Origin of the sequence: Burkholderia sp. MS455 (assembly GCF_016899445.1) — a bacterium.
GTDB lineage: Bacteria > Pseudomonadota > Gammaproteobacteria > Burkholderiales > Burkholderiaceae > Burkholderia > Burkholderia pyrrocinia_C.
Genome location: NZ_CP041779.1, coordinates 3000191 through 3057861 on the forward strand (window position 1 = coordinate 3000191; position 57671 = coordinate 3057861).

Here is a 57671-nt window from a genome sequence, read left to right on the forward strand (position 1 = left end):
GACGCCGAGCGCGTATCCGGTGACGAGCAGGCCGGCCGACGGCAGCGATACGGCGAGATCGTGCGCGACTTCGGGCAGCAGGCCCATGATGATGAATTCGGTGGTGCCGATGGCGAAGGCGCTGATCGCGAGCGCCAGTAACGGAATGGGCATGACGTTCTCCGGAGGGCGGCGGAAGCGGCGCCCGGTCGGTGCCGCACCGCACAAGAAGCGGGATGTGCGCGCATTGTCCCGAATACGCCTATATTTGATAATTGGCGTGGCATTTGAACCATTTTCAAAAAATTCTGGAAAATCGAATGGATCGACTGGGCGACATCCGGCTGTTCGTCGAGGCCGCGGAACTGGGCAGCCTGTCCGCTGCCGGGCGCAAGCTGAACCTCACGCCGGCCGCCGCGAGCGCGCGCCTCGCGAAGCTCGAGGCGAAGACCGCGACGCGGCTCTTCGAACGCTCGACGCGGCAGTTGCGGCTCACCGACGAGGGCCGGCTGTACCTGAACTGCTGCCGGCAGGCGCTGCAGGCGCTCGACGACGCGGACGCGATGCTGCAGGAAGGCCGCAACGTCGTCGGCGGCAAGGTGCGGCTGTCGTCGACGTCCGATTTCGGCCGCAACCAGTTGCTCGACTGGCTCGACGAATTCACGACGCGCCATCCGGACGTCACGTTCTCGCTGACGGCGTCCGATTCGTCGTCGAACCTTTGGCAGGACGAAATCGACCTCGCGATCCGCTTCGCCGCGCCGCCCGACGGCGCGCTGATCGCCCGCCGTCTCGCGACGAACCGGCGCGTGCTGTGCGCGGCGCCGTCGTTCATCGAGCGCCATGGCGTGCCGGCCGATCCGCGCGATCTGGCCCGCTTTCCGTGCAACGTGATCACGATCGCGTCCGGGCCGATGAACGTCTGGCACTTCACGCGCGGCGACGAGGTGCAGATCCACACGGTGCCGGTCGCGACCGCGTTCGAGACCAACGACGGCGGCCTCACGCGCGAATGGACGCTGCGCGGCCACGGCATAGCGTTGAAATCGCTGTGGGACATCGCCGACGACGTCCGCGCGGGCCGGCTGCGCGTGCTGCTGCCCGACTGGCGGCACCAGGACGCGCCGCTGCACGCGATCTATCACAGCAAGCGCTACATGGCGCCGCGCGTGCGCGTGCTGCTCGACTTTCTCGCCGAACGCTTCGCGCGCGAGGAAGCCGCGCTCGACGACCTGCTTAACGCATGCCGCTGACGGCCGGTGCACCGCCGCTCAAGGGTCGGAACCTGACGACCGACGTCGCGCGGCCGCAACCCGCCGGCCATCCGGCGCAGCGCGAAAAGCTATAATGGAAAGCTTTCCCGACGGCCTTTCATGCTCGACGCGCGCAACCTGCGTGCAGCGCACGGCCGTCCCGATTCACCCTTGACGACGCCCCCAGGTCAACCACTGCGAACGGCGAATCCCCATGACCAAGAAAGTTTACGTAAAGACCTTCGGCTGCCAGATGAACGAGTACGACTCGGACAAGATGGTGGACGTGCTCAATGCGGCCGAAGGCCTCGAAAAGACCGACAACCCCGAAGATGCGGACGTCATCCTGTTCAACACGTGCTCGGTGCGTGAAAAGGCGCAGGAGAAGGTGTTCTCCGATCTCGGCCGCGTGCGCGAGCTGAAGGAAGCGAAGCCCGGCCTGCTGATCGGCGTCGGCGGCTGCGTCGCGAGCCAGGAAGGTGCATCGATCGTGTCGCGTGCGCCGTACGTCGACCTCGTGTTCGGCCCGCAGACGCTGCACCGCCTGCCGCAGATGATCGACGCGCGCCGCGCGAGCGGCCGCGCGCAGGTCGACATCACGTTCCCCGAGATCGAGAAGTTCGACCACCTGCCGCCCGCGCGCGTCGAGGGGCCGAGCGCGTTCGTGTCGATCATGGAAGGCTGCTCGAAGTACTGCAGCTACTGCGTGGTGCCGTACACGCGCGGCGACGAAGTGTCGCGCCCGCTCGACGACGTGCTGACCGAAGTGGCCGGCCTCGCCGACCAGGGCGTGCGCGAAGTCACGCTGCTCGGCCAGAACGTGAACGCGTATCGCGGCGCGCTGACGGCCGGCGCATCCGAGATCGCCGATTTCGCGACGCTGATCGAATACGTCGCCGACATCCCCGGCATCGAGCGGATCCGCTACACGACGTCGCACCCGAAGGAATTCACGCAGCGGCTGATCGACACCTACGCGAAGGTGCCGAAGCTCGTGAGCCACCTGCACCTGCCCGTGCAGCACGGTTCCGACCGCATCCTGATGGCGATGAAGCGCGGCTACACGGTGCTCGAGTACAAGTCGGTGATCCGCAAGCTGCGCGCGATCCGCCCCGACCTGTCGCTGTCGACCGACATGATCGTCGGCTTCCCCGGCGAGACCGAGGAGGATTTCGACAAGATGATGGCGCTCGTGCACGACATGAGCTACGACACGAGCTTCTCGTTCATCTACAGCCCGCGCCCCGGCACGCCGGCCGCCAACCTGCACGACGACACGCCGCGCGAAGTGAAGCTCAAACGCCTGCAACATCTGCAGGCGACCATCGAGGAGAACGTCGCGCGCATCAGCCAGTCGATGGTCGGGAAGGTCGAGCGGATCCTCGTCGAAGGCCCGTCGCGCAAGGATCCGAACGAACTCGCGGGCCGTACCGAGAACAACCGGGTCGTGAATTTCCCGGCGCCGCTCGCGTCGCACCCGCGCCTGATCGGCCAGATGATCGACGTGAAGATCAACCATGCGTACCCGCATTCGCTGCGCGGCGAGCTCGTGCTCGTCAGCGACGACGCGAGCGCGGCCACCCACTGACCGACGCATCACCGGAGCCCGACGCCACTTTGAAGCCCGCCCACCCCCTGGAATTCATCGCGCCGCGCGACGACAACGCGCGCCTCGCCAATCTCTGCGGCCCGCTCGACGAAAACCTGCGGCAGATCGAACAGGCGCTCGACGTGACGCTCGCGCGGCGCGGCCACCGGATCACGATCCGCGGGCGCGGCGCCAAGCTCGCGCTCGCGGCGCTCGACAACTTCTACAACCGCGCGCGCGATCCGCTGTCGGTCGACGACATCCAGCTCGCGCTGGTCGAAGTGCGCCACACCGCCGGCAACGGCCGCGAGAACACACTCGACGTGCGCTTTCGCGGCGACCCCGACCATCCGTTCGACGAGCCTGTCGTGCAGCTCGACGACGAGGCGCTCGAAGAGCAGGGGCCGAAGCTCTACACGCGGCGCGCCGACCTGCGCGGCCGCACGCCCGCGCAGCGCGAATACCTGAAGCAGATCCTGTCGCACGACGTCACGCTCGGCATCGGGCCGGCCGGCACCGGCAAGACCTACCTCGCGGTCGCGTGCGCGGTCGACGCGCTCGAGCGCGACCAGGTCAAGCGGATCGTGCTGACGCGCCCGGCCGTCGAGGCCGGCGAGCGGCTCGGCTTCCTGCCGGGCGATCTCGCGCAGAAGGTCGACCCGTACCTGCGTCCGCTGTACGACGCGCTGTACGACCTGCTCGGCTTCGACAAGACCGCGAAGATGTTCGAGCGCCAGATGATCGAGATCGCGCCGCTCGCGTACATGCGCGGCCGCACGCTGAACCACGCGTTCATCATCCTCGACGAGGCGCAGAACACCACGCCCGAGCAGATGAAGATGTTCCTCACGCGGATCGGCTTCGGCTCGAAGGCGGTCGTGACCGGCGACACGAGTCAGGTCGACCTGCCGCGCGGCCACAAGAGCGGCCTCGTCGAGGCGCAGCAGGTGCTGAGCGGCGTGCGCGGCATCGCGCTCACGCGTTTCACGAGCGCGGACGTCGTGCGCCATCCGCTCGTCGCGCGCATCGTCGAGGCATACGACGAGTTCCACGCGCAGCACCAGGACGGCTGACCGGCCGGCGGCGCCCGCGCTGCCCCGGCCTGCCGGCCCGGCCCGCCAGACGGCGCGCCGGGCCTTTTTTCGCCCGCGCGAATTCGGGTGCGATCGGCCGTTTGGTGTATCCTCAACGCGTTCCAATCGCCCCACGTGTCATGAAATCCTCCCGTTCTCGCAAGTCCGGCCGCACCCAGTCCGCCGCGCCCGAATCCCCCCGTCTTTCGCTGTTCGATGCGAAGGGCAAGGCCCGGACCGTCAACGCACTGGGGCTGCGAATCGACTTCCCGGACGGCCGCAGCCTGATGTTCGACCTGTCGGGCAGCTCGGGAGACGCGGCCGTCGCGATCGTCGCGCAGCACAACGATCCGGAGATGCGCGCGAAGCTGGCGCTGCAGCCCGAGCACTACGACAGCGTGACGCTGCACGTGGGCGCCGAACCCGCGCCGCGCGAAGACGAAATCGAAGGCGCGCTGCGCGAGCCGGAACTCGACCTGTCCGTGCAATACGGCGACGAAATCACGAGCGACGTGCGCAAGACGCTGCCCAAGCGCAAGCTGATCGCCGAATGGATCGAGCCGGCGCTGTTCGCCAGCGCGCAGCTCACCGTGCGCTTCGTCGGCGAAAACGAAGGCCGCACGCTGAACGCCGGCTACCGCCACAAGGACTACCCGACCAACGTGCTGACCTTCGCGTACGATGCGGCGCCCGACGGCACCGTGATCGGCGACCTCGTGCTGTGCTGCCCGGTCGTCGACAAGGAAGCGCACGACCAGGGCAAGCCGCTCACAGCCCATTACGCGCACCTGCTGGTGCACGGCGCGCTGCACGCGCAGGGCTACGACCACGAGACGAGCGACGAGGACGCGGCCGAAATGGAAGCGCTCGAAGTCGACATCCTCGCGAAGCTGGGCTTCCCGAACCCGTACCAGTAAGCCGGCCGCACGATGCGCAACGCCGCGATGCTCCCGCCCGCCTACCCGCCGTCGATCGGCGACGGGCGGCTGCTGACGGAAGACGAGCTCGCGGCGTCGCTCGCGCACACGATGCGCGACTGGGACGGCCGGCAGGACCTCTGGCTATTCGGTTATGGCTCGCTGATCTGGAACCCGGGGTTGCCGACCGTCGCCGCCGTGCGCGGCAAGGTGCACGGCTACCATCGCGGGCTCTACCTGTGGTCGCGCGTGAACCGCGGCACGCCCGAACGTCCGGGCCTCGTGCTCGCGCTCGATCGCGGCGGCTCGTGCTCGGGCATCGCGTTCCGGCTCGCGGGCCCGACCGCGCAGCCGCACCTCGAGACGCTATGGAAGCGCGAGATGCCGATGGGTTCGTACCGGCCCGCGTGGCTGCCGTGCTCGCTCGAGAACGGCGAGCGCGTGAACGCGCTCGCGTTCGTGATGCGCCGCGACGCGCCGACCTATACGGGCAAGCTGTCCGACGCCGTCGTAAAGGAAGTGTTCGGCTGCGCGGCCGGCCGCTACGGCACGACGCTCGACTACGTGAGCCGCACGGTCGACGCGCTGCGCGCGAGCGGCATCCCCGATCGCGCGCTGGAAGGGCTGCTCGCGCGATGCCGGTGACGCAACGCGACGCCCGGCTTGCCGCTGCGCGAAACCGCGCTCCCTGCGCATTCGAACGAGGTTCCTGCCGATGAAACCGTCACATTGGTCGCGCTGCAAGGTCGCCGCGCTGATCGTCGCCGCGAGTGTCGCGCTGTCCGGCTGCGGAATAATCGGCTGCGGCGGCGCCGCGACCAACGGCGCGGCCGCCGGCGGCTGCTCGACCGGCATGCGATTCTGAGCCGCGCGCCGGGCGCGATCGCATGCTGCAGAACGCCGCCCCGGTACCGACCGGCCGGCCGGTCGCCTTTCCCCGTCGCACCCACCCTTCCCGCATCCGTTTTTTGCCGCTGCTGCGCCGCCGCCCTTTTCTGGGATAGGATGGGTACGAGGACGATGCCGCGCCCGGCGCGGCCGTCCGCGAGCAGGCCCGCGCGGGCTGCGCACCCTGGCCGGTCGGCCGGGGTGACACGGTCGCGTCGTGCCCTTGGTGTATCCTTGCCTACTCCGTGACAGCGCGCCCCGGCACGACCCGGGCGCACCACCATGAACGATTCGTATCCCAGTCGTAAGCCAACCGACAAACCGCAAGAAAAGCGCTCGCTCCTCGAGCGCCTGACCGACTTCATCTCGCCCGAGCCCGAATCCCGCGGCGAGCTGCTGGAAATCCTCCAGGACGCCCACGAACGCAACCTGATCGACGCCGATTCGCTGTCGATGATCGAAGGCGTGTTCCAGGTATCCGACTTGTGCGCGCGCGACATCATGGTGCCGCGTGCGCAGATGGACGCGATCAACATCGCCGACAAACCCGAGGATTTCATCCCGTTCGTCCTCGAAAAGGCGCACTCGCGCTACCCCGTGTTCGAGGAGAACCGCGACAACGTGATCGGCGTGCTGCTCGCGAAGGATCTGCTGCGCTTCTACGCCGAAGAAGAGTTCGACGTGCGCGGGATGCTGCGCCCGGCCGTGTTCATTCCCGAATCGAAGCGCCTGAACGTGCTGCTGCACGACTTCCGCGTGAACCGCAACCACCTCGCGATCGTCGTCGACGAATACGGCGGCGTCGCGGGCCTGATCACGATCGAGGACGTGCTCGAGCAGATCGTCGGCGACATCGAGGACGAATACGACTTCGACGAGGAAGCCGGCAACATCATCGCGGGGCCGGACGGCCGCTACCGCGTGCGCGCGCTTACCGAGATCGAACAGTTCAACGAGGCGTTCGGCACCGATTTCCCCGACGACGAAGTCGATACGATCGGCGGCCTGATCACCCATCATTTCGGACGCGTGCCGCACCGCGGCGAGAAGCTGCAGCTCGGCAACCTCGTGTTCGAGATCCAGCGCGGCGATGCGCGCCAGGTTCATGTGCTGCTGGTACGCCGCAACCCGCTCGCCAGCCGTCGCGCCGACACCTCGCACGAGGACTGACCGTCCCGCGCCAGCCGCGTCTCCTTCAACCGCTCGCCCACTTCCGCTTCACATGGACGATCCGATCCCGTCCCGCCCGGCTGGCGGCCTTCTCGCGCCGGCACCCGGCCGCGCGCTGCCGCGCTGGCACTACCCGGCCGCGCTGCTCGCCGGCGCGGCCAATACGCTCAGCTTCGCACCGACGCCGCACGGCGGCTGGCTGCAGCTCGCCGTATTCGTCTGGTTTTTCGCGCAACTGACGCGCACGTCGAGCTGGCGCGGCGCCGCGCTCACGGGCGGCGCGTTCGGCTTCGGCAACTTCATCAGCGGCGTCTGGTGGCTCTACATCAGCATGCACGTATACGGCGAGATGGCCGCGCCGCTCGCGGGCGGCGCGCTCGTGCTGTTCTCGCTGTACCTGTCGCTGTACCCGGCGTTCTCGGCCGGACTGTGGTCGTTCTGCGCGGGCCATGCGTGGCATCGCCGCGCGCCCGACCCGCGGCCGTTCTCGCCGACCTGGCACGGCGCGTTCGCGTTCGCGAGCGCGTGGGCCTTCGGCGAATGGCTGCGCGGCACGCTGCTCACCGGCTTCCCGTGGCTCGCGAGCGGCTACCCGCAGGTCGACGGCCCGTTCGCGGGCTTCGCGCCGATCGTCGGCGTGTACGGGATCGCGTGGGTGCTCGCGCTGTTCGCCGCGCTGGTCGTGCAGGCGCTCGCCGCCGCGCGCCCGTCGCCCGCGCGTGAAAGCGGCGCCGGCGGCAACGCGCGCGTGCGCATCGCCGCGCCGGCCGGCGTCGCCGTCGCGCTCGTCGCGGCCGGCCTCGGGCTGTCGCAGGTCACGTGGACCGTGCCCGCGAACGCGCCGCTCACCGTGCGGCTGCTGCAGGGCAACGTGAAGCAGGACATCAAGTTCGAGCAGGAAGGCATCGACGCAGCGATCAAGATGTACCAGCAGATGATCGTCGAGAAGCCGGCCGACCTGATCGTCACGCCCGAGACCGCGATCGCGGTGATGATCCAGGAGCTGCCCGAGCCGTTCGCCGTCGCGATCCGCAAGTTCAGCGACACAACCGGTTCGGCCGTGCTGTTCGGCGCGGTCGGCGCGTCGGTGACCGAGGAGGGCCGCTACGTCGACTATACGAACAGCCTGTACGGCGTGACGCCGAACTCGCGCGACATCTATCACTACGACAAGCACCACCTCGTGCCCTTCGGCGAATTCATTCCGTGGGGCTTCCGGTGGTTCGTCGACCTGATGAAGATGCCGCTCGGCGATTTCGCGCGCGGCGCGCCGGTGCAGAAGCCGTTCCTCGTGCACAACCAGCCCGTGATGGCCGACATCTGCTACGAGGATCTGTTCGGCGAGGAAATCGCCGCAACGATCCGCGACAACCCGCAGCCGCCCGGCGTGCTCGTCAACGTGACGAACCTCGCATGGTTCGGCGACACGATCGCGCTCGACCAGCACCTGCAGATCGCGCGGATGCGCTCACTCGAAACGGGCCGGCCGATGCTGCGCTCGACCAATACCGGGATGACGGCCGCGATCGACGCGCACGGGCGCGTGCTCGGCCAGTTGAAGCCGTTCACGATCGGCTCGCTCGACGTGCGGATCGAAGGCACGAGCGGATTCACGCCGTACGTGACGAGCGGCAACAACATCGTGCTCGCGGTGTCGTTCGTGCTGCTTGCGTTCGGCTTCACGTTCGGGCCGGGGCTGCGCCGGCGCAACGGCCCGAAGCCCGACGACGACCGGCACGCATGACGCGGCCCGCGACCGCAACGCGGTCGGCCGCTCAGGCCTGCCGGGCCGATCGGTCCGATTGAGCCGGCTGCGCGGCCAGGCTCCGCAGATCGCGGCTCACCTCCTCCATCACCGGTTCCCACGCGCCGAACGTCCGCTGCCGATACAGCGTCGCGGTCGGATACCACGGGCTGTCCTTGCGTTCGAGCAGCCATGGCCAGTGCGGATTCACGTCGAGCAGCACCCAGGTGCGCGCACCGAGCGCGCCCGACAGGTGCGCAACCGACGTGCACACGGTGATCACGAGATCCAGCGCGCCGATGAACGCGGCCGTATCGTCGAAGCTCTTCAGTTCCGCCGTGAAGTCCGCGATCGCGAAGCCGGCTGCGCGCGCCGCCGCGACATCCGCATCCGCGCCCGGCTGCAGCGAATAAAACGCGACGCCGTCGATCCCGCGGAACGCGTCGGCATAGCGCTCGAGCCCGACGCGCCGGAACGGATTGCGCTGGTGGCCCGCACTGCCCGTCCACACGAGCCCGACCTTCAGCCGGCGCTCGCCCGCGAGCCGCGCGCGCCACGCATCGCGCGCCTCCGGATCGGCCCGCAGGTACGGCACCGACGACGCGAGCGTCGACGCTTCCATGCCCAGCATCAGCGGCAGGCCGATCAGCGGCACTTCGTAATCGAATGCGGGCAGCGCGTCGACGCCGCCACCCGCGCCGAACGTATCCGCCTGCGCGCCCAGGCTGCGCTGCATCAGCGTGCCCACCTGCGGGAACGTATTCCACGCGAGCCGGCCGCCTTCGCGATGCACGCGCTCAGCGAGCGGCGTGACGAAGCGACAGAACTGCAGCACATCGCCGAGCCCCTGCTCGCCCCATACGAGCAGCGTCTTGCCCGCGAGCGGCTCGCCCTGCCAGCGCGGGCCCGGCAGCGCCGGCCGGCGGCCGCGCAGTTCGCCCGCGCCGTCCCAGCGCGCCTCGTGGCCGCGCCAGCCGGCCGCGTGGTTGCCGCGCACGAGCTGGATGATCGCGAGGTTGAAACGGAACGACGCGTCGTCGGGCGCCAGCTCGCACGCACGCGCCGCGTAACGCTCGGCGTCGCCCCAGCGCTGCGCCTCCTTCATCGCCATTGCGACGTTGTTCATCGCGAGCGCGTTGTCGGGCGCGAGGTCGGCGAGCCGCGCGGCGCACGCGAGCGCGCCGTCGAGGTCGTGCGTCGCGATCCGCGCGACGACAAGGTTGATCCACGCCTGCACGTCGCGCGGATCGGCGTTCACGGCCGCGTCGAGCAGCGCGATCTCCTCCGCGCGGTCGCCGCCCGACAGCCGCAGCGCGATCGCGAGGTTGTTGCGCAGCGACGGCCAGCCGGCATCGGCCGCCAGCGCCGCACGGTATGGCGCGACCGCGTCCGCGTGACGGCCGGCGATCTGCAGCGTATAGCCGTGATTGAAGTGCGCGGCCGCGCCCGGCCGCACGCGCGCCGCGCATTCGGCGAGCGCGAGCGCGTCGGCCGGGCGCTGCCGCGCGACGAGCGTCGATGTGAGCTGCGCGAGCGCATCGGCGTCGACCGCGTGCAGATGGGCGGCTGCGGCGAGCCACAGATCTTGCGCGGCGCGCTCGCCGCGCGCCTGCGCATCGGCGGCGTGCCGGAGCAGCGCGAGGAACGGCGGAAGCAGCGGAATGAGGATGTCGGTCGGGTCGTCCATGCGATCGGAGCCTGCAAGCGGTGACGCGGCACGCGTCGCGCGAACCGCAATACGCGCATCTTAACGCCCGCGCGAAGCGGCGCGACAAGCGCGTCGCGACGGGCCGCATGCGCCCGCGCGAAGCGCATGGGGCCACGCTTGCGCAGGCCGCGGGAAGCGGGCCGGCAGCGGCCTCGCCAGCGTTCCGGCCGCATCCGGTCGCCGATCCGGTAAAATTACGCGTTTCAGCACACTAACAAGCCGCGCCGCCGCGCGAGCCGACCCTCGGGGCCCTGCCCGGAGCGCGGCCCGCAACGGAGCGCCAGCGCCTCGAAGGCTCTTCATGCTTACGTTTCAGCAAATCATCCTGACGCTGCAGTCCTACTGGGACAAGCAGGGTTGCGCCCTGCTCCAGCCCATCGACATGGAAGTCGGCGCGGGCACGTCGCACGTCCACACGTTCCTGCGCGCGGTCGGCCCCGAGCCGTGGCGCGCCGCATACGTGCAGCCGTCGCGCCGCCCGAAGGACGGCCGCTACGGCGAGAACCCGAACCGCCTGCAGCACTACTACCAGTACCAGGTCGTGCTCAAGCCAGCGCCGGAAAACATCCTCGACCTGTACCTCGGCTCGCTCGAGGCGCTCGGCTTCGACCTGAAGCAGAACGACGTGCGCTTCGTCGAGGACGACTGGGAAAACCCGACGCTCGGCGCATGGGGGCTCGGCTGGGAAGTGTGGCTGAACGGGATGGAAGTCACGCAGTTCACGTATTTCCAGCAGGTCGGCGGCCTCGACTGCAAGCCCGTGCTCGGCGAGATCACGTACGGCCTCGAGCGTCTCGCGATGTACCTGCAGAAGGTCGAGAACGTGTACGACCTCGTGTGGACCGAGTGGGAGGAGCATGGCCCGAACGGCCCCGAGCTGCGCCGCCTGTCGTATGGCGACGTCTACCACCAGAACGAGGTCGAGCAGTCGACCTACAACTTCGAGCACGCGAACGTCGACCTGCTGTTCACGTTCTTCAACAACTACGAGGCGGAAGCGAAGCGGATGATCGACGCGCAGCTCGCGCTGCCCGCGTACGAGCTCGTGCTGAAGGCCGGCCACACGTTCAATCTGCTCGATGCGCGCGGTGCGATCTCGGTGACCGAGCGCGCGGCGTACATCGGCCGCATCCGCGCGCTGTCGCGTCTCGTCGCGCAGGCTTATTACGACTCGCGCGAGAAGCTCGGCTTCCCGATGCTCGGCAACCCGCCGGGCGTGCCGGGCCTCACCACCGACGCCCAGGACGCCGCGCAGCCGGCATGGGCACCGCCGCTCAAGGTCGAACGCAAGATCGACCAAGACTGACGAGACGAGATTTCTTCCAAACATGACGCACAATCATCCCGCTCCCCTGCTCGTCGAACTGCTGACCGAAGAGCTGCCGCCGAAGGCCCTCGCGCGCCTCGGCGACGCATTCGCCGAAGGTCTCGCGCAACGCCTCGCGGCGCGCGACCTCGTCGAAGGCGAACTCGTGTTCGAACGCTACGCCACGCCGCGCCGCCTCGCCGTCGTCGTGCAGAACGTGCGCGCCGTCGCACCTGACAAGCAGGTCCGCGAAAAGGTCCTGCCCGTATCGGTTGCGCTCGACGCCGAAGGCAAGCCGACGGCCCCGCTCGCGAAGAAGCTCGCGGCGCTCGGCCACCCGAACCTGTCGATCGCCGATCTCGAGCGCGCGCAGGACGGCAAGGCCGAAGCGTTCTTCATCAACTATTCGGCAGCCGGCGCGACGCTCGCCGACGGCCTGCAGGCCGCGCTCGACGAAACGCTCGCGAAGCTGCCGATCCCGAAGGTGATGACGTATCAACGCCCGGACGGCTCCGACGTGCAGTTCGTGCGCCCCGTGCATCGCCTGACGGTGCTGCACGACGATCGCATCGTGCCCGTCACCGCGTTCGGCATCGACGCCGGCGACACCACGCTCGGCCACCGCTTCCTGTCCGACGGCCTCGTCGCGATCCAGCATGCGCGCGCCTACGCCGACACGCTGCGCGACAAGGGCCGCGTGATCGCGCACTTCGCCGATCGCCGCGAAACGATCCGCACGCAACTGAACGAGCACGCGAACGGCGACACGGTCGTGATGCCCGAAGCGCTGCTCGACGAAGTGACGTCGCTGGTCGAATGGCCGGTCGTCTATCCATGCCGCTTCGAGGACGAATTCCTGCAGGTGCCGCAGGAATGCCTGATCCTCACGATGCAGACGAACCAGAAATATTTCGCGCTGACCGACGTCGGCGGCAAGCTGCGCTCGCGTTTCCTGATCGTGTCGAACATCGAGACGAAGACGCCGGGCGAGATCATCGAAGGCAACGAGCGCGTCGTGCGCCCGCGCCTCGCCGATGCGAAGTTCTTCTTCGAGCAGGACAAGAAGAAGCCGCTCGCCGACCGCGTGCCGCTGCTCGCGAACGTCGTCTATCACAACAAGCTCGGTTCGGCGCTCGCGCGGGTCGAGCGCCTCGAGGCGCTGGCCGGCGAGATCGCACCCGCGATCGGCGCCGACGCCGCGCACGCGAAGCGCGCCGCGCGCCTCGCGAAGGCCGACCTGCTAACCGACATGGTCGGCGAATTCCCGGAACTGCAGGGCACGATGGGCACGTACTACGCGCGCCACGACGGCGAAGCCGACGACGTCGCGCTCGCGTGCGCCGAGCACTACCAGCCGCGCTTCTCCGGCGACGCGCTGCCGACCACGCCGGTGTCGACCGCCGTCGCGCTCGCCGACAAGCTCGAGACGATCGTCGGCATCTGGGGCATCGGCCTCGCGCCGACCGGCGAGAAGGATCCGTTCGCGCTGCGCCGCCACGCGCTCGGCGTGTTGCGTCTGATGCTCGAGAAGCAGTTGCCGCTCGATCTCGTGTCGCTGTTGCGCACGGCCCACGCGCGCTTCGAAGGCGTGCCGGGCGTCGCCGAAGCGACCGATGCGATCTTCGCGTTCTTCATGGATCGCCTGCGCGGCCTGCTGCGCGAGCGCGGCTATTCGGCCGGCGAAGTCGACGCGGTACTGAGCCTGAACCCGACGCGCGTCGACGATCTCGTCGCACGCCTCGACGCGGTGCGCGAATTCACGCTTCTCGTGGAAGCCGAAGCGCTCGCGGCCGCGAACAAGCGGATCTCGAACATCCTGAAGAAGTCGGAAGGCGGCGTGAACGGCGCGGTGCAGCCGGCGCTGCTCGTCGAAGCCGCCGAGAAGGCGCTGCACGAACAGCTCGCGGCCGTGACGCCGCACGTGCAGTCGCAGCTCGAGGCGCGTGCATACACGGGCGCGCTGTCGGCGCTCGCCGCGCTGCGCGCGCCGGTCGACACGTTCTTCAACGACGTGATGGTCAACGCGGAAGATCCCGCGCTGCGAGCGAACCGTCTCGCGCTGCTGTCGGCGCTGCACCAGCAGATGAACTGCGTCGCCGACATCTCGAAGCTCGCCGCATAAGGGCCGCACGATGCCGACCAGCCCCACCCGAAAACTCGTCGTCCTCGACCGGGACGGCGTGATCAACGTCGATTCGGATGCGTTCATCAAGACGCCCGACGAATGGATCGCGCTGCCCGGCAGCCTCGAGGCGATCGCCCGGCTCAACCACGCGGGCTATCGCGTGGTCGTCGCGACCAACCAGTCCGGCATCGGTCGCGGGCTGTTCGACATGGCCGCGCTCAACGAGATGCACCTGAAGATGCATCGCGCGGCGGCCGCGGTCGGCGCACGCATCGACGCGGTGTTCTTCTGCCCGCATACGGCCGAGGATCACTGTGACTGCCGCAAGCCGAAGCCCGGCATGATGCAGATGATCGCCGAGCGCTTCGAGATCGATCCCGGTCACACGCCGGCCGTCGGCGATTCGCTGCGCGACCTGCAGGCCGGTGTCGCGGTCGGCTTCCAGCCGCACCTCGTGCTGACCGGCAAGGGCAAGAAAACGCTCGCCGCCGGCAATCTGCCGCCCGGCACGAAGGTCCACGACGACCTGCGCGCGTTTGCGCTCGATTTCCTTTCACACGAACACGAGTGATGCGGCTGCCGCGCGCATCCTCCCCAACGCCAGACTCACGCCGATGCGCTTCGTCCGCTCCCTGCTGCTGCTGATCTACTTCATCCTGTATACGGTGCCGTACGCCACCGCGTGCTTCATCGCGTTCCCGTTCATGCGCCCCGATGCGCGCTACTGGATGGCGGCCGGCTGGTGCAAGTCGACGCTGTGGGTCGTGCGCTGGCTGAACGGCATCCGCTACCGGATCGAAGGGATGGACAACCTGCCCGACGGCCCGGCCGTGCTGCTGTCGAAGCACCAGTCCGCGTGGGAGACGCTCGCGTTTCCGGCGCTGATGCCGAAGCCGCTCTGCTACGTGTTCAAGCGCGAGCTGCTTTACGTGCCGTTCTTCGGCTGGGCGCTCGGGATGCTGCACATGGTCAACATCAACCGCAAGGAAGGCAAGAACGCGTTCGTCTCGGTGATCCGCCAGGGCAAGAAGCGCCTGTCGGAAGGCGCATGGATGATCATGTTCCCCGAGGGCACGCGCACGCCGGTCGGCAAGCAGGGCAAGTACAAGACGGGCGGCGCGCGCTTCGCGATCGAAACCGGCACGCCCGTCGTGCCGATCGCGCACAATGCAGGACGGGTGTGGCCGCGCAACTCGTTCATGAAATTCCCGGGCGTCGTTACCGTGTCGATCGGCAAGCCGATTCCCGTCGACGGGCTGACGCCCGATGCATTGAACTCGCAGGTCGAAGCATGGATCGAAGCGGAAATGCGCCGTATCGATCCCGATGCGTATCGTCAGGCGGGCAATGCCGGCACGCGCGATGCCGCGCGAGTCTGAATCCCGCGGATTGCAGCCGTTGCGTACGTCAAAAAGAAGCGAACTGATGAAACAGCGTCCGCGGCCACGGCCAGCCGTCGTGGCTCTCGATCATCGCCAGATGGATCTGCCGCTCTTCGACGGGCCGGCCGCCGCACCGTCGGCGCCCGCCACGCCGCCGGCGCCGCCTGAGGCTGTGCCGACCGCATCGCTCGATCCGGGCCCGGTACCCGACCGCTCGCGCGTACGCACGTTCGCACTCGACAGCCGCGTGCTCGAATACCGCCTGAAGCGCTCGGCGCGCCGCACGATCGGCTTCACGATCGACGGCAGCGGGTTGTCGATCACCGCGCCGCGCTGGGTCACGCTCGCCGATATCGAAGCCGCGATCTCCGAGAAACAACGCTGGATCTTCGCGAAGCTCGCGGAGTGGAAGACGCGCACCGAGCAGCGCGCGCTGCCGCAGATCGACTGGCGCGACGGCGCGCAGCTTCCGTATCTCGGCAAGACGGTGACGATCGCGCTCGGCGCGGGCGCCGTCGGGTTCGACGCCGACGCGCTGCGGCTCTCGTTGCCGCTGCCCGTGCAGGCCGACATGCAGCAGATCAAGGATCGCGTGCAGGGCTGGCTGCAGGGCGAGGCGAAGCGGATCTTCGGCGAACGCCTCGCGATCTATGCGGAAAAGCTCGGCGTCACGTATTCGATGTACGCGCTGTCGTCGGCCGCGACGCGCTGGGGCAGCTGCTCGAGCGACGGCAAGATCCGCCTGAACTGGCGGCTGATCCATTTCCCGATGTCGATCGTCGACTACGTGGTCGCGCACGAACTGTCGCACCTGCGCGAGATGAACCACAGCCCGGCCTTCTGGCAGACCGTCGAATCGATCTTCCCCGAGTTCCGCGAAGCGCGGCACACGCTCAAGCACCACCCGCCCGAGCTGCTGCCGTCGCTGTAACGCGCAACGTCTTGTTTGCAAACGCAAACGGGCGATGCGGGTCACCCCGCACCGCCCGTTCGCCCCGCCGCCGCGCGCATCGCGCGCCGCGGCCCGTTCATCCGGCGCTCAGTGCGCCTTCTTCTGGATGAACTCGATCTTGTAGCCGTCCGGATCCTCGACGAAGGCGATCACGGTCGTGCCGTGCTTCATCGGCCCCGCTTCGCGCGTGACCTTGCCGCCTTGCGCCTTGATCTTCTCGCACGCCGCGTAGGCATCCTCCACCGCCACCGCCAGGTGGCCGAAGCCGTTGCCGAGATCGTAGGACGGCGTGTCCCAGTTGTGGGTCAGCTCGATCACGGTGCCCGAGCTTTCGTCTTCGTAGCCGACGAACGCGAGCGTGAACTTGCCTTCCGGATAATCCTCGCGACGTAGCAGCTTCATGCCGAGCAATTCGGTGTAGAACTTGATCGAGCGGTCGAGATCGCCGACTCGCAGCATCGTATGCAGCAAACGCATGTTGTGTACTCCTGTGGGGACTTTCCAGAACCGGAAACTCTACCAGACGGCAGCCGGACATGCGAAGAAAGGCACGAGCGCAATAAAAAAGCTGCCCCGCGGGGCAGCCTCGTCGCGACATTCGTTGGCCCGGCCCGCGCCATGCGCGTTATCCGGCCTTGCGCACCGCCGCGAGCGCCTGAGCGACGCCGACGTATTCGGCCACGCTCACGTCCTCCGCACGGCGCGCCAGATCGAAGCCGAGCGCATCGAAATCGATCGTCTCGCGATAGTCGCCGAGCGTATTGCGCAGCATCTTGCGGCGCTGCGAGAACGCGGCGGTGACGATTTCGCCGAGCAGCACCGGATCGACGTCCGGCAGTTCATGCGGCTCGTACGGAATCATCCGGACGATCGCCGAATCGACCTTCGGCGGCGGCTGGAACGATTCCGGCGGCACGTCGAGCATCTTTTCCATCACGTAGCGGTATTGCAGCATCACCGACAGCCGCGAAAACGCCTTCGTACCCGGCTCCGCGACCATCCGCTCGACGACTTCGTTCTGCAGCATGAAATGCTGGTCGATGACCACGTCGGCGAACGTCATCAGGTGAAACAGCAGCGGGCTGGAAATGTTGTACGGCAGGTTGCCGACGATCCGCAGCGACGGCTTGTCGCCGGGCGCCGCGAGCGAACCGAAGTCGAACGCGAGCGCGTCGCCCGCGTGCAGTTCGAGCAGCGCGCCGAAGCGCTGTTGCAGGCGCCCGATCAGGTCGCGGTCGAGCTCGACCGCGTGCAGCGGCGACTCGGGTGTCGCGAGACGCTCGATCAGCGGCCCGGTCAGCGCGCCGAGCCCGGGGCCGATCTCGACCATGCGTTGGCCGCGCGCGGGACCGATCGTCGACACGATCGAAGCGATCACGCCGTGATCGACGAGGAAGTTCTGCCCGAAGCGCTTGCGCGCGAAGTGGCCTTGGTGCTGTCTGCTGTTCGACATCGACTCAGTAAAACGAAAAATACGACGAATGGGGTGAGGTCGGGCCGCGTCAGGCGGCGCGGCGATGGCGCGCCATCGTGACGGCCGTATCGAGCGCGGCGACCATGCTGCCCGGATCCGCGCGGCCCGTGCCGGCCAGATCGAGCGCGGTGCCGTGATCGACCGACGTGCGGATGATCGGCAGCCCGAGCGTCACGTTGATGCCCTCGCCGAACGTCGCATACTTCAGCACGGGCAACCCCTGGTCATGGAACATCGCGAGCACGCAATCGGCATCGGCCAGATGGCGCGGCTGGAACAGCGTGTCGGCCGGATACGGGCCGCGCGCGTCGATACCCTGCGCGTTCGCGCGGGCCAGCGCCGGCGAGATCACGTCGATCTCTTCGCGGCCGAGATAACCGTTCTCGCCCGCGTGCGGGTTCAGGCCCGTCACGAGGATGCGCGGCGCGGCGAGACCGAAGTCGCGCCGCAGGTCGCGATCGATGATCGCGAGCGTCTCGACGAGCCCGTCGATCGTCAGCGCGGCCGACACGTCCTTCAGCGGCAGGTGCGTGGTCGCGAGCGCGACGCGCAGCGGCCTGGCGCCGGTGCCCGCCAGCATCATCACGACACGCGGCGTATGCGTGCGCTCGGCCAGGTATTCGGTATGGCCGGTGAACGGCACGCCCGCATCGTTGATCGTGCTCTTCTGCAGCGGCGCGGTCACGATCGCGTCGTACCGGCCTGCCAGCGCGCCGTCGATCGCCGCGTCGAGCAGGCCGAGCACGTACCGGCCGTTCGCCGCGTCCAGCTTGCCCGCCTGCACGGGCGCGGCGAGCGCGTGATGCGCGACCGACACCTGCCCGCCGGCGAGCGTTGCCGGGTTCGCGCCGACCGCCGCCGCGCGTGCGTCGAGCAGCGCCGCATCGCCGAGCACGGTGAAATGCGCGTCGGGCCAGCGCTGCGCGGCATCTCGCAGCGCCTGCACGGTCAGCTCGGGGCCGACGCCCGCGGGTTCGCCGGTCGTGATCGCGATCTGCAGCGCGGGCGTGGTCATCGGAGGCTCGTTCAGTTCGCCGGGCCGGCGCCGCCGATCTTGTACTGCACGTACGACGAGTCGCGCAGCTCGCGCAGCCAGTCGGCATACGCCTGCTCGGCCTTGCGCTGGCCGATCGCCTGACGCGCGATGTCCATCTGCTGCTGCACCGAGCCTTCCGCCTCGCGGCGGCTCAGCACCTGGATCAGGTGGTAGCCGTACTCGGTACGAATCGGCTGGCTGATCTGGCCGTCCTGCAGGTTGTTCATCGCACGCTCGAATTCCGGCACGGTCTCGCCCGGGCTGATCCAGCCGAGATCGCCGCCCTGCGACGCCGAACCGTCCTGCGAGTAGGTGCGCGCGAACTTCGCGAAATCGCCGCCGGCCTCGACCTGGTTGCGGATGTCGGCCAGTTGCTGGCGCGCCTGGCCTTCCGACTTGCCTTCGCCCACGCGCAGCAGGATGTGGCGCACGTGCGTCTGGACGATCTTCGGTGCCGCAGCGGTTGCGCCCTGGCTCTGGCGGCGGTCGACGAGACGCACGATCTCGAAGCCGTCCGGCACGCGGATCAGCGTCGGGTTGACCTGGCCCGGGCGCAGCTTCGACGCGGCATCGACGACTTCGGCCGGCAGCGCGCTCGGCGCCTTGAAGCCGAGGTCGCCGCCCTTCTTCGCGTCGTTCGCTTCGGAGTTGTTCTTCGCGAGCCGCTCGAAATCGGCGCCCGACTTCGCTTGCTGCAGCAGCGCGTCGGCCTTCTTCTGCGCGGCTTCGATGTCGGCCTGCGGCGCGTTGGTCGGCGCCTTGATGAAGATGTGCTGGAAGCGCAGGTCCTGCTGCTGTGCCGCGTTCGGCCCGCGCTGGCTCGCGATGTAGTTCGCGACCTCGGCGTCCGACACGGTGATCTTGCCGTCGACCTCACGCTCGCGCAGCTTCGACAGCATCAGCTCGGTACGCGCATCGCTCGTGAAGATGCTCCAGGGCACGCCTTGCGACTCCAGACGCGCGCGGTACTGTTCGAGCGTCATCCCGTTCGCTTGCGCGAGACGCTGCAGCGTCGACTGCACGGTCGCGTCGTCGATGCGGATCCCGTCGTCCTTGGCCTTCTGCACCTGGATCCGCTCGAGCACCATCTGGTTCAGCACCTGCGCGCGCAACTGGTCGGCCGGCGGCACCGGCGCGTTCTGCTGCTGCAGCCGGCGCGCGATCAGGCCGACGCGCTGGTCGAGTTCGCGGCCCGTGATCACGTCGTTGTTGACGACCGCGACGACTTCGTCGGCGAGCTGCGCACCGCGCGAACCGAGCGCCTGCGCCGCGGCCGGCGCGGCGGCGAGCAGCGCGGCGGACGCGGCGAGGCTGGACACGACTGCCGCGAAACGAAGGGTTTTCTTCATTGCCACTGATACTCCATTGAAATCGTGCTGACCGGTGCAGACAAGCCGGCGTTACTCGTAGTTGCTGAAGCGGGACATCGGCGGCGGCGGCGGCGGCAGCGGCGTGTAGCCCGGCACCCCGGCGCGGAATGCGGACACGAGGCCGTTGTCGATGGTCGACAAGCCCTTGAGCGTCAGTTGCATCATGAAGCGCGTCGACGAGTTCTGCTGTCCCGACGAATTTATGCCGTTCGCGGCCCGCTGCACGCCGACCCCGAGCGCCCAGCAATCCGCGTCGTATTGTAAGCCGAGCAGACCGTCGACCACGCGATCGCCGGCGAGATCGTAGTTGAAGCGGCCGATCGCATACAGGCGGCGCGTGAGCGGCCACTGCGCGGACACCAGGAACTGGTTGATCGGCTGGTTGTCGAGCGTCGTGTTCGAGCGCGTATAGCGGTAGCCGACGTTGATCACGCGGCGCTCGCCCGGGCTGTAGCCGAAGCCGATGCTCGACTTCACGAGCTGGTTGTTGTTCTGGTTGTACTGGAACGCCGTCTCCGACATGAAGCCCGAGCCGAGCTTCAGCGCGGCGCCGACGATCAGGTCCGAGTGGCGCGCCTGCACCGCGGTCTGCCCGGAATTCAGCGTGACGCGCTGATCGGCGAAGTAGTACTGCTGCGCGATCACGAAGCGCGCACGCTCGTCGCCGGTGCGCGGATCGATGAAACGCGACGTGAGGCCGGCCGTGATCCGGTTCGCATCGGCGATCCGGTCGTTGCCGACGAACGTGTTCGGCTGGTAGATCTCCGCGAGGCCGAAGTCCGATTCCGCAGTGTCGAACAACGGCGCGTTCGACTGGTCGCGATACGGCGTGTACACGTAGTACAGGCGCGGCTCGAGGGTCTGGATGAAGTCCTGCCCGAACAGGCGCACCGAGCGGTCGAAGATCAGGCCCGAGTCGAAGCTCACGGTCGGGATCGACTCGGTGAAGCGCTTCGGATTGTTCGGCGTACCCGACGACAGGTGGCTCAGGTCGTACGACGCGAAGTGGTACTGGACCTTCGGCACGACGAAGTAGCCGGGGCCGTACACGCCGTATGCGATGTACGGGTTGAAGACGATCCGGTCGCCTTCGGTCGCATCGGCCGTCGTGATGCGGAACCGCGAATAGTCGGCTTCCGCGCCGAAGTCGAAGCCGCCGACGTTGTACTTCGTATACTTCACGTTCAACTGCGGCTCGCGGCTGTACGGCGCGATCGACGGCGGCAGCGTCTGCCAGTGCTGGTAACGCGCAAGCACCGACCACGGGCCGTTGTTGTACGTGAGACCGGCTTCCTGCTGGTACAGCGTCTGCGTCCCGTTGATGAACTGGTTCGTCGAACCGAGATCTTCGGGATAGGTGTTGTCGGAGACCTTGTTGTAGTAGACGTAGCCGCCGAAGCCGCCGCCGAAGTTCTGCTGGTGCTGCCAGTAGATCGCGTAGCGGTTGCGGTGTGCGAGCCGGTCATCCGGCAGGTAATTGGCCGTAAGCGTGCCCGAATACGACGGCGACAGGTAGCGGAACGTCGCTTCGGCCATCACGCCGCGCCGCGAGATGATGCGCGGCGTAAGCGTCAGGTCGCGGTTCGGCGCGATGTTGAAGTAGTACGGCAGCGACAGCTCGAAGCCGTTGTTCGAGTTCATCGAGAACGTCGGCGGCAACAGGCCGCTGCGCCGCTCGCCCGACAGCGGGAACGTCAGCCACGGGCTCGCGAAGATCGGCACGCCCTGGAAGAACAGCACGCCGTTGCGCGCGGTGCCTTCGTCGGCGCCCGTATCGAAGTCGAAGCGGCTGCCCTTGATGTACCACGCGGGGTTCGTCGAGCACTGGCACGCCGTGTACGTGCCGTTGACGAACACCGAGCGCTCGTTGTCGACCATGTCGACGCGCTCCGCGCTGCCCGACCCGCCCGTCACGTTGAAGTGGTACTTCGGCGCCGTCATGAAGCCCTGGTTCGCCTCGATCTTCAGATGCGCCTCGGGCCCCGCGAACGACGTGCCGCCATTGACCACCTTGACCTGGCCGTACGCATCGGCCATGTCGGTATCCTGATCGTAATGGATCGCGTCGGCCTTCACGACGGCGTCACCGCGCCGCAGTTCGGCCGAGCCCTTCGCGGCCAGATCCTGCTCGGCCGTGCCGCTCGTGTGGTCGGCGATCACGAAGGCGGCCGGCTTCGCGCCGTCCTTCAGCGGATGATCCTCGAGCTGGGGTGCGAGACGCAGATCCCACGGCGAGTCGAGCGGCTGCGGCTGCGCAGCCGCGCCCGACAGCTGCGCGTACGACACGGCCGGCACGAGGCCCGGCACGGCCAGGAGCGCGAGCGCGAGCCGCCGTTTGCGCGGCGCCCCGTCACCGGGGAAAACATTCGGGAATAGCGGTTTGGGCGGCATCTATCGTTTGGCGAATCGCCCCTTGTCAACCGCGCCTTCGCGCACATTCGCGCACGGCGGGCCGCACCGTCGAACCGCGACTGCGGCTGAGCGCAAACCGGGGAGGCGATCGTGCGGACGGCGCGACAGGCAGTGGGCCTGTACGGCGGAAGCTGACGCGGGGCGCGTCAAAAAAGTCGTGGGGTATTATATGGCAAGACGTTCCCCCCTCCCGCGAGTTTCATGACGCCCCCATCCGCCGCATCCCAGCCCGACGCCCGCCTCGACGCGCTCACCGCGTGGCTGCACCCGCTCGCCGGGCGCTACGCCCTTGACCTGTCGACCCTCGCGCCTGCGTCGTCGGACGCCAGTTTCCGCCGTTATTTCCGTGTCTCGTCGGCCACGAGCGCCGGCGGCACGCTGATCGCCGTCGACGCGCCGCCGCCCGAGAAGTGCCGCGAGTTCGTCCAGGTCGCGCAATTGCTCGCCGCGGCCGGCGATCACGTTCCGGACATCCTGGCCCACGATTTCGACGCGGGCTTCATGCTCGTGACGGACCTCGGCCGCACCTCGTACATCTCGGTGCTCGATCCAGCCGACCCGGCCGCCGCGCGGCCGCTGATGCGCGATGCGCTCGACGCGCTGATCCGCTTCCAGCTCACGTCGAAGCCCGACGTGCTGCCGCCGTTCGACGAAGCGTTCCTGCGCCGCGAAATGGAGCTGCTGCCCGAATGGTTCGTCGGCCGCCACCTCGGCAAGCCCGTCACCGACGCGATGCGCGGCACGCTCGAGCGCACCTTCGCGCTGCTGGTCGCCAGCGCGCAAGCGCAGCCGCAGGGTTTCATGCTGCGCGACTTCATGCCGCGCAACCTGATGGTCTGCGAGCCGAATCCGGGCGTGCTCGACTTCCAGGACGCCGTCCACGGGCCGCTGACGTACGACGTCGTGTCGTTGCTGCGCGACGCGTTCATCAGCTGGGACGAGGAGTTCGAGCTCGACTGCTTCGCGTATTACTGGGAAAAGGCGAAAAAGGCCGGCCTGCCGGTCGATCCGGATTTCGGCGAGTTCTACCGCCAGCTCGAATGGATGGGGCTGCAGCGCCATATCAAGATCCTCGGCCTGTTCGCGCGCATCAATTACCGCGACGGCAAGCCGCACTACCTGAACGACCTGCCGCGCTTCCTCGCGTATGCGCGCAAGGTCGCGCTGCGCTACCGCCCGCTCGTGCCGTTCGCGAAGCTGCTCGACGAACTCGAGGGCAACGCGCCGGCCGACGTGGGTTACACGTTCTGACCGTCCCGACTGCCCTGATACCCAGCCGAACATGAGCGACACCCTGACCACGGCGATGATCTTCGCCGCCGGGCGCGGCGAACGGATGCGCCCGCTGACCGACACCCGCCCGAAGCCGCTGCTCGAAGCGGGCGGCAAGCCGCTGATCGTCTGGCAGATCGAAGCGCTCGCACGCGCGGGCATCGAGACGATCGTGATCAACCATGCGTGGCTCGGCGAACGGATCGAGGCCGCGCTCGGCGACGGTTCGCGCTGGGGCGTGCGGCTCGCGTATTCGGCCGAAGGCGAAGCGCTGGAGACCGCCGGCGGCATCGCTCAGGCGCTGCCGCTGCTGGAACACGACGGGCGGTCGACGGTGTTCGTCGCGGTGGCCGGCGACGTGTTCGCCGAGTTCGATTACGGGAAGCTCGCCGCCCCCGCCGCGCGCATGTCGGCGCTCGACGCGCCCGCGATGCATCTCGTGATGGTGCCGAATCCGCCTTTCCATCCGTCCGGAGACTTCGTGCTCGGTGGCGACGGGCGCCTGTCGCTCGACGGCGGCGAGCGTGTCACGTTCGGCAGCATCGGCCTGTACGACACGCGGATGTTCCGCGATCTCGCGCCCGGCACGCGACGCGCACTGACGCCGTACTTCCGCGCGACGATCGAAGCCGGCCGTGCGAGCGGCGAACTTTACGAAGGCATCTGGGAGAACGTCGGCACGCCCGCGCAGCTCGGCGAGCTCGACGCGCGGCTGCGCGCCGCGGGCTGACCGGACGACGGACGGCACGGCGCCGCGTCGTGCCGCTGCGCCGCCCGCGCGCCCTTGCGGCGGACCGCCGCCTTCCCGCTGCGCGCCACCACGCGCAGCATCGCCGCTCACGCGGCCTCGGCCTCTTCCCCGCCCGCCGCCGCGCGCTGCTGCTGCAGCGCCCACATCTGCGCATACAGCCCGTCCGCGCGCACGAGTTCGTCGTGCGTGCCGCGCTCGACGATCCGCCCGTGATCCATCACGAGGATCTGCTGCGCGTGCACGACCGTCGACAGCCGGTGCGCGATCACGAGCGTCGTGCGATGCCGCGCGATCTGGTCGAGCTCGTGCTGGATCGCGCGTTCCGAACGCGAATCGAGCGCCGACGTCGCTTCGTCGAACAGCAGGATCGGCGGATCCTTCAGCAGCGTGCGCGCGATCGCGACGCGCTGCTTCTCGCCGCCCGACAGCTTCAGCCCGCGCTCGCCGACCGGCGTGTCATAGCCCTTCGGCAAGCTTTCGATGAAATCGTGGATGTGCGCGGCGCGCGCGGCCGCGACCACCTCGTCGCGGGTCGCGGTCGGCCGGCCGTATGCGATGTTGTAGTAGATCGAGTCGTTGAACAGCACGGTGTCCTGCGGCACGATCCCGATCGATGCGCGCAGCGAATCCTGCGTGACGTCGCGAATGTCCTGGCCGTCGATCCGGATCGCGCCGCCCGCCTGCCGGTCGAGATCGTAGAAGCGGAACAGCAGGCGCGACAGCGTCGACTTGCCCGAGCCGCTGTGACCGACCACCGCGGTCGTCGTGCCCGCGTCGATCGTGAACGTCACGTCGTGCAGGATCGATCGCGACGGCTCGTACGCGAAGTTCACGTGCTCGAAGCGCACCTGTGCGCCGGCCACCGCGAGCGGCCGTGCGTCGGGCAGGTCCGCGACTTCCTTCGCGGCCGACAGCAGCCCGAACATCCGGTCCATGTCGGTGAGGCTCTGCTTGAGCTCGCGATAAACGACGCCGAGAAAGTTCAGCGGAATATAGAGCTGCAGCATGAATGTGTTGATCAGCACCAGATCGCCGAGCGTCAGCTTGCCCGCGAGCACGCCCTGCGTCGCGCGCCACAGGATGAACACGAGCCCCGTGCCGATGATCGCCTGCTGGCCGAAGTTCAGTACCGACAGCGAGTTCTGCGAGCGGATCGCGGCCTTGCGGTAGCGCTTCAGGTTCTCGTCGTAGCGCTGCGCTTCCCACTCCTCGTTGCCGAAGTACTTCACCGTCTCGTAGTTGATCAGCGAATCGATCGCCCGCGCGTTCGCGCGCGAATCGAGTTCGTTCATCGTGCGGCGGAAGTGCGTGCGCCAGTTGGTGACCTTCACCGTGAACACGATGTACGTGACCAGCGCCGCGAACGTCACGTACGCGTAATAGGCCTCGTACTTGACCACGAAGAAGCCGAGCACGAGCCCGACCTCGACGAGCGTCGGCAGGATGCTGTACAGCGAATACGAAATCAGTTGCTGGATGCCGCGCGTGCCGCGCTCGATGTCGCGCGACATGCCGCCCGTCTGGCGCTCCAGGTGAAACCGCAGCGACAGCCCGTGCAGGTGCCGGAACACCTGCAGCGCGAGCTGGCGCACCGCGCTCTCGGTGACCTTCGAGAACAGGATCTCGCGCAGCTCGGTAAACAGCGACGTCGACAGCCGCACGAACGCATACGCAACGACCAGCAGGCCGACGCCGCCCGCGAGCACGATGCCGGCCGACTGCTCGGCGCGGCCGAGCGCGGTGAGCTGCTGCACGTAGGACAGGTGGTCGACGATGCGCTTCATCACGACCGGCACGCCGAGGTTCGCGACCTTCGCACCGATCAGGCAGGCGAGCGCGAGCGCGACGCGCCATTTGTAGGTGGTCAGGTACGGCAGCAGCGACCGGATGGTCTGCCAGTCGTTGCGGGGCCCGGTCGAAGCCGGCGCGGGCTCGCCGGAAGCAGGAAATCGGCGCATGAGGGGAAGGATCGGCGGCGGTGCCGGACGCGTGCATCTGCGGCCGGCTCGCCCGCTTTCTCGTACAATTTGCGAACGTTGTATTGTCGCAGAAGCCGCTTCGCGCCGCTGCCGGCGGCCTTGCCGGCCAGCCTGCGCGCGGCGGCGAATTTATTACAGGATGAAAGCCCCCGCCATGACCGATTCGACCCTCGAACTTCCGCAAAAGCAGCCCGCGCTGCGCGTCGTCCCGCAACCGCACGACGCGAACGTCCACGGCGACGTGTTCGGCGGCTGGATCATGTCGCAGGTCGACATTGCCGGTTCGATCCCCGCGAGCCAGCGCGCAAATGGCCGCGTCGCGACGGTCGCGGTCAACTCGTTCGTGTTCAAGCAGCCGGTGTTCGTCGGCGATCTTCTGAGCTTCTACGCGACCATCATGCGCACCGGCAACACGTCGATCACGGTCGACGTCGAGGTGTACGCACAGCGCATGCGTCTGATGGGCGAAATCGTGAAGGTTACCGAAGCGACGCTCACGTACGTCGCGACCGGCCCCGACCGCAAGCCGCGGCAACTGCCGCCGCTCTGACGCTCCGACGGACAAGCGCCGCGCTGCGGCGCGGCACGCGGCCCGTCAGTGCGTGGCCGTCAGCCCGAACTCCCGCATCGCGGGCAGGAAATCATGATTCAGCTTCGGCTTGCGCGACAGCTTCACCAGCACGTAGCGCTGGAACGGCGCGAGCCGCTGCCATTGCGCGAGCGCGGGCGCGGACAACCCGGCCAGCGCGCTCTGCTGCACGAGCGACTCCGGCACCGTGTCGGTGGCGCGCCAGGTCGGCTGCTCATCCGGCTGGAACCACGACGGTTCCAGATCGGCGTGCGTGCGCAGCATCTCGAACAGCGCATGATCGAAGTTGGGCTCGATCGCGGTGTCGTCGTCGGCCGGAAAGCGCGCGAGCAGCTTGCGGTCCTCGAGCGGCAGCAACTGCCATTGCTCGAGCGAAATCCGCAAACCGAAGCGGTCGAGGTTGAAACGCACGATCATCGGGATGTACGTGAAATTTTCCGACGAATCGTGTTCGAAGTTGAATAGCAACGGAGCGTCGCTGAGTCCCATGGTCGTTACCTGACGTGACGGTTGCCGGCGCGGCCGGCCTGCCTGGGGTATTTTAGAACCTCTGCGCGCGGGCGGCGGACACGATTGCTGGTCCGCCGGCCGTGCCTCGAATCAACGGGAGTGCTCGTGAATCCGACCGAATCCGACGAACCACGCGATGAACTGAGCGACGAACCGCGCGGCGCGATCGAACTGTCCGTGCGCCGCACGCGCGGCGGCGCCGTCGAAACCGCGCACGACTATGTGGGCCAGGAATGGCCCGTCGCACTCGTCTTCAACGGTATCTCGCACGCGGTGATGATGTGCACGCCGTGCGACCTCGAAGCGTTCGCGGTCGGCTTCGCAATCTCGGAAGGGATCGTCGCGCGCGGCAGCGACATCAAGGACATCGAGGTGATCCTGCACGCCGACGCGCCGTTGCCGCACGCGGAAGTCCATCTGGAAGTCGTCCAGCAGGCGTTCGCCGCGCTGAAGGACCGGCGCCGCGCGCTCGCGGGGCGCACCGGCTGCGGCGTATGCGGAATCGAAAGCATCGACCTGCTCGACCTCGCGCCCGAACGCGTGCCCGACACGGGCTTTCTCGCGCGCCTCGCGCCCGACGCGCTGGCGCGCGCGGCGCATGCGCTGCCGGCCCACCAGGCGCTCACGCAGCTCACGGGCGGCCTGCATGCGGCCGCATGGTGCGACGCAACAGGCGCGATCCGGATCGCGTTCGAGGACGTCGGCCGCCACAATGCGCTGGACAAGCTGATCGGCTCGCTCGTGCTGTCGCGCGCCGACGCGACCGACGGCTTCGTGTTCCTGTCGAGCCGCGCGAGCTACGAGCTCGTACGCAAGGCCGCACGGGTCGGCATCCCGATGGTCGCAACCATCTCCGCGCCGTCGTCGCTCGCGATCGAGATCGCAAAGGCGGCCGGTTTGCGGCTCGTCAGCTTCTGCCGCGAAACCGGCCACGTGGATTACGGCACCGCGTGAGCGCTCGCGGCGGGCGCGTTGCCCGCCGGTTCGGGAACCGCGCCCGGCAGTTCGTCCGCGGCGGCCGGCGGGAGCGCCTCGCATGCCGCGTCGCTCGTCCGGTTTCCGAGGTAGTCCGTCCAGAGCTTGCGGTCGGTGTCATAGAGCTTGCAGCGGCGCGCCGTGTCGAAATACCAGCGCCAGCTGAAGCGCTGCACGACGATCCGCCCGGGCAGCATGTCCTCCAGTTTCGCCTGCGCGGGCTTGAGCCGGTACAGCGGCACGCTCATGTCGACGTGATGCGCCGTGTGCTCCATGATGTGGTGCAGCAGGCCGCCGATACCGAACGGGAACGTCAGGTGCAGCGTGGTCGACACGAACGGCGCGGCATTCGACCACTCCGCGCGGTTCGCGTGCCACGCGATGCGCGGATCGGTGTGGTGGACATATACGACGAAGCCGATCATCGAGCACCAGAACAGGAACGGCACGAGCACGGCGGTTGCGAGCAGCAGCGCGATGGGCTGCCCTGTCGCGATCGCCACCCAGACGACGGCGGCGATCCACACGGCCGCGAAGCCCGTCACCAGCAGGCAGTCGCGCCGGAACACGGGCCGCGACGTACCGATATAGGTCCTGGTCGGGAAATACATCCGCAACCACCAGATCTCGACGAGATAGTAAAGCCCCGGCGCCCAGCCGCTTCGGTAGACGCGATCCAGCAAGCGGCGCGCCGGCGACAGCGCGGCGTATTCCGCCGGGGTATTGGGCGCCCACACGAAGTCGAAGCCCTTCAGGTTCGTATAGCCGTGGTGCACGACGTTGTGTCCGACTTCCCACAGGCTGTATGGCGTCAGCGACGGCAGGAATGCGATGCGGCCGAGCCAGCGGTTCAGCCGGCGATCGGGCGTCAGGCTCTGGTGACACGCGTCGTGCCCGATGATGAAGAGCCGCCCGGTGATGAAGCCGGCGGCCATCCCGCAGACGATCTTGCCGATGATCGACGGAATCAGCAGCGCGCCGGCGAACGCCGCGAACAGCAGCAGGTAGTCGAGCACGAGCAGCGCGATCGGGCGCACGATCTCGCGCGTGGCGAACGGCACGAGCCACGCGCGGATGACCTTGCGATGCGGGATCGGCTCGTCGGCACGAACGGGTGTCTGGGAATCGTTGTTGATCATGATGCGCAAAGGCGCGCGAACCGCACGCCCGAAAGGAAAAAAGCCGTGCGGCGGGCACGGCGCGGAAGGGCGGGCCAAACCACGGCCCGGGCCGGTCAACGCGACATCATGTTCATGCTGACGTTGTGCATCACCCACAGCGTCCCGAAGATCAGGATCAGCGCGGTGAGCACCGTGTAGCTGAACGCCATCACGTTCCAGCGCTGGCTGGACGACGTGTTCATGTGCAGGAAGCACACGAGGTGCACGAGAATCTGCACGAACGCGAGCACCGCGAGCGCGATGAGCGCCGCCCTCGGCGCCAGCACGCCGCCCGTCACGAGGCCGAACGACGCGGCCGTCAACAGCACCGACAGCACGAAACCGACGATGTAGCCGCCGGCCGTGCCGTGCGCTTCATCGTGGTGGATGAGTTCCGAATGAGCCATTTAGATCACGCCCGCGAGATAGACGAAGGAGAACACGCAGATCCAGACGATGTCGAGGAAGTGCCAGAAGAGGCTCAGGCAGGTGAGGCGCCGGAAGTCGCGTTCCGTCATGCCGGGGCCACGAGCGACCTGCACCACGAGCACGACCATCCACAACAGGCCCACCGCCACGTGCAACCCGTGCGTGCCGACCAGCGCGAAGAACGCCGACAGGAACGCGCTGCGCTGCGGGCCCGCGCCTTGCGCGATCAGGTGCGAGAACTCGCGCAGTTCCATCGCGAGAAACGCAGCGCCGAGCACGAACGTCACCGCAAGCCAGACGAACACGGTGCCGCGTCGGCGGCGCTGCGCGCCGAGCATCGCGAAGCCGTACGTGATGCTGGACAGCAGCAGCGCGGCGGTCTCGAGTGCGACGCCCGGGATATCGAACAGGTCCTTCGCGGTCGGCCCGCCCGCAAACTGGTGGCCGAGCACCGCGAACGTCGCAAACAGCGACGCGAAGATCACGCAGTCGGTCATCAGGTACAGCCAGAAGCCGAACACGGAATGCGACGGCGGATGGTGGTGCGCCGCCGGTTGATGGCCGGCGCCCGCGAGAGATTGATACGACATCAGTTCGCCTCCAGTTCGGCTTGCGGCGCCGGCGTGCCGATCCGCACGCCCGCGCGTTGTTCCTCGATCGTGCGGACGGTATCCGCCGGAATGTAATAGCCGTCGTTGTCCCGTGCGCTGTACAGCACCACCGTCGCGACGATGCCGACGAGCGCGGCGATCGCGAGCCACCAGATGTGCCAGACGAGTGCGAAGCCGAGCATCAGGCTGAAGAGGCCGACGAAGAAACCCGCACCCGTGTTCGACGGCATGTGGATGTCCTGGTACCTGACGTTCTTGCCGAGGCCGAGCCCGAGGCCCTTCGCCTTGCGATACGCGAGCTCGTCGAGTTCATGAACGGTCGGGATCACCGCGAAGTTGTAGACGGCGGGCGGCGAACTCGTCGCCCATTCGAGCGTACGGCCATTCCACGGATCGCCCGTCGCATCGCGATACTGCGGCTGGTTGCGATTGCGCCAGCCGACCCACACCGATGCGATCTGACACAGCACGCCGAGCGCGATCAGCGCGACGCCGAGCGCGGCGGCGACCAGCCACGGATGCCAGGCCGGGTTGTCGTAGTGGTTGAGCCGCCGCGTCATGCCCATGAAGCCGAGCACGTACAGCGGCACGAACGACGCGTAGAAGCCGAGGAACCAGCACCAGAACGCGCGCTTGCCGAACTTCTCGTCGAGCCGGAAACCGAACACCTTCGGGAACCAGTAATGCACGCCCGCGAAGTAGCCGAACACGACGCCGCCGATGATCGCGTTGTGGAAGTGCGCGATCAGGAACAGGCTGTTGTGCAGCACGAAGTCCGCGCCGGGAATCGCCATCATCACGCCGGTCATGCCGCCGAGCGTGAACGTGACCATGAAACCGATCGTCCACAGCACGGGCGCCGTGAATTCGATGCGTCCGCGGTACATCGTAAACAGCCAGTTGAAGATCTTCACACCGGTCGGAATCGCGATGACCATCGTCATGATGCCGAAAAACGCGTTCACGTTCGCACCCGAGCCCATCGTGAAGAAGTGGTGCAGCCACACGAGGAACGCGAGCACCATGATCACGCACGATGCATAGACCATCGTCCTGTAGCCGAACAACGGCTTCTTCGCGAACGTGGCGATGACTTCCGAATAGATGCCGAACGCGGGCAGCACGAGGATGTACACCTCCGGATGCCCCCATGCCCAGATCAGGTTCAGGTACAGCATCGCGTTGCCGCCGGCATCGTTCGTGAAGAAGTGCATGTCGAGGTAGCGGTCGAGGCCCAGCAGCGCGAGCGCGACCGTCAGGATCGGGAACGTGGCCATGATCAGCACGTTCGAGCACAGAGCAGTCCACGTGAACACCGGCATCTTCATCAGCGTCATGCCCGGCGCGCGCATCTTGATGATCGTCACGAAAAAGTTGATCGCCGTGATCAGCGTGCCGACGCCCGAGATCTGCAGCGCCCACAGGTAGTAGTCGACGCCGACGCCCGGGCTGAACTGCAGCTCCGACAGCGGCGGATACGCGAGCCAGCCCGTCTGCGCGAATTCGCCGATCACGAGCGAGATGTTCATCAGGATCGCGGCCATCGCCGTCATCCAGAAGCTCAGCGAGTTCAGGAACGGGAACGCGACGTCGCGCGCGCCGATCTGCAGAGGCACGATCAGGTTGAAGAACGCGACCAGCAGCGCCATCGCCATGAAGAAGATCATGATCACGCCGTGCGCGGTGAAGACCTGGTCGTAATGATGCGGCGGCAGGTAGCCGGGGCCGTTGTACGCGAGCGCGAGCTGCACGCGCATCATCACGGCGTCCGCGAAGCCGCGCAGCAGCATCAGCACCGCGACGATCAGGTACATCACGCCGATCTTCTTGTGATCGACGGACGTCAGCCATTCGCTCCACAGCCATTTCCATCGGCCGGTGACCGTCAGCGCGGCGACGATGCCCAGCACGACGAGCCCCATGAAGGCGCTCGCCCCCATGATGATGGGCTGATCGAACGGGATCGCCGATAGTGTGAGTTTGCCGAACATGCGTTACCCCTTCGTCGTGCAGGCGGCGTCCTTCGGGTCGAGGACGTGGCCGTTGTTGTACTTCGCGATGATGTTGTGAAAGAGCTTCGGATCCACCGACGAGAAGTAGCGCACGGGCGCCTTCTCGCTCGGCTGAGCAACCGCGCCGTATGCGGTCATGTCGAGCCGGTCGGACGACGCCTTCACCTTGCGCACCCACGCGTCGAACTGCTCGCGCGGCTCGGCGAGCGTGCGGAACTTCATGTCGGAGAAGCCGCGGCCGCTGTAGTTGGCGGACACGCCCGCGTAGCTGCCCGCCTCGTCGGCGATCAGGTGCAGGCGCGTCTGCATGCCGGCCATCGCATAGACCTGGCTGCCGAGCTGCGGGATGAAGAACGAATTCATCACCGAGTCCGACGTGATGCGGAAATTCACCGGCGTGCCCACCGGAATCGCGAGCTGGTTCACCGACGCGATGCCAAGCTCCGGATAGATGAACAGCCACTTCCAGTCGAGCGCGACGACCTCGACGTCGATCGGCTTGACCGACGAATCGAGCGGCTTGTACGGGTCGAGCTCGTGCGTCGTCCGCCACGTGAGGATGCCGAGGAACAGGATGATCAGCGTCGGCACCGTCCAGATCACGACTTCGATCGCGGTCGAGTGCGACCAGTTCGGCGCGTAGGTTGCGTTGCGATTCGACGCGCGGTAGCGCCACGCGAAGTAAAGCGTCAGCAGGATCACCGGCACGACGACGATCAGCATCGCCCACGTCGCCGTCGCAATCAGCGATTTCTCGGCGACGCCCACCGCGCCCTTCGGATCGAGCACGTGAAGGTCGCTGCATCCGGCGAGTGCCGCCAGCAGCCCGATGACGGGCGCCGCACGCGCTCCGCCGGTGATTCGTCCGATCATTGTTCGTTCGCCTGATTGTCGTTGAGTAGAGCCGGCCGTATGCCGCCATCGCGCGACGCATACGGCCGCGGCGACCTGTGCGCGAACTGTACGGAAAATTGCCGCAGTGCAACTTGACGGCGGACAAGCTTTGCCGAGGTGAGCCGGAACCGCCCCGAGCGGGGCGAGTCGGGACACCGGCACCCGCGCACGATTGCCGGCGATGGCCTATGGCACAACCGAGAGGGGGCCGCCGCTCAAGCACCGCGGATAGCGGGCGGCAATGGCGAAACGGGAATCACGACGGCGCCGCACCGCGACACGAGAGACGCCGGCCGCGGCATCACGCCACGCCATCGTCGACACCGACGCGCGTTGCGAGCGCAGCGCAACCGCAGAACGGCGCAGGGGAACGCGGAACGCCGCGCGAACGCGCAGCGGCGCAGGTTCGAGCCGACGCGTCGATTGACGCATCGACGGTGAAGACCGAACGAAAGCCGCGCGGTCGGCGGCTCGCGGAGGCTGGCGTTGCCGCCTCGGACGGCGAAGGAATCCGAGGCGGCAAAGCACGTGTGCCCGGTGTCAGTCGAACTGACGGAAATCCGGCTTGCGCTTCTCGAAGAACGCGGTCATCGCCTCGCGCGCTTCGGGTGCGCGCAGCATCGCGGAGAAATGGCCCGCCTCTTCGGCCATCCGCGCGGCGGTCGCCACGCCGCCCGTATCCTTCAGCAGTGCCTTCGTCACGCGCAGCGACGACGCCGGCAGCGCCGCGAGCTTCGCCGCCTGCTTCGCCGCGAACGCGTCGAGTTCGGCGGCCGGCAGCACGCGATTGACGATGCCGATCCGGTGCGCCTCCAGCGCATCGAACGCCTCGCCGAGCAGCAGCTTCTCGGCGGCGACCTGATGGCCGGCCAGGCGCGGCAGCAGCACGCTCGATGCGGCTTCCGGGCACAGCCCGAGCTGCGCGAACGGCAGCGAGAACGTCGCGGTATCGGCCGCGTACACGAGGTCGCAGTGCAGCAGCATCGTCACGCCGACGCCGACCGCGATGCCCGGCACCGCGGCCACGATCGGCTTCGGTGCACCGCTGATCCGCGCGAGAAACTGGAACACCGGCGCGTTCTCGTCCTTCGGCGGCGCCTTCAGGAAATCCTCGAGATCGTTCCCCGAGCTGAAATTGCCGTCGCCGCCGCGCAGCAGGATCACGCGTACCGCCTTGTCTTCCTGTGCTTCGGCGAGTGCGTCGGCCATCGTCTGGTACATCGCCGCCGTCAGCGCGTTCTTCTTCGCCGGGCGCGCGATCGTGATCGTCATCACGCCGTCGGCGCGTTCCACTTGAATTTCGGCCACAACCGTCTCCTTTGACTTTCCTCTATCGGAATGAAAAAACGGTGCGCGAGCTCGTGGCCCGCGCACCGTCGTCGCTTTTCGTCGCGTCCCGCTTACAGGCGTTCGATGATGCCCGCGGCACCCATGCCGGTGCCGACGCACATCGTGACCATCCCGTACTTCAGGTTGCGACGGCGCAGGCCGTGCACGACGGTCGCCGCGCGGATCGCGCCGGTCGCGCCGAGCGGGTGGCCGAGTGCGATCGCGCCGCCCAGCGGGTTGACCTTCGACGGGTCGAGGCCGAGATCGCGGATCACCGCCAGCGATTGCGCGGCGAACGCCTCGTTCAGCTCGATCCAGTCGAGATCGTCCTGCTTCAGGCCCGCGGCCTTCAGCGCGGCCGGAATCGCTTCCTTCGGACCGATGCCCATGATTTCCGGCGGCACGCCGCGCACCGCGAAGCTCACGAAGCGCGCGAGCGGCGTCAGGTTGAACTCCTTGAGCACCTTCTCCGACACGACGAGCAGCGCGCCTGCGCCGTCCGACGTCTGCGAGCTGTTGCCGGCCGTGACCGAACCCTTGTTCGCGAACACCGTGCGCAGCTTCGCGAGGCCTTCGAGCGACGTGTCCGCGCGCGGGCCTTCGTCGAGTGCGATCTCGCGCGTCTTCACGTCGACTTCGCCGGTCGCGAGGTTCGGGAAACGCTCGGTGAGCGTGTACGCGGCGATCTCGTCGTTGAACTCGCCGGCCTGCTGCGCGGCGAGCGCCTTGCGGTGCGACTCGACCGAGAACGCGTCCTGGTCTTCGCGGCTCACCTTCCATTGATCGGCGACACGCTCGGCCGTCAGGCCCATCCCGTACGCGATGCCGAAGTCTTCGTTGCGATCGAAGATGTGCGGCGACATCGACGGCTTGTTGCCCATCATCGGCACCATGCTCATCGATTCGCAACCGCCCGCGAGCAGCGCGTCCGACTCGCCGACACGGATGCGGTCGGCCGCCATCGCGAGTGCCGTGATGCCCGACGCGCAGAAGCGGTTGACCGTCACGCCGCCGACCGTCTGCGGCAGGCCCGCGAGCAGCGCGCCCATGCGCGCGACGTTCAGGCCCTGCTCGGCTTCCGGAATCGCGCAGCCGATGATCGCGTCCTCGATCAGCTTCGTATCGAAGCCGGGCACCTGCGCGACCGCCGACCTGATCGCGTGGACCAGCAGCTCGTCCGGGCGCGTGTTCTTGAATACACCGCGCGGGGCCTTGCCGATCGGCGTGCGGCTGGCGGCGACGATGTATGCGTCTTGCAATTGTTTGCTCATTTCAGACTCCTTGTCCGCTCTGTCCGCTCGCTCAGTTACGCACCGGCTTGCCGGTCTGCAACATGCCCATGATCCGTTCCTGCGTCTTCTGCGTGCCGAGCAGCTCGACGAACGCGCGGCGCTCGAGCGCGAGCAGCCACTGCTCGTCGACGAGGCTGCCGGCTTCGACGTCGCCGCCGCACACCGCTTCGGCGATGCGGCTCGCGATCAGGTAGTCGTGCTCGCTGATGAAGCGGCCGTCACGCATGTTGACGAGCGACGCCTTGATCGTCGCGATCGCCGAGCGGCCCGCGACCGGCACGTCCTTCGCCCGCAGCGGTGCGCGGTAGCCGCTTGCGGCCAGCGCGCGCGCTTCCTTCTTCGCGGTGTCGAGCAGTTCGAACACGTTGAAGATGATCGTGTCGGACGGCTTCAGGTAGCCCATCGCACGCGCATCGTGCGCCGATGCCGACACCTTCGCCATCGCCGCGTTTTCGAACGACTTCGTGACGAACTTCAGGATGTCGGTGGTCGCGTTCGCGGCCGTGGCGGCATCCGCCGCGCGCAGCGCGGCTTCCTTCAGGCCGCCGCCCGCCGGCACCAGGCCGACGCCCACTTCGACGAGACCGATGTAGCTCTCGACGTGCACGACGCGCTTCGCGCTGTGCAGCATCAGCTCGCACCCGCCGCCGAGCGCGATGCCCGACACGGCTGCAACGACCGGCACGTTCGCGTACTTCACGCGCAGCATGCCTTCCTGGAACTTCTTCACGAACGGCTCGATGCCCTTCGCGCCGCCCATCATGAACGCGGGCATCGCCTCTTCGAGGTTCGCGCCGGCCGAGAACGGGCCGCCCGGCGTGCCGAGCTTCAGCGACGTCGGCTGCCAGATCACCACGCCCTTGTAGTCCTTCTCCGCGAGTTCGATTGCCTGCACGAGGCCGTCGATCACGCTCGGTCCGATCGTGTTCATCTTCGACTTGAACGACACGATCACGACGTCGTCCTCGCCCGCACGGTCATCGACCCATGCGCGCACCGCGTCGGTTTCGAACAGCGTCTTGCCGTACGTCTTCGGATCGGCACCGGCTTCACCGAGCAGCGGCGCGCGGAACACCTGCTTGCCGTAGACCGCGAGGTCCGAACGCGGCACGAAGCGCTGCGCCGCCGGCGCCCACGAGCCTTCGGCCGTGTGCACGCCGCCCTGCTCGGCGACCGGGCCTTCGAGCACCCACGTCGGCAGCGGCACGTTCGCGAGCACCTTGCCGGCCGCGATATCTTCCTGCACCCATCCGGCGACCTGCTTCCAGCCGGCGGCCTGCCAGCCTTCGAACGGACCTTCGTTCCAGCCGAAGCCCCAGCGGATCGCGAGGTCGACGTCGCGCGCGTTGTCGGCAATCGACTCGAGATGCACGCCGATGTAGTGGAACACGTCGCGGAAGATCGACCACAGGAACTGCGCATGCGGATGGTCCGTCTCGCGCAGCAGCTTCAGGCGCTCGGCCGGCGGACGCTTCAGGATCCGACCGACGGTTTCGTCGGCCTTCGCGCCCGAATCGACGTAGGCGCCCGTCTTCGCGTCGAGCACCTTGATCGCCTTGCCTTCCTTCTTGTAGAAACCGGCGCCCGTCTTCTGGCCGAGCGCGCCCTGCTTCACCAGTTCGGCGAGCACGGCAGGCGTCTGGTAGACCGGGAAGAACGGATCGTCGGCGAGGTTGTCCTGCATCGTCTTGATCACGTGCGCCATCGTGTCGAGGCCGACCACGTCCGCGGTGCGGAACGTTGCCGACTTCGCGCGGCCGAGGCGGCTGCCGGTCAGGTCGTCGACTTCGTCGAAGCGCAGGCCGAACTTCGCGGCCTCGGTGATCACCGCGAGGATCGAGAAGATGCCGACGCGGTTCGCGATGAAGTTCGGCGTGTCCTTCGCGCGCACGACGCCCTTGCCGACGATGCTCGTCAGGAACGTCTCGAGCTGGTCGAGGATCTCCGGGCGCGTATGCGCGGTCGGGATCAGCTCGACGAGGTGCATGTAGCGCGGCGGGTTGAAGAAGTGCACGCCGCAGAAGCGCGCCTTCAGCTCGTCCGAGAAACCTTCGGACAGTTTCGTGATCGACAGGCCCGACGTGTTGGTCGCGAAGATCGCGTTCGGCGCGAGGTGCGGCGCGACCTTCTTGTACAGGTCGTGCTTCCAGTCCATCCGCTCGGCGATCGCCTCGATCACGACGTCGCATTCGGCCAGCTTCGCGATGTCGTCTTCGTAGTTCGCCGCTTCGAGGTACTTCGCGTCGTCCTTCACGCCGAACGGCGCGGGCGACAGCTTCTTCAGGTTCTCGATCGCCTTCAGCGCGATCGCGTTTTTCGGGCCTTCCTTGGCCGGCAGGTCGAACAGCAGCACCGGCACGCGCGCGTTGATGAGGTGCGCGGCGATCTGCGCGCCCATCACGCCGGCGCCCAGCACGGCGACCTTGCGAATCAGGAAATTGCTCACGGGATGTCTCCGGATAGTGTCGTGCAGCGCGGGATGTGAGGGCTGCACGGAGAAGTGAGTACCAGGAACCGTTGCGTTCGGGCGGCACGCAGCGCACCGCCCGGACTCGCGTCAGAACAGCGATTCGTCGACTTCCATCAGCGTCTTCGAGCCGGCGCGCGCGGCGCGGATCGTCGATGCCGTTTCGGGCAGCAAGCGCGCGAAGTAGAAGCGGGCCGTCGCGAGCTTCGACTTGTAGAACGGATCGCCCGACGCTTCGTTGTCGAGTGCGAGACGCGCCATCCGCGCCCAGAAGTACGAGAACACCAGGTGGCCGACGGTGCGCAGGTACGGCACCGCGGCGGCGCCGACTTCGTCGGGGTTCTGCATTGCCTTCATGCCGATTTCCATCGTCAGCTTCTGCACCTTGTCGCCGATGTCGGCGAGCGGGTTGATGAACTCGGCCATTTCCGGCTTCACGCCTTCGGCTTCCGCGAATTCCGTGACGAGCTTGCCGAACTTCTTCAGCTTCGCGCCCATGTCGCCCAGCACCTTGCGCCCCAGCAGGTCGAGCGACTGGATCGAGTTCGTGCCTTCGTAGATCATGTTGATCCGTGCATCGCGCACGTATTGCTCCATGCCCCACTCGGAGATGAAGCCGTGGCCGCCGTAGATCTGCATCGCATGGTTCGTGCACTCGAACGCGTTGTCGGTCAGGAACGCCTTGATGATCGGCGTGAGCAGCGCGACGAGGTCGGCCGCCTCCTTGCGCACCGCTTCGTCGGCGTGCGACAGCTCCTTGTCGATCTGCAGCGCGGACCAGTACGTGAACGCGCGCGCGCCTTCCGCGTACGCCTTCTGCGTGAGCAGCATGCGGCGCACGTCCGGGTGCACGATGATCGGGTCGGCCGGCTTGTCCGGCGCCTTCGGGCCCGTCAGCGAGCGCATCTGCAGGCGCTCCTTCGCATAGGTGAGCGAATTCTGGTACGCGACTTCCGTGAGGCCGAGACCCTGCATGCCGACGCCGAGACGCGCGGCGTTCATCATCACGAACATCGCGTTCAGGCCCTTGTTCGGCTCGCCGACCATCCAGCCCTTCGCGCCGTCGAGGTTCATCACGCACGTCGAGTTGCCGTGGATACCCATCTTGTGCTCGATCGAGCCGCACTTGATGCCGTTGCGCTCGCCCGGCTCGCCCGCTGCGTCGGGGATGAACTTCGGCACGATGAACAGCGAGATTCCCTTCGTGCCTTGCGGCGCGTCCGGCAGGCGCGCGAGCACGAGGTGGACGATGTTCTTCGACATGTCGTGCTCGCCGCTCGAGATGAAGATCTTCGTGCCGCTGATCGAGTACGAGCCGTCGCCGTTCGGTTCGGCCTTGGTGCGCAGGATGCCGAGGTCGGTGCCGCAGTGCGGCTCGGTCAGGCACATCGTGCCGGTCCATTCGCCCGTCACGAGCTTCGGCAGGTAGGCCTTCTGCAGTTCCGGCGCGCCGTGCGCGTGCAGGCATTCGTACGCGCCGTGCGACAGGCCCGGATACATCGTCCATGCCTGGTTCGCCGAGTTCAGCATTTCGTAGAGCGCGTTGTTCACGAACGCGGGCAGGCCCTGGCCACCGTAGTCCGGATCGCAGCCGAGTGCCGGCCAGCCGGCCTCGACGTATTGCCGGTAGGCTTCCTTGAAGCCGGTCGGGGTCTTCACGACGCCGTCGCCTTCATACGTGCAGCCTTCGCGGTCGCCGACCTGGTTCAGCGGGAACAGTACCTCGGAGCAGAACTTGCCCGCCTCCTCGAGGACCTGGTTGATCGTGTCGGCGTCGAGGTCCGCATGCTTGGGCATTTGCTTGACTTCGGCTTCGACGTTCAGAAGCTCGTGCAACACGAATTGCATGTCGCGCAGCGGCGCGGCGTACTGTCCCATGACTCTCTCCAAAGGTGGGCAAAACGGCTCGAGCTCCTGGCGGGCGGATCACGCGCCGCTAACGGCTCTCGCTCTGATACGAAACAATCGTCTTTTCCAGCGCGGCCCACGTGAGGCGCACGGCATCCGGCGAATGCAGGAAACGTGCGTCGTGGTGCAGGCCGAGCGTGAAGCTGTACAACTCGAAGAGCATCAGGTCCGGATCGGTATCCGTGCGCAGATGCCCCTCTTCCATCGCCTGCGAGATGGCGCGCAGCAACGCGGCACGCCAGGCCGTCACGCTCGCGATCAACTGCTCGCGCACGGGGCTGTCCGGCCGGTCGTCGTACTCCACTGCGCCGCTGATGTAGATGCACCCGGTCGTCACCTCCTGGATGCGCTTCTCGATCCAGCGCGCCAGCATCGCCCGCAGACGCGGCAGGCCGCGCGCTTCGCGCAGGCTCGGAAAGAACACCTCGTTTTCGAAACGATGGTGATACTCGCGGACGACCTCGACCTGCAGGTCCTCGCGCGATCCGAAGTGCGCGAACACGCCACTCTTGCTCATCTGCATGCGCTCGGCCAGCAGGCCGATCGTCAGCCCCTCCAGCCCGTCACGGCTGGCGAGGTCCAAAGCAGCTTCAAGTATCGCGGCACGCGTCTGTTCGCCTTTTCGCATAGCTATTTCTGTAACCGTTCGGGGGTTCGAATAAAATCGAACGGCCGTACTATTATTGAGTGCGGCCGCTCGCGAAACAAGGAAATTATTAGAAACCGGTGTCTAACCGAGCCGCTATTTTGCGCGATTCCGGCGGGACCGGAGCGGCTTTTCCGCACGAACGTGCGGACAGATTTTTGAAGCGAATGCTTAGTCCGCGTCAGTCGTAACTGCCGACCGTCAGCGCCTTCATCACGACGCGATACACGGTATAGGCGAGCCAGTTCAGAATACGCTCGATGCGCGGGCGCGCGGCGAATCGCGCGGCGTCGATCTCCCGGCCATCGGCGAACGCTGCCGCGATCGCGTCGCGCAGTTCGTTCGTGACCGAATCGTAGCGCACCAGCACGACGTTCGCTTCATTGTTCAGCATCAGGCTCAGCGCGTCCAGATTCGACGAGCCGACCGTCGCCCAGCTGTCGTCGATCACGGCCACCTTGCCGTGCAGCATCGTCTTGTCATATTCGGCGACGCGCACGCCCGCGCGCAGCAGCGTGTGATAGAGGAACGGCACGGCCGTATCGAGCGCTGCAAACTCCTTGCGGCCGATCAGGATCCGCACGTCGACGCCGCGTCGCGCGGCGCCCGTCAGCGCACGGCGCAGCTTGCGGCCGGGCATGAAATACGGATTCGCGACCAGGATCCGCTGGCGCGCCTGGCCGATCGCCGCGAGATAGGCCTTCTCGATCGCGCGGCGGTTCACGACGTTGTCGCGCGCGACGAACGCGACGCTCGGCTCCGTCACGACCCGCAGCGCGCCGGCCTTGATCCACCGGTGGCTGCGTATCCAGCGCCGGAACATGTCGGGGAACGCTTCGCCGCCATGCAGCCCGGCCGCGTACTGTGCATACGGCTTGTGGCCGAACTGGATCCGGTGCCACTGCAGCTCGAACGCGGCGCGCACGTCGGACACTGCCGGCCCCGCCATCTCGACCGCGAAATCCCAGCGCGGAAACGGCAGCGTCGTGCCGTTTTGCGCGTAGTCGTCGACGATGTTGATGCCGCCGCAGAACGCGGCCGCGTGATCGATCACCGCGAGCTTGCGGTGCGTGCGCGAGAAGCCGAAGCGGCCGAACAGGAAACGGTTGTAGATGCAGTGCTCGACGCCGGCCCCTGCCCACGTGTCGAACAGCGGCAGGCGCGCGGTGCCGACGCCGTCGGTGATCACGCGCACGCGCACGCCGCGCTGCGCCGCGCGGATCAGCGCATCCGATACCGGCCGGCCGGCCGCATCGTCGCAGAAGATATAGGTTTCGAGCATCACCTGCTCGCGCGCGGCATCGATCCGCTCGATCAGCGCCCGGAAGAATTCGCCGCCGCCCTCGCACAGCCGCACCGTGTTGCCCGCCGTGAACGCGAGCCTCGACGCCGAGCCGCGTTCCTGCAGGAACATCTGCCGCAATTGCGCAAAGCGCTTGCGAGCCTCCGCAGTCATGCGGACGAGCCGTGCGGCGTGCGCGCGAGTGCGACGCGCGCGGGCAATTGCAGGATCGCCTCCGCGTTCGACGGCGAGAAGCAGCGCGCGGCCGCCTCGCGGAACGGCAGCCATGCGTGATCCACATGTTCGCGCGGCGACAGCGTCACGTCGACGCGACGCGGCACGCACAGGCCGAACCAGTGCTCGGTGTTACGCGTGACGCCCGGCGCATAGCGATGCAGGTATTGCGGATAGATCGTGTATTCGATCCGGTGGCGCCAGTCGACCAGCGCGGTGGCCGGCACGTCCGGCGTGCCGACCGAGATGCCGGTTTCCTCGGCCACTTCGCGCGCGGCCGTGACCGCGAGCGGCTCGTCGAGCGTGTCCTTCGATCCGGTCACCGATTGCCAGAAATCGGGCTGGTCGGCACGCTTGATCACCAGCACATCGAGGTCGGGCGTGTAGATCACGACGAGAACGGATTCGGGGATTTTCGGCGGCTTCGTCATCTTGGTTTCATGCAGCACGGGGCCGCGCGCCGGGCATGTGCTCCGAACGTGCGGCAAGTGCTGCGACTGTACCGCAAAAAATGAAAAAGGCGCATCGCGGCGCCTTTTTCATGTGCGTCGTGTGCGCGTCGCCGCACACACGACCGGGTGCGAAGGAGTGTTAAGCCTTCGGCTGTTCCGGCTGACGCAGACGGATGTGCAGTTCGCGCAGCTGACGCTCGTCGACCGGGCTCGGTGCCTGCGTGAGCAGATCCTGCGCACGCTGCGTCTTCGGGAACGCGATCACGTCACGGATCGAGTCGGCGCCGGCCATCATCGTGACGATGCGGTCGAGGCCGAATGCGATACCGCCGTGCGGCGGCGCGCCGTACTGCAGCGCGTCCAGCAGGAAGCCGAACTTCAGCTGAGCCTCTTCCGCGCCGATCTTCAGCGCACGGAACACCTTGCTCTGCACTTCCTCGCGGTGGATACGCACCGAGCCGCCGCCGATTTCCCAGCCGTTCAGCACCATGTCGTATGCCTTCGCGAGGCAGCGGCCCGGGTCGGTCTCGAGGTACTCGAGGTGCTCGTCCTTCGGGCTCGTGAACGGGTGGTGCGCAGCGACGTAGCGCGCATCTTCGTCGTCGTATTCGAACATCGGGAAATCGACGACCCACAGCGGCTTCCAGCCGGCCTGGACGAGGCCGTTCGCCTTGCCGAATTCCGAATGGCCGATCTTCAGGCGCAGCGCGCCGAGGCTGTCGTTGACGACCTTCGCGCGGTCGGCCGCGAAGAAGATGATGTCGCCGTCTTCAGCGCCGGTACGCTCGAGGATCGCCGCGATCGACGCGTCGTGCAGGTTCTTGACGATCGGGCTCTGCAGGCCGTCGCGGCCCTTCGCCTTCTCGTTGACCTTGATCCATGCGAGGCCCTTTGCGCCGTAGATGCGCACGAATTCCGTGTAGCCGTCGATGTCGCCGCGCGACAGCTCGCCGCCCTTCGGCACGCGCAGCGCCGCGACCCGGCCGTCCTTCGCGTTGGCCGGCGTGCTGAACACCTTGAAGTCGACGTCCTTCATCGCGTCGGTCAGCTCGGTGAATTCGAGCTGCACGCGCAGGTCCGGCTTGTCCGAACCGAAACGCGCCATCGCTTCCGAGTACGGCATCACCGGGAAGGTCGCGTCGAGCTCGACGTCGATCGTCGTCTTGAAGATGTGACGGATCATGTCTTCGAACAGGTCACGGATTTCCTGCTCGCCGAGGAACGACGTCTCGCAGTCGATCTGCGTGAATTCCGGCTGACGGTCGGCACGGAGATCTTCGTCGCGGAAGCACTTGGTGATCTGGTAGTAACGGTCGAAGTTCGCGACCATCAGCAGCTGCTTGAACAGCTGCGGCGACTGCGGCAGCGCGAAGAACTGGCCCGCGTTCACGCGCGACGGCACGAGGTAGTCGCGCGCGCCTTCCGGCGTGCTCTTCGTCAGCATCGGCGTTTCGATGTCGATGAAGCCCTGCTCGTCGAGGTACTTGCGCGCCTCGATCGCGACGCGGTAGCGCAGGCGCAGGTTGTGCTGCATCTGCGGACGGCGCAGGTCGAGCACGCGGTGCGTGAGACGCGTCGTTTCCGACAGGTTGTCGTCGTCGAGCTGGAACGGCGGCGTGACCGACGCGTTCAGCACGTTCAGTTCGTGGCACAGCACTTCGATCTTGCCGCTCTTCAGGCCGGCGTTGACCGTGCCGTCCGGACGGTTGCGCACGAGGCCCTTGATCTGTACGCAGAACTCGTTGCGCACGCCTTCGGCGGTCGCGAACATCTCCGCGCGATCCGGGTCGCACACCACTTGCACGAGGCCTTCACGATCGCGCAGGTCGATGAAGATCACACCGCCGTGATCGCGGCGGCGCTGCACCCAGCCGCACAGCGACACGGTTTGGCCCAGCAGGTGTTCGGTCACGAGACCGCAGTATTCAGTACGCATCGACATGATGTTTGCTTTCGTTCGGTTTGATCAACGGGTGCCGCAACGCGCGGCCCGGGCGATGATTCTTTACTTACAGCGGCGGCTCGACGGGGCGGCGGGCGGGCGCCGGAGCCGGCGCCGGGGGCGCCACGACGCCCATCGAGACGATGTACTTCAGCGCGGCATCGACCGACATGTCGAGTTCGATGACTTCGCTTTTCGGCAGCATCAGGAAGAAGCCCGACGTCGGGTTCGGCGTCGTCGGGATGTATACGCTCACGTATTCTTCCGTCAGATGATTGAGCACGTCGCCGCCGGGCGTGCCGGTCAGAAACGCGATCGTATACGAGCCGCGGCGCGGGTATTCGATCAGCAGCGCCTTGCGGAACGCGTTGCCGCTGCTCGACAGCAGCGTGTCCGATACCTGCTTGACGCTCGTGTAGATCGGCCCGACGACCGGGATGTGGCGCACGACCGCATTCCACCAGGTGACGAGCTTCTGGCCGATGAAATTCCGCGTGGCCAGCCCGACGACGAAGATGAACGCGAGCGTCAGCACCGCGCCGATCCCCGGCAGGTGGAAGCCGAGCATCCGCTCGGGCTGCCACGATTCGGGCAGCAGGAGCAGCGTCTGGTCCATCGTGCCGATGATGAGACCGAGCACCCACAGCGTGATCGCGAGCGGGACGAGAACCAGCAGGCCGGTCAGAAACACCGATTTCAGGGTCGTCTTTTTCATCATCTGCCGTCAATGAACCGCGCCGGCGGCGCGGGGTGGTCGCGACCCGGCCGGGCCGCGACGGTCAACTGCTGGCGGCGGCGGGTGCTGCGGCCGGGGCCGGCGCGGCACTCGTCGTCGTGCTTTCGGAACTGCTCGATGCAGCCGGCGCGTCCGCTGCGGGCGTGGCCGCCGCAGCGGCTGCCGGCGCCGCGTCGCCCGACGCCGTCGCCGGTGCGCTGGCGCCGCCGGAGCCGCCGCGGAAATCGGTGACATACCAACCCGAACCCTTCAGCTGGAAGCCCGCGGCAGTGACCTGCTTGCGAAACGCATCCTTCCCGCATTCCGGGCACTGCGACAGCGGCGCGTCGCTCATCTTCTGGAGCACGTCCTTCGCGAAACCACACGCTTCGCATCGATAGGCGTAGATCGGCATGATATTTTTCCCGCGGAAACTGGAAACGGCTTGCAAAACCTTGAATTATAGCCGAAACCTCGGCGCGCTCCGGCAACGGCCGTGACGCCCGGGCATCAGCGGCGGCGCCACGTGAGCCAGCGCTCGTGCCCTTCGAACACCGGCAGCGAATCGGTCACGGGCAAATCCTCGATCAGTTCGAAGTGCGGCGCGAGCAGCGCGTCGAGTTCGGCACGCTCGATCCCGAACGGCGGCCCCTTCGGTTTCGCGGTCAGGAAGAAATAGCCGGCCAGCAATCCGCCTGCCGGCAGCAGCTCGGCCATGCGTGCCGCATAGTCGGCGCGCAGGCTCGGCGGCAGCGCGCACAGGAACGCGCGCTCGTACACCCACTGCACGTCGAACGGCGGCCGGTACGTGAAGAAATCGGCCTGCTCGACGACGTCCGCATGCGCGCCGAGCCGCGCCTTCGCGGCAGCCACCGCCTGCGCGGCGAAATCGATCGCACGCACGGGCCAGCCGGCCTGCGCGAGCCACCCGGCCTCCTGCGCACTGCCGCAACCGGGAATCAGCACCGCGCACGGCTCGAGCCGGTGCGCGAACACGCGAAAGCCGTCCGGAACGCCGCCGAATTCCCACGGCGTCACGCCGCGCTCGAAACGCTCGTCCCAGAACGACGCGTTGCCGGGGTCGCGCGTCGCGAAATCGGCGGCCGCCGGTGCGGCCGGTTGCTTCGGATCGGACATCGCCCTGCTCCTTTCGGTCATGCGCCGTACGCGAGCGCGAGCAGCACGCGCGCGACGAGCGCCCCGACGCCGACGGCGAGGCCGAAGATCAGCAGCGCCTGCAGCAGCCGGTTGGTACGCTTCTGCTCGACGAGGACCTGGCGCATCAGGTCCTCGCTCGCGGCACGCGGCGCGTCATGGCGCGCCGCCATCGCGTGATGGATCAGGCGCGGCAGTTGCGGCAGCGTCTTGCTCCACTGCGGCGCCTCGACCTTGAAGCGCTCGTACCAGCCGCGCAGGCCGATCTGCTCGGTCATCCAGCGCTCGAGGTAAGGCTTCGCGGTCTTCCACAGGTCGAGTTCGGGGTCGAGCGAGCGGCCGAGCCCTTCGACGTTCAGCATGGTCTTCTGCAGCAGCACGAGCTGCGGCTGGATCTCGACGTTGAAGCGGCGCGACGTCGAGAACAGGCGCATCAGCACCTGGCCGAGCGAGATGTCCTTCAGCGCACGGTCGAAATACGGCTCGCACACCGCGCGAATCGCGCTTTCGAGCTCCTCGACGCGCGTCTCGGGCGGCACCCAGCCCGATTCGAGGTGGAGCGTCGCGACGCGGTGATAGTCGCGCTTGAAGAACGCGAGGAAGTTCTGCGCGAGGTAATTCTTGTCGAAATCGGACAGCGCGCCGACGATCCCGAAATCGAGCGCGATGTAGCGGCCGAACGTGTTCGGGTCGAGGCTCACCTGGATGTTGCCGGGGTGCATGTCCGCATGGAAGAAGCCGTCGCGGAACACCTGCGTGAAGAAGATCTCGACGCCTTCGCGCGCGAGCTTCTTGATGTCGACGCCGGCCGAGCGCAGCGTCTCGACCTGGCTGATCGGCACGCCGGTCATGCGCTCCATCACGAGCACCTGCGACGTCGAGAAATCCCAGAACATCTCGGGCACGAGCAGCAGGTCGAGGCCCGCGAAATTGCGGCGCAACTGGCTGCCGTTCGCGGCCTCGCGCATCAGGTCGAGCTCGTCGTGCAGGTACTTGTCGAATTCGGCGACGACCTCGCGCGGCTTCAGGCGCCGGCCATCGGCCCACATGCGCTCGGTCCAGATGGCGATGTCGCGCATCAGCGCGAGATCCGAATCGATCACGGACAGCATGTTCGGGCGCAGCACCTTCACGGCGACGGCCTTGCCTGCGTGCAAGCCCTGCTTGAGTTTCGCGAAATGCACCTGCGCGATCGACGCGCTCGCGATCGGCTCGCGCTCGAATTCGTCGAACAGCTCGTCGACCGGCGCACCGAGCGACTTCTCGATGATCGCGATCGCGACCGCCGAATCGAACGGCGGCACCTGGTCCTGCAGCTTCGCGAGTTCGTTCGCGAAATCGACCGACAGCAGGTCGCGGCGCGTCGACAGCACCTGGCCGAACTTCACGAAGATCGGGCCGAGGCTTTCGAGCGCGTGACGCAGCCGCACGGCGGGCGGATCGGAGTAGCGGCGGCCGATCGTCGTGATCCGCAGCAGCAGCTTCACGCGCCGGTCGTCGATCCGGGACAGCATCACTTCGTCGAGGCCAAAGCGGATGACGGTGTAGACAATCTTGATGAAACGGAAAATGCGCATGCCCTGCGGCCCTCAGTGCGCGCCGCGCGGGCCTGAACCCGTGCGCGCGCCGATTTTTTGTTCGAGTCGCTCGACCCGCTTTTCGACCCGCGCGAGCGCATCGCGTGCGCGCGCCAGTTCGGCGTCGAAGCCGCCGAGCGCCGTGCGCCGGACGACTTGCGGATTCTCGTCGAGCCAGTACTCGGCGACGGAATCGAGCACGTTGCGGCCGGTACGTCGCGCGCGCGCGCCGGCATCGCGCACGACCGTCGCGATCCGGTGTGCCGCCGCGTCGCCGACCAGCTTCGCGAGATCTTCTTCCGGTTCCCAGCGCAGGTGCTCGGCCAGCTTCGCGATCTGCGTCGCGAACTCCGCATCGCCGTCGATCTTCACGTGCTTCATCACCGCCGCCTGGCCGCCCTGCAGGAACGCGGCGACCGTGTCGCCCGCGAGTGCGATCGACACGTCGACCTGTTGCGCATCGTGCGCGTCGACAGCCGACAGGTAGCCGTCGGGCTGCACCAGCAGCGTGAGCGTGACGGGGGGCACGTCGATCCGGGCAGTCTTGCCCGCATACGGAATCAGGCGGTCGCGCGCCCACGATTCGCGCGCGAGCAGGTGATTGACAGCAGCAGCAAAAGGCTTGGCGGCAAAGGTCATCGGGCTGGGAAAGAAAAAACCCGCGCAGGCCGGGCGCCCACGCGGGTTTCTATTGTAACGTCGGATCGTCGGCAGACCGTGCCCGACCGTACACCCGGGCGGCAAGCGGTCGCAGTGCGGCGGCGCTCGCCCGGGCATCCGGCGGCGCGGGCCGCCGGTCACGCTCAGTGCGTGTTGAGCTGCTGGATGCCCGCGAGCAGCCAGCCCTGACTGCCCGACTTCGACAGGTTCCACACTTCGTCGAACGGCGCGGCCGACGCATTCGCCGATTCGCGGATCAGGCCGTGGAAGCGCACGCTCGCCGACTGCTCGATGCCGCGATCCTCGATCGCGACCAGTTCCGCGTCGAGCTGCACGACGTCGGTCTGGTTCGACTCGTTGCCGCGCGAATCGAGGTCGATCTTGATCTCGGCGAACATTTCGGGCGTCGTGAACTCGCGGATGTCGGCCAGGTTGCCCTGGTCCCACGCAGCCTGCAGGCGCACGAAATAGACTTTCGCGCTGCGCAGGAACGCTTCGGTGTCGAAGCCGGCCGGCACTTGGAGCGGTGCGGCCGAGGCCATCGCACCCGCTGCCGCGCCGGCAGCCGCGGCACCGCCGCCGAACACGCCTTGCGCTTCGTTCGCGTAGCTGCTGCCGCTGCCCGCCTGGTTGCTGCCGGTATTGCCCTGCTGGAACGACGGGCTTTGCGAGTAGCCCCCCGACGACGATGCCGAACCGCCGACCGAATACGCCGGCTCCTGCGAGCGACGGCGGTTCATGAACTTGCGCACCAGCCAGATGCCGATCATCGCGAGCAGCGCGATCACGATGATGTTCGACATCATGCCGGCAAACGCTTCGCCGAGACCGAAGTGCGACAGCAGCGCCGCGATGCCGAGACCGGCCGCGAGGCCGGCGATCGGCCCGAGCCAGCGCGAGCGGTTGGGCTGTGCGGCCGGCGCGGGCGCGGCCGGGTTGGCACGCTGCGCCTGCGACGGCGCGGCCTGCTGCATCGGCTGCTGCGCGGGCGGCGTGGCCTGGCGCTGCGTGACGGTGGAATTCTGGCGGCCGATGCTGCGCCCGCCCCCCATGCGCCTGGCTTCGGCGTCGAGCGACGCGAACGTGCCGGCCGTGAGCAGGCCGACCATCAGCAGCGTGCCGACCCGTCGAGCCCACGGCTTCGACGGCTTGCTACGGTTGAACAACGAACGCGATTCGGACATCACTTTCTCCAGATGTAAGGCGAATGTATGGAAAGAACCCCTTAGTACTTGGTTCCCATGTGTAAAGCTACCACGCCACCTGACAAATTGTAATATTTGACGGCATCGAGGCCCGCTTGTTCCATCATCGTCTTCAGCGTGTCCTGATCGGGGTGCATCCGGATAGATTCAGCAAGATACCGATAACTTTCAGCATCTTTCGCGAACTTGTCGCCAAGCCACGGTAATACTTTGAAAGAATACAGATCGTACGCTTTTTTCAGCGGATCCCAGACTTTCGAGAATTCCAGCACCATCACGCGGCCGCCGGGCTTCGTCACGCGGCGCATTTCCGCCAGCGCGGCGTCCTTGTGCGTCATGTTGCGCAGCCCGAACGCGACCGTGACGACATCGAAGTAGTTGTCCGGAAAGGGAGTTTTCTCCGCGTCGCACAGCAGCGACGGCGTCACGATGCCCTTGTCGAGCAGCCGGTCGCGGCCGACGCGCAGCATCGATTCGTTGATGTCCGTGTGCCAGACCTCGCCCGTCGGCCCGGCCGCCTTCGCGAACGACTTGGTCAGGTCGCCGGTGCCGGCCGCGATATCGAGCACCTTGAAGCCGGGGCGCACGTTCGCCTGCGCGATCGTGAACGCCTTCCACGCGCGGTGCATGCCCGCCGACATCAGGTCGTTCATCAGATCGTAGTTGCTCGCGACCGAATGGAACACACCCGCCACTTTCTTCGCTTTTTCGTTTTCCTCGACGCTTTCGAAGCCGAAGTGGGTTTTGCTCATCGCGTTGATCCTCAGTAAATGGCAAGACGGCGCCGAGCGGGCGCCGTCGATTTCAGTGGCAGTGGCCGTGCGGCGCCGCGGCCGCCTGCATCGGGGCGTCGCGATCGGCGCCCGCCGCCTTCAGTTTGTCGAAATAGTCGCGCCACAGCGCGTCCTGCTGCGTCGCCAGTTCGTACAGCAGGTCCCACGAGTAGATGCCGGTCGAATGGCCGTCGGAGAACGTCGGCTGCAGCGCATAGTTGCCGACGCCTTCGAGCGCGGTGATCGTCACCTCGCGCTTGCCCGTCTGCAGCGTCTCCTGGCCGGGCCCGTGGCCGCGCACCTCGGCCGACGGCGAATAGACGCGCATCAGCTCGAACGGAATCCGGTAGCTGTCGCCGTTCGGGTACTGCAATTCGAGCACGCGCGATACCGCGTGCACGACGACGCCGGACGGAATCGGCGTCGTGGAAGTCAAACCGCTCATGGCTGCCTCGAATCGGTCGTTCGTTGAATTTCCTCGCGCACCGCATTGTGCAGCAGCGAGGCCTGCGCGGCGCGCGTGCGCAGCAGCGCCTCGGACACGCCGCGCTGGCGCGGCGCCCATACGGGCTGCGGGAAATGGGCGTCGTTCGAGAAGCGCGGGATCACGTGCCAGTGCACGTGCGGCACCATGTTGCCGAGGCTCGCGAGATTCACCTTGTTCGGCTGCATCACGCGGCGCACGGCCCGCTCGACCGCGTAGACCACGCGCATCAGGTGTGCCCGCTCGGGCTCGCCGAGATCGGAAAACTCGGCCACGTGCGCACCCCAGATCACCCGGCAGAAGCCCGGGTAGTCGTGCTCGCCCGTCGCCAGCACGACGCGCAGCGCATCGTCCCGCCAGAGCAGCTCGCCGCCGTCTTCACGGCAAAACACGCATTCCATCGTCGCTCCCATGTGGGCGGGCGCCCGCGCATCGGCGCCGGCGCCCGCTCTCATCCCAAGCCCGGTCGGGCGGTCGTCATGCCCGCATTAGACCAGCACGCGCTCGATCCCGCCATGGTTCGCACGTGCGACATAATCGGCCATCCAGTTTTCACCGAGCACCTGGCGCGCGATCTCGACCACGATGTAGTCGGCCTCGATGTTCGCATCCTCGTTGTAGCGCGACAGGCCCTGCAGGCACGACGGGCAGCTCGTCAGGATCTTCACGTCCGGGCCGTTCGCGGCCGCTGCGGTCGTCGCCGGGGCATCGCCGGCGACGACCGGGATGCTGCGCAGCTTCGCCGCGCCCTTGCGGATTTCCTCTTCCTTGCGGAAGCGGACCTGCGTCGACACGTCCGGGCGCGTGACCGCGAGCGTGCCCGATTCGCCGCAGCAACGGTCGTTCTTCTCGATCTTGTAGCCGTCCTTCTCCGTGCCCATCAGCTCGTTGACGAGCTTGACCGGGTCCATCGTCTTGATCGGCGTATGGCACGGGTCGTGATACATGTAGCGCGTGCCCGTCACGCCGTCGAGCTTCATCCCCTTCTCGAGCAGGAACTCGTGGATGTCGATGATCCGGCAGCCGGGGAAGATCTTGTCGAATTCGTAGCCTGCGAGCTGGTCGTAACACGTGCCGCACGACACGACCACCGTCTTGATGTCGAGGTAGTTCAGCGTGTTCGCCACGCGGTGGAACAGCACGCGGTTGTCCGTGACGATCTTCTCGGCCTTGTCGTACTGGCCCGAGCCGCGCTGCGGATAACCGCAGCACAGGTAGCCCGGCGGCAGCACCGTCTGCACGCCCGCTTCCCACAGCATCGCCTGCGTCGCCAGGCCGACCTGCGAGAACAGCCGCTCGGAACCGCAGCCCGGGAAGTAGAACACCGCCTCCGAATCGACGGTCGTCGACTTCGGGTTGCGGATGATCGGCACGATCTTGTTGTCCTCGATGTCGAGCAGCGCGCGCGCCGTCTTCTTCGGCAGGTTGCCCGGCATCTTCTTGTTGACGAAGTGGATCACCTGCTGGACGACGGGCGGCTTGCCGACGGTCGCCGGCGGGTGCTGCGTCTGCTTCTTCACGACGTTCTTCAGCATGTCGTTCGCGAAGCGCTGCACCTTGTAGCCGACGCCCATCATTACGCTGCGCGCGGCGTTGATCGTCTGCGGATTGGTCGCGTTCAGGAACAACATGCCCGCCGCATTGCCGGCGTTGAATTTCTTCTTGCCCATCTTGCGCAACAGGTTGCGCATGTTCATCGTCACGTCGCCGAAGTCGATCTTCACCGGGCACGGCGTCGCGCACTTGTGGCACACCGTGCAGTGGTCGGCCACGTCGTTGAACTCGTCCCAGTGCTTGATCGACACGCCGCGGCGCGTCTGTTCCTCGTACAGGAACGCCTCGACCAGCAGCGACGTCGCGAGGATCTTGTTGCGCGGGCTGTACAGCAGGTTCGCGCGCGGCACGTGCGTCGCGCACACCGGCTTGCACTTGCCGCAGCGCAGGCAGTCCTTCACCGAATCGGCGATCGCTCCGATGTCGGACTGCTGCATGATCAGCGACTCGTAGCCCATCAGCCCGAAGCTCGGCGTGTACGCGTTGCGCAGATCGGCGCCGTCGAGCAGCTTGCCCTTGTTGAAGCGGCCGTTCGGGTCGACGCGCTGCTTGTACGCGCGGAATTCGGCGATCTCGTCGTCGGTCAGGAACTCGAGCTTCGTGATGCCGATCCCGTGCTCGCCGGAGATCACGCCGTCGAGCGAGCGCGCGAGCTTCATGATGCGCGCAACCGACGCGTGCGCGTCCTGCAGCATCTCGTAGTTGTCGGAGTTGACCGGGATGTTCGTGTGGACGTTGCCGTCACCCGCGTGCATGTGCAGCGCGACGAACACGCGGCCGCGCAGCACCTGCTTGTGGATCGCCTGCGCTTCGTCGAGGATCTGCTTGAACGCGCCGCCGTTGAAGATCGCGCGCAGCTCAGCGCGGATCTCCTGCTTCCACGAGATGCGGACCGTGCGGTCCTGCGTGATGTGGAACACGGTCGCGCCCGGCTGCTCGTCCGCGCGATCCGCGAACTTCTCGGCCAGCGCCTCATAGCCGAGCTGCACGAGATAGTGCTGCGCCTCGCGCAGCGGCTGGTCGAGCCGGTCGCGCACGAATTCCCAGCGCGCGCGCACACGCTTGAGCAGCTCCAGCGCCTGCTGGACACGATCCTCGAGCAGCTCGGCGCTCGGGATCTCGTTCGCGTCGTCGGTCTTGCCGAGCGGCAGGTTGCCGCCGCGGAAGAACGCTTCGAGCGCATCGACGAGCTGCAGCTTGTTCTTCAGCGACAGCTCGATGTTGATCCGCTCGATGCCGTCGGTGTATTCGCCCATCCGGTTCAGCGGGATGACGACGTCCTCGTTGATCTTGAATGCGTTCGTGTGCTTCGCGATCGCGGCCGTGCGGCTGCGGTCGAGCCAGAAGCGCTTGCGCGCCTCCGCGCTGACCGCGACGAAGCCCTCGCCGCTCTTGCCGTTCGCCATCCGGATCACTTCGGACGTCGCGTGCGCCACTGCATCCGCATCGTCGCCGACGATGTCGCCGATCAGCACCATCTTCGGGAACGAATTGCGCTTGCTCTTGGTCGCGTAGCCGACCGCGCGCAGGTAACGCTCGTCGAGGTGCTCGAGGCCCGCGAGGATCGCGCCGCCCTGCTTCGACGTTTCGAACAGGTAGTCCTTGATTTCGACGATGCTCGGGATCGCCTCGCGCGCCTGGCCGAAGAATTCGAGGCAGACGGTGCGCGTGTGCGCGGGCATCTTGTGCAGCACCCAGCGCGCGGACGTGATGAGCCCGTCGCAGCCTTCCTTCTGCACGCCCGGCAGGCCGGCGAGGAACTTGTCGGTCACGTCCTTGCCGAGCCCTTCCTTGCGGAACCGGCGGCCTTCGATCTCGAGCATCTCGCTGCGCAGCAGCTTCTCGCCAGGCGCGTACGCGCCGTCGAACCACTTCAGCTCGAAACGCGCGACCGCGATGTCGTGGATCTTGCCCTGGTTGTGCTCGTGGCGCGTGACTTCGAGCCAGTTGCCGTCCGGGTCGACCATCCGCCACCAGGCCAGGTTGTCGAGCGCGGTGCCCCACAGCACGGCCTTCTTGCCGCCCGCGTTCATCGCGACGTTGCCGCCGATGCACGACGCGTCGAGCGAAGTCGGATCGACCGCGAACACGTAGCCGGCCGCCTCGGCCGCCTCGGTCACGCGGCGCGTGACGACGCCCGCGCCGGAGAAGATCGTCGGCACCTTGTGCGCGACGCCCGGCAGCTCGGTCAGCTCGACCGCGCCGAGCTGTTCCAGCTTCTCCGTGTTGATCACCGCGGAGAACGGCGTGAGCGGCACCGCGCCGCCCGTGTAGCCGGTGCCGCCGCCGCGCGGGATTACCGTCAGGCCGAGCTCGAAGCAGGCCTTGATCAGGCCCGCGATCTCGGCTTCGGTATCGGGCGTCAGCACGACGAACGGGTATTCGACGCGCCAGTCGGTCGCGTCGGTGACGTGCGACACGCGCGACAGCCCGTCGAAGCGGATGTTGTCCTTCTGCGTGCAGCGGCCGAGCGCCTTGGTCGCGCGGCGGCGCAGGTCGGCCATTTTCTCGAATTCGTCGGCGAACTCGTTGACCGCCCGCTGCGCGGCGGCTTCGAGCATCTCGACGCGAACCGCGCGCTCGCGGCCCGCGTCGTCGCGGTGCGCGGTGAGATCCGCGCTGCGGCGCTTGCCGATCTCGGTCAGGCGGTGGTTCAGCGCCTCGATCAGCAGCGCGCGGCGCTTCGGGTTGTCGAGCAGGTCGTCCTGCAGATACGGATTGCGGCGCACGACCCAGATATCGCCGAGCACTTCATACAGCATCCGTGCCGAGCGACCCGTACGGCGTTCGGCGCGCAGTTCGTCGAGCACCGACCACGCCTCTTCGCCGAGCAGGCGGATCACGATCTCGCGATCCGAGAAGGACGTGTAGTTGTAGGGGATCTCGCGCAACCGGGGCGCGGGGTCGGCGGCGACGGCGGCGGCCGCGCCATTCGGATCGAAAACTTGTGGTGCGTTCATGTTCGGACGACTCGGAGGGCCGATACCCCGTGCACGGGCGTCGGCAAGCGCGTGGGCGCAATCTTGGGGAAATCTGTTCTGTTACCAGGCGCGCGGCTGTCCTTCATGGGGCCGGAGCGGGCGTTGATTCGCCCCTCCTGGCCGGCGACAGGGCCTGGCGGCACTCGGAACCATCAGCACGATCGCGCGCGGCGCGCGTGCCGTTCCGCCGCGGGGCTGGCTGCGCGCGGCGTCGGCTTCAACGGGGCGATCCGAGGGTGCCTCTGCATCTTCCGATCCTTGATTCAAAACGGAATTCTAACCCATGATCGGGCCATGCGTGACACGCCGGACAGGTCGTGGGGCTATCCCCGCAAGCCGCGCCAGGCCTGGTTCGGCGCGGATTCGTGCGATCATTCGCCGCCCGTCCGGTCGGTAACCGCGCGGTTAAACCGGTAAAAACGGGACGCCCGGCGTCGCGAATGCGCCGCCCCGCGACCGCTCGCCCGGCATGCCGCTTGCATGTGGGCGGACCCTTGGCGCTATCATTGATCCTTTACCGTCTGCTTCCGCACTGCACGCGAGCGCCCATGGCATCCCACGATTACCTGAAGAAAATCCTCACCGCGCGCGTCTACGACGTCGCGATCGAGACGGAACTCGAACCCGCCCGCAACCTGTCGGCCCGGCTGCGCAATGCCGTCTACCTGAAGCGCGAGGACAACCAGCCGGTGTTCTCGTTCAAGCTGCGCGGCGCGTACAACAAGATGGCGCACATTCCAGCCGACGCGCTTGCGCGCGGCGTGATTACCGCGTCGGCGGGCAATCACGCGCAGGGCGTCGCGTTCTCGGCGGCCCGGATGGGCGTCAAGGCGGTGATCGTCGTACCCGTCACGACGCCGCAGGTGAAAGTGGACGCGGTGCGCGCGCACGGCGGCCCGGGCGTCGAGGTGATCCAGGCCGGCGAGTCGTACAGCGATGCCTACGCGCATGCGGTCAAGGTGCAGGAAGAGCGCGGCCTCACGTTCGTCCACCCGTTCGACGATCCTTACGTGATCGCCGGCCAGGGCACCATCGCGATGGAGATCCTGCGCCAGCACCAGGGCCCGATCCACGCGATCTTCGTGCCGATCGGCGGCGGCGGCCTCGCGTCCGGCGTCGCCGCATACGTGAAGGCCGTGCGCCCGGAGATCAAGGTGATCGGCGTGCAGGCCGAGGATTCGTGCGCGATGGCGCAGTCGCTGAAGGCCGGTGAACGCGTCGAGCTGACCGAGGTCGGCCTGTTCGCGGACGGCACCGCGGTGAAGCTCGTCGGCGAGGAAACCTTCCGGCTGTGCCGCGAATACCTGGACGACGTCGTGACCGTCGACACCGACGCACTGTGCGCGGCGATCAAGGACGTGTTCCAGGATACCCGCAGCGTACTCGAGCCGTCCGGCGCGCTCGCGGTCGCGGGCGCGAAGCTGTACGCGGAACGCGAGGGGATTGAGAACCAGGC

At 67.2% G+C, this 57671-nt stretch carries 50 protein-coding genes (2 of these 50 running past the window's edge); 18 read left to right on the forward strand and 32 right to left on the reverse strand.

Annotated elements, in window-relative coordinates; all coding sequences use genetic code 11:
* Positions 1-153: the start of an MFS transporter gene (locus FPJ27_RS32940; protein WP_204424436.1), read on the reverse strand. Its footprint begins 1023 nt before the window's first position; only the first 153 of its 1176 coding nucleotides appear in the window; its start codon is at positions 151-153; its stop codon lies beyond the left edge, outside the window.
* 146 nt (positions 154-299) lie between these two features.
* On the opposite strand from FPJ27_RS32940, the gene FPJ27_RS32945 reads away from it, so the two are divergent.
* From FPJ27_RS32945 to lnt, 8 genes are all read left to right on the forward strand, one after another.
* Complete coding sequence (locus FPJ27_RS32945; protein WP_204424438.1) at positions 300-1232, forward strand: LysR family transcriptional regulator; 933 nt, start codon at positions 300-302, stop codon at positions 1230-1232.
* 214 nt (positions 1233-1446) lie between these two features.
* Positions 1447-2820: a tRNA (N6-isopentenyl adenosine(37)-C2)-methylthiotransferase MiaB gene (gene miaB / locus FPJ27_RS32950; protein WP_034178970.1), complete on the forward strand. Its 1374-nt coding sequence runs from the start codon at positions 1447-1449 to the stop codon at positions 2818-2820.
* 29 nt (positions 2821-2849) lie between these two features.
* The gene (locus FPJ27_RS32955) at positions 2850-3893 is read left to right on the forward strand and encodes a PhoH family protein (RefSeq protein ID WP_034178971.1); all 1044 of its coding nucleotides are present in this window, start codon (positions 2850-2852) and stop codon (positions 3891-3893) included.
* 140 nt (positions 3894-4033) lie between these two features.
* A complete protein-coding gene (ybeY, locus tag FPJ27_RS32960) occupies positions 4034-4810 on the forward strand; it encodes an rRNA maturation RNase YbeY (RefSeq protein ID WP_204424442.1) in 777 nt (258 codons plus the stop codon).
* A gap of 12 nt (positions 4811-4822) precedes the next feature.
* Complete coding sequence (locus tag FPJ27_RS32965) at positions 4823-5455, forward strand: gamma-glutamylcyclotransferase (protein ID WP_072443462.1); 633 nt, start codon at positions 4823-4825, stop codon at positions 5453-5455.
* A gap of 70 nt (positions 5456-5525) precedes the next feature.
* Positions 5526-5675 (forward strand): hypothetical protein, encoded by a 150-nt coding sequence (locus FPJ27_RS32970; protein ID WP_204424446.1) that lies wholly within the window; start codon positions 5526-5528, stop codon positions 5673-5675.
* 305 nt (positions 5676-5980) lie between these two features.
* The gene (locus tag FPJ27_RS32975) at positions 5981-6868 is read left to right on the forward strand and encodes a transporter associated domain-containing protein (RefSeq protein WP_072443463.1); all 888 of its coding nucleotides are present in this window, start codon (positions 5981-5983) and stop codon (positions 6866-6868) included.
* Between the two features lie 52 nt (positions 6869-6920).
* Positions 6921-8612, forward strand: coding sequence for an apolipoprotein N-acyltransferase (lnt, locus tag FPJ27_RS32980; RefSeq protein ID WP_175962014.1), 1692 nt, complete (start codon positions 6921-6923; stop codon positions 8610-8612).
* A 31-nt stretch (positions 8613-8643) separates the two neighbouring features.
* On the opposite strand, the gene FPJ27_RS32985 is transcribed toward lnt, so the two are convergent.
* Complete coding sequence (locus tag FPJ27_RS32985) at positions 8644-10299, reverse strand: hypothetical protein (protein WP_204424449.1); 1656 nt, start codon at positions 10297-10299, stop codon at positions 8644-8646.
* 322 nt (positions 10300-10621) lie between these two features.
* Between FPJ27_RS32985 and glyQ the strand changes: the two genes are divergently transcribed.
* From glyQ to FPJ27_RS33010, 5 genes are read left to right on the forward strand one after another with little or no spacing between them, the layout of a single operon-like run.
* Positions 10622-11626 (forward strand): glycine--tRNA ligase subunit alpha, encoded by a 1005-nt coding sequence (gene glyQ, locus FPJ27_RS32990; protein WP_072443466.1) that lies wholly within the window; start codon positions 10622-10624, stop codon positions 11624-11626.
* A gap of 22 nt (positions 11627-11648) precedes the next feature.
* A complete protein-coding gene (glyS, locus tag FPJ27_RS32995) occupies positions 11649-13748 on the forward strand; it encodes a glycine--tRNA ligase subunit beta (protein WP_204424452.1) in 2100 nt (699 codons plus the stop codon).
* 10 nt (positions 13749-13758) lie between these two features.
* The gene (gmhB, locus tag FPJ27_RS33000; protein WP_034178978.1) at positions 13759-14322 is read left to right on the forward strand and encodes a D-glycero-beta-D-manno-heptose 1,7-bisphosphate 7-phosphatase; all 564 of its coding nucleotides are present in this window, start codon (positions 13759-13761) and stop codon (positions 14320-14322) included.
* A 43-nt stretch (positions 14323-14365) separates the two neighbouring features.
* Positions 14366-15130 carry a lysophospholipid acyltransferase family protein gene (locus FPJ27_RS33005; protein ID WP_072443470.1) on the forward strand — a complete coding sequence of 255 codons (765 nt, stop codon included), beginning with the start codon at positions 14366-14368 and terminating at the stop codon, positions 15128-15130.
* 46 nt (positions 15131-15176) lie between these two features.
* On the forward strand, positions 15177-16064 hold the full coding sequence (locus FPJ27_RS33010; RefSeq protein ID WP_204424455.1) for a SprT family zinc-dependent metalloprotease: 888 nt from the start codon (positions 15177-15179) through the stop codon (positions 16062-16064).
* Positions 16065-16172: 108 nt separating this feature from the next.
* Here the strand turns inward: FPJ27_RS33010 and gloA are convergent, their stop codons facing one another.
* The 5 genes from gloA to FPJ27_RS33035 all read right to left on the reverse strand — a co-directional run bounded on the left by gloA (position 16173) and on the right by FPJ27_RS33035 (position 22356).
* A complete protein-coding gene (gene gloA / locus FPJ27_RS33015; RefSeq protein WP_072443473.1) occupies positions 16173-16562 on the reverse strand; it encodes a lactoylglutathione lyase in 390 nt (129 codons plus the stop codon).
* 148 nt (positions 16563-16710) lie between these two features.
* Entirely contained in the window at positions 16711-17538 is an 828-nt protein-coding gene (gene rsmA / locus FPJ27_RS33020) for a 16S rRNA (adenine(1518)-N(6)/adenine(1519)-N(6))-dimethyltransferase RsmA (RefSeq protein ID WP_204424457.1), read from the reverse strand.
* Between the two features lie 49 nt (positions 17539-17587).
* On the reverse strand, positions 17588-18574 hold the full coding sequence (gene pdxA / locus FPJ27_RS33025; RefSeq protein ID WP_204424459.1) for a 4-hydroxythreonine-4-phosphate dehydrogenase PdxA: 987 nt from the start codon (positions 18572-18574) through the stop codon (positions 17588-17590).
* Positions 18575-18585: 11 nt separating this feature from the next.
* Entirely contained in the window at positions 18586-19944 is a 1359-nt protein-coding gene (locus tag FPJ27_RS33030; RefSeq protein WP_072443476.1) for a peptidylprolyl isomerase, read from the reverse strand.
* Positions 19945-19995: 51 nt separating this feature from the next.
* Complete coding sequence (locus FPJ27_RS33035; RefSeq protein WP_204424461.1) at positions 19996-22356, reverse strand: LPS-assembly protein LptD; 2361 nt, start codon at positions 22354-22356, stop codon at positions 19996-19998.
* A 222-nt stretch (positions 22357-22578) separates the two neighbouring features.
* Here FPJ27_RS33035 and FPJ27_RS33040 point away from each other — a divergent pair, with 222 nt between their 5' ends.
* Together FPJ27_RS33040 and murU are read left to right on the forward strand one after the other, a co-directional pair.
* Positions 22579-23628, forward strand: coding sequence for a phosphotransferase (locus FPJ27_RS33040; RefSeq protein WP_072443478.1), 1050 nt, complete (start codon positions 22579-22581; stop codon positions 23626-23628).
* Between the two features lie 31 nt (positions 23629-23659).
* Positions 23660-24379, forward strand: coding sequence for an N-acetylmuramate alpha-1-phosphate uridylyltransferase MurU (gene murU / locus FPJ27_RS33045; RefSeq protein WP_204424464.1), 720 nt, complete (start codon positions 23660-23662; stop codon positions 24377-24379).
* Positions 24380-24486: 107 nt separating this feature from the next.
* Here murU and FPJ27_RS33050 read toward each other — a convergent pair whose 3' ends face one another.
* On the reverse strand, positions 24487-26358 hold the full coding sequence (locus tag FPJ27_RS33050; RefSeq protein WP_204424465.1) for an ABC transporter ATP-binding protein/permease: 1872 nt from the start codon (positions 26356-26358) through the stop codon (positions 24487-24489).
* Positions 26359-26533: 175 nt separating this feature from the next.
* On the opposite strand from FPJ27_RS33050, the gene FPJ27_RS33055 reads away from it, so the two are divergent.
* Positions 26534-26929, forward strand: coding sequence for an acyl-CoA thioesterase (locus tag FPJ27_RS33055; RefSeq protein WP_027789162.1), 396 nt, complete (start codon positions 26534-26536; stop codon positions 26927-26929).
* Positions 26930-26974: 45 nt separating this feature from the next.
* Here the strand turns inward: FPJ27_RS33055 and FPJ27_RS33060 are convergent, their stop codons facing one another.
* Entirely contained in the window at positions 26975-27457 is a 483-nt protein-coding gene (locus tag FPJ27_RS33060; RefSeq protein ID WP_047898989.1) for a nitrate reductase associated protein, read from the reverse strand.
* Positions 27458-27577: 120 nt separating this feature from the next.
* On the opposite strand from FPJ27_RS33060, the gene fdhD reads away from it, so the two are divergent.
* Positions 27578-28432 carry a formate dehydrogenase accessory sulfurtransferase FdhD gene (gene fdhD / locus FPJ27_RS33065; RefSeq protein WP_204424467.1) on the forward strand — a complete coding sequence of 285 codons (855 nt, stop codon included), beginning with the start codon at positions 27578-27580 and terminating at the stop codon, positions 28430-28432.
* On the opposite strand, the gene FPJ27_RS33070 is transcribed toward fdhD, so the two are convergent.
* The 23 genes from FPJ27_RS33070 to FPJ27_RS33180 form a co-directional block, all read right to left on the reverse strand.
* On the reverse strand, positions 28417-29592 hold the full coding sequence (locus FPJ27_RS33070) for a fatty acid desaturase (RefSeq protein ID WP_204424470.1): 1176 nt from the start codon (positions 29590-29592) through the stop codon (positions 28417-28419). The genes fdhD and FPJ27_RS33070 overlap by 16 nt on opposite strands.
* A gap of 95 nt (positions 29593-29687) precedes the next feature.
* Positions 29688-30020: a cytochrome o ubiquinol oxidase subunit IV gene (gene cyoD, locus FPJ27_RS33075; RefSeq protein WP_072443486.1), complete on the reverse strand. Its 333-nt coding sequence runs from the start codon at positions 30018-30020 to the stop codon at positions 29688-29690.
* Positions 30021-30632, reverse strand: coding sequence for a cytochrome o ubiquinol oxidase subunit III (gene cyoC / locus FPJ27_RS33080; RefSeq protein ID WP_204424472.1), 612 nt, complete (start codon positions 30630-30632; stop codon positions 30021-30023).
* Positions 30632-32644, reverse strand: a complete 2013-nt coding sequence (gene cyoB, locus FPJ27_RS33085) for a cytochrome o ubiquinol oxidase subunit I (RefSeq protein ID WP_204424475.1) — start codon at positions 32642-32644, stop codon at positions 30632-30634. The genes cyoC and cyoB overlap by 1 nt, the downstream gene beginning before the upstream one ends.
* Positions 32645-32647: 3 nt before the next feature.
* A complete protein-coding gene (gene cyoA / locus FPJ27_RS33090) occupies positions 32648-33538 on the reverse strand; it encodes a ubiquinol oxidase subunit II (protein WP_204424477.1) in 891 nt (296 codons plus the stop codon).
* A gap of 561 nt (positions 33539-34099) precedes the next feature.
* Positions 34100-34867 (reverse strand): enoyl-CoA hydratase, encoded by a 768-nt coding sequence (locus FPJ27_RS33095; RefSeq protein ID WP_034178996.1) that lies wholly within the window; start codon positions 34865-34867, stop codon positions 34100-34102.
* A 92-nt stretch (positions 34868-34959) separates the two neighbouring features.
* Positions 34960-36159, reverse strand: a complete 1200-nt coding sequence (locus tag FPJ27_RS33100) for an acetyl-CoA C-acyltransferase (protein ID WP_034178997.1) — start codon at positions 36157-36159, stop codon at positions 34960-34962.
* A 31-nt stretch (positions 36160-36190) separates the two neighbouring features.
* A complete protein-coding gene (locus FPJ27_RS33105; RefSeq protein ID WP_204424481.1) occupies positions 36191-38626 on the reverse strand; it encodes a 3-hydroxyacyl-CoA dehydrogenase/enoyl-CoA hydratase family protein in 2436 nt (811 codons plus the stop codon).
* A gap of 111 nt (positions 38627-38737) precedes the next feature.
* Complete coding sequence (locus tag FPJ27_RS33110) at positions 38738-40525, reverse strand: acyl-CoA dehydrogenase C-terminal domain-containing protein (protein WP_204424483.1); 1788 nt, start codon at positions 40523-40525, stop codon at positions 38738-38740.
* Between the two features lie 58 nt (positions 40526-40583).
* Positions 40584-41183 carry a TetR/AcrR family transcriptional regulator gene (locus FPJ27_RS33115; RefSeq protein ID WP_034179000.1) on the reverse strand — a complete coding sequence of 200 codons (600 nt, stop codon included), beginning with the start codon at positions 41181-41183 and terminating at the stop codon, positions 40584-40586.
* A 199-nt stretch (positions 41184-41382) separates the two neighbouring features.
* Entirely contained in the window at positions 41383-42657 is a 1275-nt protein-coding gene (gene clsB, locus FPJ27_RS33120) for a cardiolipin synthase ClsB (RefSeq protein ID WP_204424485.1), read from the reverse strand.
* A complete protein-coding gene (gene nudB, locus FPJ27_RS33125; RefSeq protein WP_204424487.1) occupies positions 42654-43148 on the reverse strand; it encodes a dihydroneopterin triphosphate diphosphatase in 495 nt (164 codons plus the stop codon). Before nudB ends, clsB begins: the two co-directional genes overlap by 4 nt.
* A 160-nt stretch (positions 43149-43308) precedes the next feature.
* Complete coding sequence (gene aspS / locus FPJ27_RS33130; RefSeq protein ID WP_034179002.1) at positions 43309-45111, reverse strand: aspartate--tRNA ligase; 1803 nt, start codon at positions 45109-45111, stop codon at positions 43309-43311.
* Between the two features lie 67 nt (positions 45112-45178).
* Positions 45179-45829, reverse strand: coding sequence for a DUF502 domain-containing protein (locus FPJ27_RS33135; protein WP_011353157.1), 651 nt, complete (start codon positions 45827-45829; stop codon positions 45179-45181).
* A gap of 61 nt (positions 45830-45890) precedes the next feature.
* The gene (locus FPJ27_RS33140) at positions 45891-46241 is read right to left on the reverse strand and encodes an FmdB family zinc ribbon protein (protein WP_047898999.1); all 351 of its coding nucleotides are present in this window, start codon (positions 46239-46241) and stop codon (positions 45891-45893) included.
* Between the two features lie 95 nt (positions 46242-46336).
* Positions 46337-46963, reverse strand: coding sequence for an SAM-dependent methyltransferase (locus FPJ27_RS33145; RefSeq protein ID WP_204424490.1), 627 nt, complete (start codon positions 46961-46963; stop codon positions 46337-46339).
* Between the two features lie 17 nt (positions 46964-46980).
* Positions 46981-48558 (reverse strand): ubiquinone biosynthesis regulatory protein kinase UbiB, encoded by a 1578-nt coding sequence (gene ubiB / locus FPJ27_RS33150; RefSeq protein ID WP_072443505.1) that lies wholly within the window; start codon positions 48556-48558, stop codon positions 46981-46983.
* Positions 48559-48570: 12 nt separating this feature from the next.
* Positions 48571-49197, reverse strand: coding sequence for an SCP2 sterol-binding domain-containing protein (locus FPJ27_RS33155; RefSeq protein ID WP_072443507.1), 627 nt, complete (start codon positions 49195-49197; stop codon positions 48571-48573).
* 164 nt (positions 49198-49361) lie between these two features.
* Positions 49362-50402: a TIM44-like domain-containing protein gene (locus tag FPJ27_RS33160; RefSeq protein ID WP_034179007.1), complete on the reverse strand. Its 1041-nt coding sequence runs from the start codon at positions 50400-50402 to the stop codon at positions 49362-49364.
* A 41-nt stretch (positions 50403-50443) separates the two neighbouring features.
* The gene (gene ubiE / locus FPJ27_RS33165) at positions 50444-51175 is read right to left on the reverse strand and encodes a bifunctional demethylmenaquinone methyltransferase/2-methoxy-6-polyprenyl-1,4-benzoquinol methylase UbiE (RefSeq protein WP_072443509.1); all 732 of its coding nucleotides are present in this window, start codon (positions 51173-51175) and stop codon (positions 50444-50446) included.
* 52 nt (positions 51176-51227) lie between these two features.
* Positions 51228-51641, reverse strand: a complete 414-nt coding sequence (locus FPJ27_RS33170) for a DUF971 domain-containing protein (protein WP_034179009.1) — start codon at positions 51639-51641, stop codon at positions 51228-51230.
* Complete coding sequence (locus FPJ27_RS33175) at positions 51638-52081, reverse strand: HIT family protein (protein WP_034179010.1); 444 nt, start codon at positions 52079-52081, stop codon at positions 51638-51640. The genes FPJ27_RS33170 and FPJ27_RS33175 overlap by 4 nt, the downstream gene beginning before the upstream one ends.
* Positions 52082-52168: 87 nt before the next feature.
* Positions 52169-56194: a DUF3683 domain-containing protein gene (locus FPJ27_RS33180; protein WP_204424492.1), complete on the reverse strand. Its 4026-nt coding sequence runs from the start codon at positions 56192-56194 to the stop codon at positions 52169-52171.
* 569 nt (positions 56195-56763) lie between these two features.
* On the opposite strand from FPJ27_RS33180, the gene ilvA reads away from it, so the two are divergent.
* Positions 56764-57671: the 5' portion of a threonine ammonia-lyase, biosynthetic gene (gene ilvA / locus FPJ27_RS33185; protein ID WP_204424494.1), read on the forward strand. 616 nt of this gene lie beyond the right edge of the window; the window shows 908 of its 1524 coding nt (coding positions 1-908); its start codon is at positions 56764-56766; its stop codon lies beyond the right edge, outside the window.

What these genes read in the sequence shown, in the direction of transcription:
- FPJ27_RS33005 (WP_072443470.1), top strand. Translation starts at nt 14,366, where the DNA reads ATGCGCTTCGTCCGCTCCCTGCTGCTGCTGATCTACTTCATCCTGTAT.
- FPJ27_RS32945 (WP_204424438.1), top strand. Translation starts at nt 300, where the DNA reads ATGGATCGACTGGGCGACATCCGGCTGTTCGTCGAGGCCGCGGAACTG.
- FPJ27_RS33145 (WP_204424490.1), bottom strand. Translation starts at nt 46,963, where the DNA reads ATGTCCGATCCGAAGCAACCGGCCGCACCGGCGGCCGCCGATTTCGCG.
- FPJ27_RS33035 (WP_204424461.1), bottom strand. Translation starts at nt 22,356, where the DNA reads ATGCCGCCCAAACCGCTATTCCCGAATGTTTTCCCCGGTGACGGGGCG.
- FPJ27_RS33170 (WP_034179009.1), bottom strand. Translation starts at nt 51,641, where the DNA reads ATGAGCGGTTTGACTTCCACGACGCCGATTCCGTCCGGCGTCGTCGTG.
- FPJ27_RS33155 (WP_072443507.1), bottom strand. Translation starts at nt 49,197, where the DNA reads ATGACCTTTGCCGCCAAGCCTTTTGCTGCTGCTGTCAATCACCTGCTC.
- rsmA (WP_204424457.1), bottom strand. Translation starts at nt 17,538, where the DNA reads ATGTCGAACAGCAGACAGCACCAAGGCCACTTCGCGCGCAAGCGCTTC.
- glyS (WP_204424452.1), top strand. Translation starts at nt 11,649, where the DNA reads ATGACGCACAATCATCCCGCTCCCCTGCTCGTCGAACTGCTGACCGAA.
- FPJ27_RS33140 (WP_047898999.1), bottom strand. Translation starts at nt 46,241, where the DNA reads ATGCCGATCTACGCCTATCGATGCGAAGCGTGTGGTTTCGCGAAGGAC.
- gloA (WP_072443473.1), bottom strand. Translation starts at nt 16,562, where the DNA reads ATGCGTTTGCTGCATACGATGCTGCGAGTCGGCGATCTCGACCGCTCG.
- murU (WP_204424464.1), top strand. Translation starts at nt 23,660, where the DNA reads ATGAGCGACACCCTGACCACGGCGATGATCTTCGCCGCCGGGCGCGGC.
- FPJ27_RS33030 (WP_072443476.1), bottom strand. Translation starts at nt 19,944, where the DNA reads ATGAAGAAAACCCTTCGTTTCGCGGCAGTCGTGTCCAGCCTCGCCGCG.
- FPJ27_RS33010 (WP_204424455.1), top strand. Translation starts at nt 15,177, where the DNA reads ATGAAACAGCGTCCGCGGCCACGGCCAGCCGTCGTGGCTCTCGATCAT.
- FPJ27_RS33180 (WP_204424492.1), bottom strand. Translation starts at nt 56,194, where the DNA reads ATGAACGCACCACAAGTTTTCGATCCGAATGGCGCGGCCGCCGCCGTC.
- ybeY (WP_204424442.1), top strand. Translation starts at nt 4,034, where the DNA reads ATGAAATCCTCCCGTTCTCGCAAGTCCGGCCGCACCCAGTCCGCCGCG.
- FPJ27_RS33110 (WP_204424483.1), bottom strand. Translation starts at nt 40,525, where the DNA reads ATGGGACAGTACGCCGCGCCGCTGCGCGACATGCAATTCGTGTTGCAC.
- FPJ27_RS33135 (WP_011353157.1), bottom strand. Translation starts at nt 45,829, where the DNA reads ATGATGAAAAAGACGACCCTGAAATCGGTGTTTCTGACCGGCCTGCTG.
- gmhB (WP_034178978.1), top strand. Translation starts at nt 13,759, where the DNA reads ATGCCGACCAGCCCCACCCGAAAACTCGTCGTCCTCGACCGGGACGGC.
- cyoA (WP_204424477.1), bottom strand. Translation starts at nt 33,538, where the DNA reads ATGATCGGACGAATCACCGGCGGAGCGCGTGCGGCGCCCGTCATCGGG.
- clsB (WP_204424485.1), bottom strand. Translation starts at nt 42,657, where the DNA reads ATGACTGCGGAGGCTCGCAAGCGCTTTGCGCAATTGCGGCAGATGTTC.
- FPJ27_RS33115 (WP_034179000.1), bottom strand. Translation starts at nt 41,183, where the DNA reads ATGCGAAAAGGCGAACAGACGCGTGCCGCGATACTTGAAGCTGCTTTG.
- pdxA (WP_204424459.1), bottom strand. Translation starts at nt 18,574, where the DNA reads ATGACCACGCCCGCGCTGCAGATCGCGATCACGACCGGCGAACCCGCG.
- cyoB (WP_204424475.1), bottom strand. Translation starts at nt 32,644, where the DNA reads ATGTTCGGCAAACTCACACTATCGGCGATCCCGTTCGATCAGCCCATC.
- FPJ27_RS32970 (WP_204424446.1), top strand. Translation starts at nt 5,526, where the DNA reads ATGAAACCGTCACATTGGTCGCGCTGCAAGGTCGCCGCGCTGATCGTC.
- FPJ27_RS33060 (WP_047898989.1), bottom strand. Translation starts at nt 27,457, where the DNA reads ATGGGACTCAGCGACGCTCCGTTGCTATTCAACTTCGAACACGATTCG.
- FPJ27_RS33055 (WP_027789162.1), top strand. Translation starts at nt 26,534, where the DNA reads ATGACCGATTCGACCCTCGAACTTCCGCAAAAGCAGCCCGCGCTGCGC.
- nudB (WP_204424487.1), bottom strand. Translation starts at nt 43,148, where the DNA reads ATGACGAAGCCGCCGAAAATCCCCGAATCCGTTCTCGTCGTGATCTAC.
- miaB (WP_034178970.1), top strand. Translation starts at nt 1,447, where the DNA reads ATGACCAAGAAAGTTTACGTAAAGACCTTCGGCTGCCAGATGAACGAG.
- FPJ27_RS33070 (WP_204424470.1), bottom strand. Translation starts at nt 29,592, where the DNA reads ATGATCAACAACGATTCCCAGACACCCGTTCGTGCCGACGAGCCGATC.
- cyoD (WP_072443486.1), bottom strand. Translation starts at nt 30,020, where the DNA reads ATGGCTCATTCGGAACTCATCCACCACGATGAAGCGCACGGCACGGCC.
- FPJ27_RS32975 (WP_072443463.1), top strand. Translation starts at nt 5,981, where the DNA reads ATGAACGATTCGTATCCCAGTCGTAAGCCAACCGACAAACCGCAAGAA.
- FPJ27_RS33175 (WP_034179010.1), bottom strand. Translation starts at nt 52,081, where the DNA reads ATGGAATGCGTGTTTTGCCGTGAAGACGGCGGCGAGCTGCTCTGGCGG.
- FPJ27_RS33100 (WP_034178997.1), bottom strand. Translation starts at nt 36,159, where the DNA reads ATGAGCAAACAATTGCAAGACGCATACATCGTCGCCGCCAGCCGCACG.
- FPJ27_RS32965 (WP_072443462.1), top strand. Translation starts at nt 4,823, where the DNA reads ATGCGCAACGCCGCGATGCTCCCGCCCGCCTACCCGCCGTCGATCGGC.
- lnt (WP_175962014.1), top strand. Translation starts at nt 6,921, where the DNA reads ATGGACGATCCGATCCCGTCCCGCCCGGCTGGCGGCCTTCTCGCGCCG.
- FPJ27_RS33160 (WP_034179007.1), bottom strand. Translation starts at nt 50,402, where the DNA reads ATGTCCGAATCGCGTTCGTTGTTCAACCGTAGCAAGCCGTCGAAGCCG.
- cyoC (WP_204424472.1), bottom strand. Translation starts at nt 30,632, where the DNA reads ATGTCGTATCAATCTCTCGCGGGCGCCGGCCATCAACCGGCGGCGCAC.
- FPJ27_RS33040 (WP_072443478.1), top strand. Translation starts at nt 22,579, where the DNA reads ATGACGCCCCCATCCGCCGCATCCCAGCCCGACGCCCGCCTCGACGCG.
- aspS (WP_034179002.1), bottom strand. Translation starts at nt 45,111, where the DNA reads ATGTCGATGCGTACTGAATACTGCGGTCTCGTGACCGAACACCTGCTG.
- ubiE (WP_072443509.1), bottom strand. Translation starts at nt 51,175, where the DNA reads ATGAGCAAAACCCACTTCGGCTTCGAAAGCGTCGAGGAAAACGAAAAA.
- FPJ27_RS32985 (WP_204424449.1), bottom strand. Translation starts at nt 10,299, where the DNA reads ATGGACGACCCGACCGACATCCTCATTCCGCTGCTTCCGCCGTTCCTC.
- glyQ (WP_072443466.1), top strand. Translation starts at nt 10,622, where the DNA reads ATGCTTACGTTTCAGCAAATCATCCTGACGCTGCAGTCCTACTGGGAC.
- FPJ27_RS33050 (WP_204424465.1), bottom strand. Translation starts at nt 26,358, where the DNA reads ATGCGCCGATTTCCTGCTTCCGGCGAGCCCGCGCCGGCTTCGACCGGG.
- ubiB (WP_072443505.1), bottom strand. Translation starts at nt 48,558, where the DNA reads ATGCGCATTTTCCGTTTCATCAAGATTGTCTACACCGTCATCCGCTTT.